Annotated in this window: 59 protein-coding genes; 27 read left to right on the forward strand and 32 right to left on the reverse strand. The window is 68.8% G+C overall.

Annotation, left to right across the window (positions count from 1 at the left end; all coding sequences use genetic code 11):
* Window positions 1-169 precede the first annotated feature (169 nt).
* From dbpA to QAA18_RS01835, 5 genes are all read left to right on the forward strand, one after another.
* Window positions 170-1,585 (forward strand): ATP-dependent RNA helicase DbpA, encoded by a 1,416-nt coding sequence (gene dbpA, locus QAA18_RS01815; RefSeq protein ID WP_279410573.1) that lies wholly within the window; start codon window positions 170-172, stop codon window positions 1,583-1,585.
* 69 nt (window positions 1,586-1,654) lie between these two features.
* Entirely contained in the window at window positions 1,655-1,807 is a 153-nt protein-coding gene (locus QAA18_RS01820; protein WP_279410575.1) for a hypothetical protein, read from the forward strand.
* A gap of 58 nt (window positions 1,808-1,865) precedes the next feature.
* Window positions 1,866-3,623, forward strand: a complete 1,758-nt coding sequence (locus QAA18_RS01825; RefSeq protein ID WP_279410577.1) for a DEAD/DEAH box helicase — start codon at window positions 1,866-1,868, stop codon at window positions 3,621-3,623.
* 1 nt (window position 3,624) lies between these two features.
* Window positions 3,625-4,161 carry a YaeQ family protein gene (locus QAA18_RS01830; protein WP_279410578.1) on the forward strand — a complete coding sequence of 179 codons (537 nt, stop codon included), beginning with the start codon at window positions 3,625-3,627 and terminating at the stop codon, window positions 4,159-4,161.
* On the forward strand, window positions 4,158-5,342 hold the full coding sequence (locus QAA18_RS01835) for an NAD(P)/FAD-dependent oxidoreductase (protein ID WP_279410580.1): 1,185 nt from the start codon (window positions 4,158-4,160) through the stop codon (window positions 5,340-5,342). Before QAA18_RS01830 ends, QAA18_RS01835 begins: the two co-directional genes overlap by 4 nt.
* A 195-nt stretch (window positions 5,343-5,537) precedes the next feature.
* On the opposite strand, the gene QAA18_RS01840 is transcribed toward QAA18_RS01835, so the two are convergent.
* Window positions 5,538-7,154, reverse strand: a complete 1,617-nt coding sequence (locus tag QAA18_RS01840; protein WP_279410581.1) for a serine hydrolase — start codon at window positions 7,152-7,154, stop codon at window positions 5,538-5,540.
* A 56-nt stretch (window positions 7,155-7,210) separates the two neighbouring features.
* Between QAA18_RS01840 and QAA18_RS01845 the strand changes: the two genes are divergently transcribed.
* Window positions 7,211-8,467, forward strand: coding sequence for a TIGR03862 family flavoprotein (locus QAA18_RS01845; protein WP_279410582.1), 1,257 nt, complete (start codon window positions 7,211-7,213; stop codon window positions 8,465-8,467).
* Here the strand turns inward: QAA18_RS01845 and QAA18_RS01850 are convergent.
* Window positions 8,448-9,269, reverse strand: a complete 822-nt coding sequence (locus QAA18_RS01850) for a methyltransferase domain-containing protein (protein ID WP_279410583.1) — start codon at window positions 9,267-9,269, stop codon at window positions 8,448-8,450. The two genes, QAA18_RS01845 and QAA18_RS01850, sit on opposite strands and share 20 nt — an antisense overlap.
* Window positions 9,266-10,981: a M1 family metallopeptidase gene (locus tag QAA18_RS01855; RefSeq protein ID WP_279410584.1), complete on the reverse strand. Its 1,716-nt coding sequence runs from the start codon at window positions 10,979-10,981 to the stop codon at window positions 9,266-9,268. Before QAA18_RS01855 ends, QAA18_RS01850 begins: the two co-directional genes overlap by 4 nt.
* A gap of 140 nt (window positions 10,982-11,121) precedes the next feature.
* Here QAA18_RS01855 and QAA18_RS01860 point away from each other — a divergent pair, with 140 nt between their 5' ends.
* A complete protein-coding gene (locus QAA18_RS01860) occupies window positions 11,122-11,856 on the forward strand; it encodes a hypothetical protein (RefSeq protein ID WP_279410586.1) in 735 nt (244 codons plus the stop codon).
* 30 nt (window positions 11,857-11,886) lie between these two features.
* Here QAA18_RS01860 and QAA18_RS01865 read toward each other — a convergent pair whose 3' ends face one another.
* The 4 genes from QAA18_RS01865 to QAA18_RS01880 are packed head-to-tail and all read right to left on the reverse strand — an operon-like array spanning window position 11,887 to window position 14,549.
* On the reverse strand, window positions 11,887-12,513 hold the full coding sequence (locus tag QAA18_RS01865) for a hypothetical protein (RefSeq protein WP_279410587.1): 627 nt from the start codon (window positions 12,511-12,513) through the stop codon (window positions 11,887-11,889).
* A gap of 13 nt (window positions 12,514-12,526) precedes the next feature.
* A complete protein-coding gene (locus QAA18_RS01870; RefSeq protein WP_279410589.1) occupies window positions 12,527-13,144 on the reverse strand; it encodes a trimeric intracellular cation channel family protein in 618 nt (205 codons plus the stop codon).
* A 14-nt stretch (window positions 13,145-13,158) separates the two neighbouring features.
* On the reverse strand, window positions 13,159-13,527 hold the full coding sequence (locus QAA18_RS01875; protein ID WP_279410590.1) for a DUF6164 family protein: 369 nt from the start codon (window positions 13,525-13,527) through the stop codon (window positions 13,159-13,161).
* 14 nt (window positions 13,528-13,541) lie between these two features.
* Complete coding sequence (locus tag QAA18_RS01880) at window positions 13,542-14,549, reverse strand: LLM class flavin-dependent oxidoreductase (protein ID WP_279410592.1); 1,008 nt, start codon at window positions 14,547-14,549, stop codon at window positions 13,542-13,544.
* Between QAA18_RS01880 and QAA18_RS01885 the strand changes: the two genes are divergently transcribed.
* Complete coding sequence (locus QAA18_RS01885) at window positions 14,548-14,856, forward strand: biotin--protein ligase (protein ID WP_279410593.1); 309 nt, start codon at window positions 14,548-14,550, stop codon at window positions 14,854-14,856. The genes QAA18_RS01880 and QAA18_RS01885 overlap by 2 nt on opposite strands.
* Window positions 14,853-15,632, forward strand: coding sequence for a biotin/lipoate A/B protein ligase family protein (locus QAA18_RS01890; RefSeq protein ID WP_279410595.1), 780 nt, complete (start codon window positions 14,853-14,855; stop codon window positions 15,630-15,632). Before QAA18_RS01885 ends, QAA18_RS01890 begins: the two co-directional genes overlap by 4 nt.
* A gap of 23 nt (window positions 15,633-15,655) precedes the next feature.
* Here the strand turns inward: QAA18_RS01890 and QAA18_RS01895 are convergent, their stop codons facing one another.
* A complete protein-coding gene (locus QAA18_RS01895) occupies window positions 15,656-16,207 on the reverse strand; it encodes a hypothetical protein (protein WP_279410597.1) in 552 nt (183 codons plus the stop codon).
* Window positions 16,208-16,284: 77 nt separating this feature from the next.
* Entirely contained in the window at window positions 16,285-16,551 is a 267-nt protein-coding gene (locus QAA18_RS01900) for a DksA/TraR family C4-type zinc finger protein (RefSeq protein WP_279410598.1), read from the reverse strand.
* Between the two features lie 145 nt (window positions 16,552-16,696).
* Between QAA18_RS01900 and QAA18_RS01905 the strand changes: the two genes are divergently transcribed.
* Window positions 16,697-16,861 carry a hypothetical protein gene (locus QAA18_RS01905; RefSeq protein WP_279410600.1) on the forward strand — a complete coding sequence of 55 codons (165 nt, stop codon included), beginning with the start codon at window positions 16,697-16,699 and terminating at the stop codon, window positions 16,859-16,861.
* Window positions 16,862-16,879: 18 nt separating this feature from the next.
* On the opposite strand, the gene QAA18_RS01910 is transcribed toward QAA18_RS01905, so the two are convergent.
* Window positions 16,880-17,626, reverse strand: a complete 747-nt coding sequence (locus tag QAA18_RS01910; protein ID WP_279410602.1) for a hypothetical protein — start codon at window positions 17,624-17,626, stop codon at window positions 16,880-16,882.
* Between the two features lie 58 nt (window positions 17,627-17,684).
* On the opposite strand from QAA18_RS01910, the gene QAA18_RS01915 reads away from it, so the two are divergent.
* The 3 genes from QAA18_RS01915 (at window position 17,685) to QAA18_RS01925 (ending at window position 19,519) form a co-directional block, all read left to right on the forward strand.
* On the forward strand, window positions 17,685-18,911 hold the full coding sequence (locus QAA18_RS01915; RefSeq protein WP_279410604.1) for a serine hydrolase: 1,227 nt from the start codon (window positions 17,685-17,687) through the stop codon (window positions 18,909-18,911).
* 44 nt (window positions 18,912-18,955) lie between these two features.
* Window positions 18,956-19,195, forward strand: coding sequence for a hypothetical protein (locus QAA18_RS01920; protein WP_279410606.1), 240 nt, complete (start codon window positions 18,956-18,958; stop codon window positions 19,193-19,195).
* Between the two features lie 120 nt (window positions 19,196-19,315).
* Window positions 19,316-19,519 (forward strand): hypothetical protein, encoded by a 204-nt coding sequence (locus tag QAA18_RS01925; RefSeq protein ID WP_279410607.1) that lies wholly within the window; start codon window positions 19,316-19,318, stop codon window positions 19,517-19,519.
* A gap of 30 nt (window positions 19,520-19,549) precedes the next feature.
* On the opposite strand, the gene QAA18_RS01930 is transcribed toward QAA18_RS01925, so the two are convergent.
* The 8 genes from QAA18_RS01930 to QAA18_RS01965 all read right to left on the reverse strand — a co-directional run bounded on the left by QAA18_RS01930 (window position 19,550) and on the right by QAA18_RS01965 (window position 31,058).
* Window positions 19,550-20,467, reverse strand: coding sequence for a M14 family metallocarboxypeptidase (locus QAA18_RS01930; RefSeq protein WP_279410608.1), 918 nt, complete (start codon window positions 20,465-20,467; stop codon window positions 19,550-19,552).
* 10 nt (window positions 20,468-20,477) lie between these two features.
* Window positions 20,478-21,599, reverse strand: coding sequence for a hypothetical protein (locus QAA18_RS01935; protein WP_279410610.1), 1,122 nt, complete (start codon window positions 21,597-21,599; stop codon window positions 20,478-20,480).
* Window positions 21,596-22,600 carry a DUF1611 domain-containing protein gene (locus QAA18_RS01940; RefSeq protein WP_279410611.1) on the reverse strand — a complete coding sequence of 335 codons (1,005 nt, stop codon included), beginning with the start codon at window positions 22,598-22,600 and terminating at the stop codon, window positions 21,596-21,598. Before QAA18_RS01940 ends, QAA18_RS01935 begins: the two co-directional genes overlap by 4 nt.
* A gap of 1 nt (window position 22,601) precedes the next feature.
* Entirely contained in the window at window positions 22,602-24,947 is a 2,346-nt protein-coding gene (locus QAA18_RS01945) for a TonB-dependent receptor (protein WP_279410612.1), read from the reverse strand.
* Window positions 24,948-25,043: 96 nt separating this feature from the next.
* Window positions 25,044-26,741, reverse strand: a complete 1,698-nt coding sequence (locus QAA18_RS01950; protein ID WP_279410614.1) for an amidohydrolase family protein — start codon at window positions 26,739-26,741, stop codon at window positions 25,044-25,046.
* 24 nt (window positions 26,742-26,765) lie between these two features.
* A complete protein-coding gene (locus QAA18_RS01955) occupies window positions 26,766-28,028 on the reverse strand; it encodes a peptide MFS transporter (RefSeq protein ID WP_279410615.1) in 1,263 nt (420 codons plus the stop codon).
* On the reverse strand, window positions 28,025-29,023 hold the full coding sequence (locus tag QAA18_RS01960; RefSeq protein ID WP_279410616.1) for a dipeptide epimerase: 999 nt from the start codon (window positions 29,021-29,023) through the stop codon (window positions 28,025-28,027). The genes QAA18_RS01955 and QAA18_RS01960 overlap by 4 nt, the downstream gene beginning before the upstream one ends.
* Before the next feature lie 10 nt (window positions 29,024-29,033).
* Window positions 29,034-31,058: a serine hydrolase gene (locus QAA18_RS01965; RefSeq protein WP_279410617.1), complete on the reverse strand. Its 2,025-nt coding sequence runs from the start codon at window positions 31,056-31,058 to the stop codon at window positions 29,034-29,036.
* 135 nt (window positions 31,059-31,193) lie between these two features.
* Between QAA18_RS01965 and QAA18_RS01970 the strand changes: the two genes are divergently transcribed.
* Window positions 31,194-31,880 carry an XRE family transcriptional regulator gene (locus tag QAA18_RS01970; RefSeq protein WP_279410619.1) on the forward strand — a complete coding sequence of 229 codons (687 nt, stop codon included), beginning with the start codon at window positions 31,194-31,196 and terminating at the stop codon, window positions 31,878-31,880.
* A 5-nt stretch (window positions 31,881-31,885) separates the two neighbouring features.
* Window positions 31,886-33,052 (forward strand): PQQ-dependent sugar dehydrogenase, encoded by a 1,167-nt coding sequence (locus tag QAA18_RS01975; protein WP_279410620.1) that lies wholly within the window; start codon window positions 31,886-31,888, stop codon window positions 33,050-33,052.
* Window positions 33,053-33,058: 6 nt separating this feature from the next.
* Here the strand turns inward: QAA18_RS01975 and QAA18_RS01980 are convergent, their stop codons facing one another.
* Together QAA18_RS01980 and QAA18_RS01985 are read right to left on the reverse strand one after the other, a co-directional pair.
* Window positions 33,059-33,970: an amidohydrolase family protein gene (locus QAA18_RS01980; RefSeq protein ID WP_279410621.1), complete on the reverse strand. Its 912-nt coding sequence runs from the start codon at window positions 33,968-33,970 to the stop codon at window positions 33,059-33,061.
* A gap of 14 nt (window positions 33,971-33,984) precedes the next feature.
* Window positions 33,985-34,626, reverse strand: coding sequence for a hypothetical protein (locus QAA18_RS01985; protein ID WP_279410623.1), 642 nt, complete (start codon window positions 34,624-34,626; stop codon window positions 33,985-33,987).
* A 100-nt stretch (window positions 34,627-34,726) separates the two neighbouring features.
* Between QAA18_RS01985 and QAA18_RS01990 the strand changes: the two genes are divergently transcribed.
* On the forward strand, window positions 34,727-35,020 hold the full coding sequence (locus QAA18_RS01990; protein WP_279410624.1) for a DUF6522 family protein: 294 nt from the start codon (window positions 34,727-34,729) through the stop codon (window positions 35,018-35,020).
* On the opposite strand, the gene QAA18_RS01995 is transcribed toward QAA18_RS01990, so the two are convergent.
* Complete coding sequence (locus QAA18_RS01995; protein WP_279410625.1) at window positions 35,017-35,256, reverse strand: hypothetical protein; 240 nt, start codon at window positions 35,254-35,256, stop codon at window positions 35,017-35,019. The genes QAA18_RS01990 and QAA18_RS01995 overlap by 4 nt on opposite strands.
* A 110-nt stretch (window positions 35,257-35,366) precedes the next feature.
* Here QAA18_RS01995 and QAA18_RS02000 point away from each other — a divergent pair, with 110 nt between their 5' ends.
* From QAA18_RS02000 to QAA18_RS02010, 3 genes are read left to right on the forward strand one after another with little or no spacing between them, the layout of a single operon-like run.
* Entirely contained in the window at window positions 35,367-35,771 is a 405-nt protein-coding gene (locus QAA18_RS02000) for a ketosteroid isomerase-related protein (protein ID WP_279410626.1), read from the forward strand.
* Between the two features lies 1 nt (window position 35,772).
* On the forward strand, window positions 35,773-36,372 hold the full coding sequence (locus tag QAA18_RS02005; protein WP_279410627.1) for a GNAT family N-acetyltransferase: 600 nt from the start codon (window positions 35,773-35,775) through the stop codon (window positions 36,370-36,372).
* Window positions 36,369-37,247: a carbon-nitrogen hydrolase family protein gene (locus tag QAA18_RS02010; RefSeq protein WP_279410628.1), complete on the forward strand. Its 879-nt coding sequence runs from the start codon at window positions 36,369-36,371 to the stop codon at window positions 37,245-37,247. The genes QAA18_RS02005 and QAA18_RS02010 overlap by 4 nt, the downstream gene beginning before the upstream one ends.
* A gap of 4 nt (window positions 37,248-37,251) precedes the next feature.
* On the opposite strand, the gene QAA18_RS02015 is transcribed toward QAA18_RS02010, so the two are convergent.
* On the reverse strand, window positions 37,252-38,760 hold the full coding sequence (locus tag QAA18_RS02015) for an amidohydrolase family protein (protein ID WP_279410629.1): 1,509 nt from the start codon (window positions 38,758-38,760) through the stop codon (window positions 37,252-37,254).
* Between the two features lie 184 nt (window positions 38,761-38,944).
* Between QAA18_RS02015 and QAA18_RS02020 the strand changes: the two genes are divergently transcribed.
* The gene (locus QAA18_RS02020) at window positions 38,945-39,730 is read left to right on the forward strand and encodes a hypothetical protein (protein WP_279410630.1); all 786 of its coding nucleotides are present in this window, start codon (window positions 38,945-38,947) and stop codon (window positions 39,728-39,730) included.
* A 10-nt stretch (window positions 39,731-39,740) separates the two neighbouring features.
* Here the strand turns inward: QAA18_RS02020 and QAA18_RS02025 are convergent, their stop codons facing one another.
* Window positions 39,741-41,780, reverse strand: a complete 2,040-nt coding sequence (locus QAA18_RS02025; protein WP_279410631.1) for a M13-type metalloendopeptidase — start codon at window positions 41,778-41,780, stop codon at window positions 39,741-39,743.
* A 115-nt stretch (window positions 41,781-41,895) separates the two neighbouring features.
* On the opposite strand from QAA18_RS02025, the gene QAA18_RS02030 reads away from it, so the two are divergent.
* Window positions 41,896-42,687 carry a DUF481 domain-containing protein gene (locus QAA18_RS02030; RefSeq protein WP_279410632.1) on the forward strand — a complete coding sequence of 264 codons (792 nt, stop codon included), beginning with the start codon at window positions 41,896-41,898 and terminating at the stop codon, window positions 42,685-42,687.
* A 117-nt stretch (window positions 42,688-42,804) separates the two neighbouring features.
* Window positions 42,805-43,692 (forward strand): type II CAAX endopeptidase family protein, encoded by an 888-nt coding sequence (locus QAA18_RS02035; protein WP_279410633.1) that lies wholly within the window; start codon window positions 42,805-42,807, stop codon window positions 43,690-43,692.
* On the opposite strand, the gene QAA18_RS02040 is transcribed toward QAA18_RS02035, so the two are convergent.
* Window positions 43,643-44,059, reverse strand: a complete 417-nt coding sequence (locus QAA18_RS02040; RefSeq protein ID WP_279410634.1) for a DUF1801 domain-containing protein — start codon at window positions 44,057-44,059, stop codon at window positions 43,643-43,645. The two genes, QAA18_RS02035 and QAA18_RS02040, sit on opposite strands and share 50 nt — an antisense overlap.
* 52 nt (window positions 44,060-44,111) lie before the next feature.
* On the opposite strand from QAA18_RS02040, the gene QAA18_RS02045 reads away from it, so the two are divergent.
* Entirely contained in the window at window positions 44,112-44,684 is a 573-nt protein-coding gene (locus QAA18_RS02045) for a hypothetical protein (protein WP_279410635.1), read from the forward strand.
* Here QAA18_RS02045 and QAA18_RS02050 read toward each other — a convergent pair.
* Complete coding sequence (locus QAA18_RS02050) at window positions 44,678-45,142, reverse strand: peptidylprolyl isomerase (protein ID WP_279410636.1); 465 nt, start codon at window positions 45,140-45,142, stop codon at window positions 44,678-44,680. The genes QAA18_RS02045 and QAA18_RS02050 overlap by 7 nt on opposite strands.
* A 101-nt stretch (window positions 45,143-45,243) precedes the next feature.
* Window positions 45,244-46,317: an LD-carboxypeptidase gene (locus QAA18_RS02055; protein WP_279410637.1), complete on the reverse strand. Its 1,074-nt coding sequence runs from the start codon at window positions 46,315-46,317 to the stop codon at window positions 45,244-45,246.
* A 122-nt stretch (window positions 46,318-46,439) separates the two neighbouring features.
* Between QAA18_RS02055 and QAA18_RS02060 the strand changes: the two genes are divergently transcribed.
* Window positions 46,440-47,039: a DUF1579 domain-containing protein gene (locus QAA18_RS02060; RefSeq protein ID WP_279410638.1), complete on the forward strand. Its 600-nt coding sequence runs from the start codon at window positions 46,440-46,442 to the stop codon at window positions 47,037-47,039.
* A gap of 6 nt (window positions 47,040-47,045) precedes the next feature.
* On the opposite strand, the gene QAA18_RS02065 is transcribed toward QAA18_RS02060, so the two are convergent.
* On the reverse strand, window positions 47,046-47,600 hold the full coding sequence (locus QAA18_RS02065; RefSeq protein WP_279410639.1) for a DUF3228 family protein: 555 nt from the start codon (window positions 47,598-47,600) through the stop codon (window positions 47,046-47,048).
* A gap of 5 nt (window positions 47,601-47,605) precedes the next feature.
* Window positions 47,606-48,031 carry a hypothetical protein gene (locus QAA18_RS02070; protein ID WP_279410640.1) on the reverse strand — a complete coding sequence of 142 codons (426 nt, stop codon included), beginning with the start codon at window positions 48,029-48,031 and terminating at the stop codon, window positions 47,606-47,608.
* Window positions 48,032-48,152: 121 nt separating this feature from the next.
* On the opposite strand from QAA18_RS02070, the gene QAA18_RS02075 reads away from it, so the two are divergent.
* Window positions 48,153-49,457 carry a M14 family zinc carboxypeptidase gene (locus QAA18_RS02075; protein ID WP_279410641.1) on the forward strand — a complete coding sequence of 435 codons (1,305 nt, stop codon included), beginning with the start codon at window positions 48,153-48,155 and terminating at the stop codon, window positions 49,455-49,457.
* A 7-nt stretch (window positions 49,458-49,464) separates the two neighbouring features.
* On the opposite strand, the gene QAA18_RS02080 is transcribed toward QAA18_RS02075, so the two are convergent.
* Both QAA18_RS02080 and sigJ read right to left on the reverse strand, forming a co-directional pair.
* A complete protein-coding gene (locus QAA18_RS02080) occupies window positions 49,465-49,926 on the reverse strand; it encodes a carboxymuconolactone decarboxylase family protein (RefSeq protein ID WP_279410642.1) in 462 nt (153 codons plus the stop codon).
* Between the two features lie 38 nt (window positions 49,927-49,964).
* Window positions 49,965-50,879: an RNA polymerase sigma factor SigJ gene (gene sigJ / locus QAA18_RS02085; RefSeq protein WP_279410644.1), complete on the reverse strand. Its 915-nt coding sequence runs from the start codon at window positions 50,877-50,879 to the stop codon at window positions 49,965-49,967.
* A 129-nt stretch (window positions 50,880-51,008) separates the two neighbouring features.
* On the opposite strand from sigJ, the gene QAA18_RS02090 reads away from it, so the two are divergent.
* On the forward strand, window positions 51,009-51,287 hold the full coding sequence (locus QAA18_RS02090; RefSeq protein WP_279410646.1) for a hypothetical protein: 279 nt from the start codon (window positions 51,009-51,011) through the stop codon (window positions 51,285-51,287).
* A 4-nt stretch (window positions 51,288-51,291) separates the two neighbouring features.
* Here the strand turns inward: QAA18_RS02090 and QAA18_RS02095 are convergent, their stop codons facing one another.
* Window positions 51,292-52,035, reverse strand: a complete 744-nt coding sequence (locus tag QAA18_RS02095; protein WP_279410648.1) for a DUF72 domain-containing protein — start codon at window positions 52,033-52,035, stop codon at window positions 51,292-51,294.
* A gap of 106 nt (window positions 52,036-52,141) precedes the next feature.
* Between QAA18_RS02095 and QAA18_RS02100 the strand changes: the two genes are divergently transcribed.
* The gene (locus tag QAA18_RS02100) at window positions 52,142-52,621 is read left to right on the forward strand and encodes a pyridoxamine 5'-phosphate oxidase family protein (RefSeq protein ID WP_279410649.1); all 480 of its coding nucleotides are present in this window, start codon (window positions 52,142-52,144) and stop codon (window positions 52,619-52,621) included.
* On the opposite strand, the gene QAA18_RS02105 is transcribed toward QAA18_RS02100, so the two are convergent.
* Window positions 52,618-53,502, reverse strand: coding sequence for a YihY/virulence factor BrkB family protein (locus QAA18_RS02105; protein WP_279410650.1), 885 nt, complete (start codon window positions 53,500-53,502; stop codon window positions 52,618-52,620). The genes QAA18_RS02100 and QAA18_RS02105 overlap by 4 nt on opposite strands.
* Window positions 53,503-53,516: the final 14 nt, after the last annotated feature.

Here is a 53,516-nt window from a genome sequence, read left to right on the forward strand (position 1 = left end):
ACGGGCGTGGGCATGACCGGCGACCACGCCGCGCCATCGACCTGGCGCAGGCGCGGGCCGGCCTCCGGGTCGCCGGGCAGGTCGCGGACGAAGGCGTTGTCGAAGCGCAGCACGGCATCCATGCCGTCATTTTGCGCGTCCGGGCAGTGATAGCTGCGATCATTGGCACATGGACGAACCATTGCCCGTTGCCAGCAGGCCCGCCGCCTCGCCCGTTGAATTCACCGACCTGCCGCTGGCGCCGGCGCTCTTCCAGGGCCTGGACGCCTTCGGCCACACCACCTTGACCCCGATCCAGGCGCAGAGCCTGCCGGCGCTGCTGGCCGGGCGCGACGTGATCGCGCAGGCACCGACCGGCAGCGGCAAGACCGCCGCGTTCGGGCTCGCCCTGCTCCACCACCTCGACCCGGCCGACATCCGCGTCCAGGCGCTGGTGCTTTGCCCCACCCGCGAACTGGCCGACCAGGTCGGCAAGCACGTGCGCCGCCTGGCCACCGGCATTCCCAACCTCAAGCTGCTGGTGCTCACCGGTGGCGTCGCGCTGGGCCCGCAGCTGGCGTCGTTGGAACAGCATGCGCCGCACGTGGTGGTCGGCACGCCCGGCCGGGTGCAGGAACTGCTGCGCAAGCGTGCCCTGGACCTGCGCGGTGTGCGCGTGCTTGTCCTCGACGAAGCCGATCGCATGCTCGACATGGGTTTCGAAGAGCCGATCCGGGAGATCGCCAAGGCCACGCCGAAGCAGCGGCAGACGCTGCTGTTCTCGGCCACCTGGCCGGATGCGATCCGCGAACTCGGGCGCAAGTCCATGCACGATCCGCTCGAGGTCTCGGTCGGCGGCGACGAAGCGCCACCGGCGATCGAACAGCTGTTCTTCGAGGTCGAACCGGCGCAGAAGCCGGCCGCGCTCGCCGGCCTGCTGATCGAGCACAATCCGGAATCGGCGGTGGTGTTCTGCAACATGCGGCGCGATGCCGACGACGTGGCGGCCTCGCTTTCGCACCTGGGCTTCTCGGCCGCGGCACTGCACGGCGACATGGAGCAGCGCGACCGGGACGAAGTGCTGGTGCGTTTCGGCAACCGCAGCTGCAACGTGCTGGTCGCCAGCGACGTGGCCGCGCGCGGCCTGGACATCCACGACCTGGGCGCGGTGTTCAACTACGAACTGCCGACCGACCCGGACGTCTACCTGCACCGGATCGGCCGCACCGGCCGCGCGGGCAAGGCCGGCCTGGCGCTGAGCCTGGTGGCGCCGCGCGAAATGCCCCGCGCGATCGAGCTGGAACGGCGCGGGACCCCGCTGCGCTGGGCACGGGCCCCGCTGGCCAACCTGCGCAACACCCGCGCCCCGGCCGCACCGATGGGCACCCTGCGCATCGATGCCGGCCGCAGCGACAAGCTGCGTCCCGGCGACATCGTCGGTGCCCTCACCGGGGAGGCCGGCCTCAAGGCGGACGCCATCGGCAAGATCGACGTCTTCGCCACCCGCAGCTACGTCGCCATCGCCCGCGGCCAGCTCGACAAGGCCCTGGCCCGGCTCCAGGCCGGGCGCATCAAGGGCCGCAATTTCAGGGTCCGGAAGCTGTAAAGGCCACGAAAACGGCGCCTTCAGGCGCCATCGCCTAGACTGGGCCCTGCCCCCACAGGAGAGTTGCCGATGGCAAAGCCCAATTACTCGTTCGAAAAGCGCCAGCGCGAGATCGCCAAGAAGAAGAAGCAGGACGCCAAGGCCGCAAAGAAACAGGCCGCCAAGGACGCCGCCAACCCGACCTCCGAAGACAGCGAAACCGCCCCGTCCGACGGCGAGTGAGCCGTCCGGCGTAAACTGTGCGGCTGCGTCGGGGTTCTTCCGGCAACGCGAGACCGCCATGACTGAGCAAACCCCCACCCCGACGACCACCTTCACCGACCTCGGCCTGCCCGCGCCGTTGCTGCGTGCGCTGGCGGACGTCGGCTACGAATCCCCTTCGCCGATCCAGGCCGCGACCATCCCGCCGCTGCTGGCCGGTCGCGACGTGCTCGGCCAGGCCCAGACCGGCACCGGCAAGACCGCCGCGTTCGCATTGCCGGCCATGGCCCGCCTGGATCCGGCCCAGCACGCGCCGCAGGTGCTGGTGCTTGCGCCCACGCGCGAACTGGCGATCCAGGTCGCCGAGGCGTTCCAGAAGTACGCCTCGCACATGCCCGGCTTCCGCGTGCTGCCGATCTACGGCGGGCAGAGCTACTACCCGCAGCTCGAAGCGCTCAAGCGCGGCGTGCACGTCGTCGTCGGCACCCCGGGCCGGGTCATCGACCACCTCGACCGCGGCTCGCTGGACCTGTCGCAGCTGCGCTGCCTGGTCCTGGACGAGGCCGACGAGATGCTGCGCATGGGCTTCATCGACGACGTCGAGACCGTCCTCAAGAAGGTGCCCGAGCAGCGCCAGGTCGCGCTGTTCTCGGCGACCATGCCGGTGCAGATCAAGCGTATCGCCCAGACCTACCTGCGCGATCCGGTGGAAGTCGCGATCAAGGCGCAGACCACCACTGCCGCCAACATCCGCCAGCGCTACTGGATGGTCAGCGGGATCAACAAGCTCGATGCGCTCACCCGCATCCTCGAGGCCGAACCCTACGACGGCATGCTGATCTTCGCGCGGACCAAGCTCGGCACCCAGGAACTGGCCGAAAAGCTTGCCGCGCGCGGACTGGCCGCCGCGGCGATCCACGGCGACGTCGAGCAGAAGCAGCGCGAGAAGATGGTGCAGTCGCTCAAGGACGGCCGCATCGACATCCTGGTGGCCACCGACGTCGCCGCGCGCGGCCTGGACGTGGAACGCATCAGCCACGTGCTGAACTACGACATTCCCTACGACACCGAAAGCTACGTGCACCGCATCGGCCGCACGGGACGCGCCGGCCGCAGCGGCGAGGCGATCCTGTTCGTGGCGCCGCGCGAACGCGGCATGCTCGGCGCGATCGAGCGCGCCACCCGGCAGAAGATCGAGCCGATGCAGCTGCCCAGCGTGGAGGTGGTCAACGAGCGCCGCGTTGCCAAGTTCCTCGACCGCATCGGCGAGGCGCTGGCCAGCGACAAGGCGCCGATCTTCCGCGAGCTGGTGGAACGCTACGAACGGGAACACAACGTGCCCATGGCGGAGATCGCCGCGGCCCTGGCGCAACTGGTCCAGGGCAAGACGCCGTTGCTGCTGCAGCCCCCACCGCCCCCGCCGCCGCGGATGGAGCGCGAGCGGCCGCCGCGCACCGAACGCGCGCCACGTCCATCGCGCGAGCACGCTCCCCGCGGCGAGGCCGAATTCGCCAGGGAAACCTTCCGCATCGAGGTCGGCCACCAGCACGGCGTGCAGCCGGGCAACATCGTGGGCGCGATCGCCAACGAGGCCGAACTGGAGGCCCGCTACATCGGCCGCATCGACATCCGCGGCGACTACAGCCTGGTGGACCTGCCCGAAGGCATGCCGCCGGAACTGCTGGAGCACCTGAAGAAGGTGCGTGTCGCGGGCCGCCCGCTGCGCATGGCGCGGGCCAGCGAAGCCGACACCAGCCCGTCGCTGGAACGCCGGCCGTTCGCACCGCGCAAACCGGGCGCCCAACCCGGTTTCCGCAAGAAGCCGCCACGCAACTGAGATGGCCGCCAACGCGACGGTATTCCGCGCCGAACTGCAGGTCAGCGACATGGATCGCAACTATTACGCGACCCATGCACTGACCCTGGCCCGGCACCCATCCGAAACCGACGAGCGCCTGATGGTGCGGCTGCTGGCGTTCGCCCTGCACGCCGACGAACGCCTGGAATTCGCGCGCGGCGCCGCCGGCGACGACGAACCCGACCTGTGGCGGAAGTCGCTGGGCGGCGAGATCGAACTGTGGATCGACGTCGGCCAGCCGGACGAGTCGCGTATCCGCAAGGCCTGCGGCCGCGCCGGACAGGTCGTGGTGCTCAACTACCACGGCCGCGCAGCGGACCTGTGGTGGGACAGGGTGCGTCCGCGCCTTGAGCGCTGCCGCAACCTGACCGTGATCGACGTCGACGCGGAGACGGTGGCCGAGCTGGCCGCGATCGCCGACCGCGGCATGCGCCTGCAATGCATGGTCCAGGACGGCCAAGCCGAGATCTACGGCGAAGGCGGGAGCATCGCCGTGCGGCAGTCCCGGCGGACGTGACGACGACCCACGACGCCATCGTCGTCGGCGGCGGCGCGGCCGGGTTGATGTACGCGCTCACCGCAGGCCAGCGAGGACTGCGGGTGCTGGTGGTCGAGCACGCGAACAAGGTCGGCAAGAAGATCCTGATGTCGGGCGGCGGCCGCTGCAACTTCACCAATACCGGTACCACCCCCGCCAACTACCTGTCGGCCAACCCGCATTTCTGCAAGTCGGCGCTGGCCCGCTATACGCCGGCGCATTTCATCGAACTGGTCGAACGCCACCGCATCGCCTACCACGAGAAGGAGCTCGGGCAGCTGTTCTGCGACGAGTCCTCCAAGCTGATCGTCAGGATGCTGCTGGACGAATGCGCAGCCGCCGGCGTGCGCATCGAGACCTCCTGCCCGGTCGAAGCCATCGTCCATGGCGACAGCGGCGCCTTCCGCGTGCGCACCGCCCGTGGCGAGTTCGCGGCGCCGGCGCTGGTCGTGGCTTGCGGCGGGCTGTCGATCCCGAGCATGGGCGCCAGCGGTTTCGGCTACGAACTCGCGCGCCGCTTCGGCCACGAGGTGCTGCCGACCCGCGCCGGCCTTGTGCCCCTCACCCTCAGCGGCAAGCACCAGGAGCGCCTGGCCGACCTGAGCGGCGTTGCCCTGCCGGTGACCGCGCGTTGCAACGACGTGGAGTTCAGCAACCACATGTTGGTCACCCACCGCGGCGTCAGCGGCCCTGCGATCCTTCAGGTGTCTTCGTACTGGCAGCCTGGCGACGAACTGCGGCTGGACCTGCTGCCCGGCAGGGATGCACTGGAAACGCTGCAGGCGCTGCAACGCGAGCGCCCCGCCGCCGAGCTCAGGACGGTGCTCGGCGAGCTGCTGCCCAAGCGCTTCGCCCAGCGCCTCTGCGAGCACTGGCTGCCCAGCCGGCCGCTGAAGCAGTACAACCTGCCGCAACTGCGCGAAGTCGCGGGGGTACTGCAATCCTGGCCGCTGGTCGCCAGCGGCACCGAGGGCTATCGCACCGCCGAAGTCACCCTCGGCGGCGTCGACACCAACGGCCTGTCGTCGACGACGATGCAATCCCGGCACGTCCCGGGCCTGTACTTCATCGGCGAAGTCGTCGACGTCACCGGCTGGCTCGGCGGCTACAACTTCCAATGGGCCTGGGCCTCCGCCCACGCCGCCGCTCTCGCCCTCTGAGCAACAAAACAAGAGACAGGCGCAGGACGCGGATCAACGCGGATATGAAGAAGCGATCAACGCGGATAAGGCAATAGTGGGCCAAAGAAAACGGGCGCCACTCTTGGCGCCCGTTCCATGAACCCATTCGATCTTTTGCTTGATCCGCGTTGATCAGCTTCTCTATCCGCGTTGATCCGCGTCCCGCGTTTGCTTCTAGCCCTTGTCGTCGGGTTCGACGGGAGCGAGGCGGAGGTCCTGGAAGTCGAAGGAGAAGTCGGTCAGTTCGGAGGCGGGGACGATGCGGGCTTCGCGGATCTTGCCGTCGGGGTCGAGGGCGAAGGTCAGGAACGCGTCGGCGTTGAGCCAGCGCTGGTCCCAGCGCACCAGGAACGTGTCGTGCTGCCAGTGGCTGAGCGTGCCGAGCAAGTCGGCCGTGTTGGCGAACCGGATCCGCAGCTTGCCGCCCTGCTCGCTGACGATCACGTCGCCGTACCAGGGATCGCGATAGGTCTGCGCGTATGCCGACAGCGGCAGGGACGGCTTGCTCTTCGCGTTGCGCGCCGCCTGGTGCTTCTTCCAGCTTTCGTCGGCCTTGGCTTCCTGCTTCGCCCGCGCCTTGGCGTAGGCATCGGTCCAGTCGTAGTCGGGCAGGCCGAGCATCGCGTCGAGCGCACGCATGGTCACGGCGTTGAACGCCGCGCCGGACTCGGCGTTGGTGAGCACGACCACGCCGATGCCCTGGTCGGGCAGCATCGTCACCCGCGAGACCATGCCCGGCCATCCACCGGTGTGCCACACCAGCTTGCGGCCGCGGTAGTCGCCCAGGTTCCAGCCTTCGCCGTAGCCGCGGAAGATCGGCTGCGCCGGTTCGAGCTCCGGCACCGACGCCTTGCCCACCGGGATCGGCGTGAGCATGGTCCACATGCTGCGCTGGCGCTTTTCGGGGAACAGGTCGCCACCGCCCGCCAGCTGCAGCTGCACCCACTTGGCCATGTCGTGCACGCTGGAATAGATGCCGCCGGCGCCGCCGACGTTGGACCAGGTCATGCGCGGCGCGGCGACCATGTCCTTGAAGTCGGCCTTGGTGTAGCCGGTGGCCACGTTGTCCAGGCCCTGCAGGTGGTCGCTGTTGTAGCGGGTACCGTCCATGCCCAGCGGATCGAAGATGCGCTGCTGCAGGAAGCGGTCGTAAGGCATGCCCGAGGCTTCCTCGATCACCAGCTGGGCGACGCCGAACAGGATGTTGTCGTAGGCGTACTGCTCGCGGAAACCGCCGGTGATCGGCACGTCCTTGAGCCGCTCGGCCACTTCGCGGTTGCTGTAGGTGGTAGTCGGCCAGTACAGCAGGTCGCCGGCGCCCAGGCTCAGGCCGCTGCGATGCGCGAGCAGGTCGCGGATGCGCATCTCGTGGGTGACGTAGGGGTCGGACATGCGGAACCACGGCAGGTGGTCGATGACCCGGTCGGTCATCTCCAGCTTGCCTTCCTCGGCCAGCATTTCCAGCGATGCGGCGGTGAAGGCCTTGGTGTTGGAGGCGATCGAGAACAGCGTGTGGGCGTCGACCGGCGCGCCGGCGTCGATGTCGCGCAGGCCATAGCCGCGCTCGAGCACGACCTGGCCGTCCTTGATGATGGCCACGGCGATGCCCGGTACGTCGAAGGTCGAGCGCACGTTCTCGACGTAGGCGTCGAACTCTTCCAGGGCTGGCGCGACGTAGGGCCGCACCGGTTCGGGCTGCGGGATGGCCTGCGCCGCGGCGCCGTTGGCCAGGCCCGCGCCGAGCGCGAGCACAAGTGCGGCCGCCAGGGCCGTCGTCCGTTCGAACCGCATTGCCGTCCTCCCCGATGGAATGCAGGAACCATACCGAAACAGGCATCATCCGTACCATGCCGAACGCCACGATCGCCATCATCGGTGGTGGACCCGCCGGATTGATGGCGGCCGAAACCGCGCGCGACGCCGGGCGCGAAGTCCATCTGTTCGAGGCCACGGGCTCGGTCGGGCGCAAGTTCCTGATCGCCGGCAAGGGCGGCCTCAACCTCACCCACTCCGAGCCACGGCCCGGCTTCGATGCGCGCTATCGCGAACGCAGCGCCGAGGTCGGGCGCTGGCTGGACGGCTTCGACGGCGAGGCGCTGCGCGAATGGGCACGCGCGCAGGGCGTCGACACCTACGTCGGCAGTTCCGGGCGCGTGTTCCCGATGGACCGCAAGGCCGCGCCGTTGCTGCGCGGCTGGGTCCGGCGGCTGCGCGACGCCGGCGTGCGTTTCCACGTGCACCATCGCTGGTCGGGCCGGGACGAAGCCGGCGCGCTGCGCTTCGATACGCCCGACGGCGAGCGTCGTTTCGAAGCCGGCGCCGTGATCCTGGCGCTGGGCGGCGGGAGCTGGCCGCAACTGGGTTCCGACGGCGCCTGGCAGGGGCTGATGCGCGAACGCGGCGTCGATGTCGCGCCGTTGCAGCCATCCAACTGCGGTTTCGACATGGACTGGAGCCCGTTCATGGCCCGGCGCCACGCCGGCACGCCTCTCAGGCACGTGGTTGCGCACTGGCGCGACGCCGGCGGCAACGAACGTGCGCGCCAGGGCGAATGCGTGGTCAGCGAGACGGGCGTCGAGGGCAGCCTGGTGTATGCGCTGTCGGCGGACCTGCGCGAAGCCATCGCCCGCAACGGCAGCGCCTTGCTCGAGCTGGACCTGGCGCCCGAGCGCAGCCTGGACCAGTTGCAGGCCGCCCTCGCCCGCCCCGCCGGCGGCCGCAGCCTCGGCGAGCGCCTGCGACGGCTGGCCGGGCTGGATGCGGTCAAGGTAGCGTTGCTGCACGAAGTGCTGGACAAGGCACGACTGGCCGATCCCGGCGTGCTTGCCGCGACCATCAAGCGTCTTCCACTGGAGCTCAAGCGGCCACGCCCGCTGGCCGAGGCGATCAGCAGCGCCGGCGGCGTGCGCCTGGAGGCCCTGGACGACTCGCTCATGTGCAAGGCATTGCCCGGCGTATGGTGCGCCGGGGAAATGCTGGACTGGGAAGCGCCGACCGGCGGCTACCTGCTCACGGCGTGCTTCGCGAGCGGACGATTGGCTGCGCTGGGGGCGATCGCGGCTTCTGCCGCTCCCGCGGGTGCTCCTATGGACGGTGACCGCTGATGACGGGGACCTGCCAGACGGCGTAATCCGGCGGCGTGCGGATCGCGTCGATCATGCGCTCGAAGTCGGCGCGGACCTCGTCCGGGGTACGGCCACTGGCGGCGGCCAGCGGTTCGGCGTAGCCGTCGCGCCAGGCGGCGATGATGCCGGCGAAGGTATCGCGGGGCACCCGCAACGTGTCGACCACGACGTAGTCCAACGCGATGTCCGAATATCCGGCGCGTTCGAGCAGCGCCGGGGTGTGCCGGCCGATGCGACCGTCGCAGCCGATGCCGTGCATGAACGCCACCGCGTTGGCGTTCCAGAAGCGGTCCGGATCGAAGGCAGGATCGGTGGCGGGAAAATGCAGCATCCCGTAGTCCTCCGACAGCAGGTGCAGCCAGCCGCCCGGCTTCAGCACGCGGGTGATTTCGGCCAGCACCTGCGGAAAGTCCGGAACCGCCTGCGACATGTGCCGGCATGCGACCAGGTCGAAACTGGCGTCGCCGCACTGCAGTGCGAAGGCATCGCCCTGCGCGTAGAAAACCCGGCCCGCGCCATCGTCCATGTCGCGGGCACGCGCCAGGTTGGACTCGAGGATGTCGATCCCCAGCAGCGTCGCCTGCGGATAGCGGTCCGCCAGCCGGCGGGTGATCTCGCCAGTGCCGCAACCCAGGTCCAGGATCCGCACCGGCCCCTCCAGGCCATAGCGATCGAACAGCCGCTGTTCCTGCGGCCAGATCGCCTGCGCCTGGTGGGCCAGGTTGCGCGCCATGGACTCGTCGCCCATCTGCTGCGCCTGCGGGTTGCGCGGATCGGTCACGTCCCTTGTGCCGCCTTCCATTCTTGCCAGGTCTCGAAGCGCGGTTCGGCGCGCAGCACGCGCGAATGCGGGTCGATGGTGTACAGCGCGTGCGGCTTCATTTCGACGCGGCCGCGGCCACCGGTCATCGGCACGTCGATGTCGTGGCCGTCCACGCGCACCTGTACCGGCATCGGGAACGGCTTGCCGCCCGGCGCCTTCCACTGCAGCGACAGGCCGGTGGCATCGCGGGTGGCGACGAGCTCGGGCAGTTCGGCGGAAAACACGTAGACGTCGAAGAACCAGCGGTAGTCCTTGCCGGTGGCCGCTTTCACCGCCTCGATGAAATCGGCGGTGGTGCCGTAGCGCGGCTCGAAGTTGCCCGGCTCCGGATCGGTGCGCCCGTACACGAGCTGGCGGGTCGCGTCGAAGAACGCGTCGTCGCCGATCAGCGCGCGCAGCGAGTGCAGCAGCAGCGAGCCCTTGTAGTAGATGTCCAGGCCCGGCCCGGTCTCGTCGCTGTACACGGCCTCCCCGGTCATGCTGTGGCCGGATACCAATGGCTCGTCGTTGGCCAGGGTGCGGCGCTGGTCGAGCAGCCAGGCCTCGTATTCGCGGTCGCCGTGCAGCCACTGCAGGTACAGCGGCTGCATGTAGCTGCCGAAGCCCTCGTGCAGCCACATGTGGTCCCAGTCGTCGTTGGTGAGCTGGTTACCGAACCACTCGTGCGCGAACTCGTGGTTGAGCAGCCAGTCGTAGCCGAACTCGGTGGGCTTGTAGCCGTTGCCATAGGCGTTGATGGTCTGGTGCTCCATGCCCAGGTGCGGGGTCTCGACCACACCCATCTTCTCGTCGGCGAACGGATACGGGCCGATCGTGCCCTCGAAGAAGTCCAGCAGCTTCGGGAACTCGGCGAACAGCCCCCGCGCCTTCTCCTCGTTGCCCTTCAGGTACCAGAAGCGCAGCGGAATGGTGTTGCCGTAACGGCTTTCGTAGTCGGCCGACAGCAGCTCGTACGGGCCGACGTTGATCGCGATCGCATACGTGTCGGGGCTGCGTGCGCGCCACCGGTACGTGCGCCAGCCGTCGCGTTCCTCCATGCCCTGCGCGACGCCGTTGCTGGCGGCCACCAGCGGCGCCGGCACCGTGATCGCCTGGTCGACGAGCAGCGGCTCGCCCATGGGATGGTCGATGCATGGCCACAACAGGTCGCAGCCCTCGCCCTGCATGGCGCTGGCCACCCAGGGCTCGCCGGTGGGCGCAGTGGCCCACACGAAGCCGCCGTCCCATGGCGCGCGCGTGGCCACGTGCGGCTTCCCGCCATAGACGACGCGCAATCTTGCAGCGTCGCCGGCGGCGAGCGCGGACGGCAGCGCGACCGTCATCCTGCCTTCCGGATTGCTCCAGGCGCTGGCCGGCAATGCCTGGCCGTCTACCTCCACCGAGGCGATCGTGTAGTTGCGGTCCAGGTCCACCACCAGGCGCTGCAGCGGCCGGGTCGCGCGGAAGGTCAGGGTCGCGTCGCCGTCGATGCGCTGCCGCGCCGGATCGACGCGGAATGCCAGGTCGGCATGCTCGAACACGACCGCTTCCTGCTCCGGTGCGCGCGCCAGGCCGGTCTCGACGGTGGTCTTCGAAAGCGCCGGCTGCTCGTCCGACGCGAGGGCGGCGGCCCCGGGCCAGCATGCGGCCGCCAGCAGGACGGGCAGCAACGGATTGCGCGACGGTTCCATGGAAATTCCTGGCAGGGAAGATGAACGTTGTCTTACGGCGCAGCGCCCGGATACGCAAGTGTCAGATGTCGTTAAGCGCTCTTCACGTTAAGTGGACCCCGGGCAAGCGGACGTGCTTGCCGACGAACGAGGGCCACGCCATGAAAGTCCAATCCCGCACCCGATCCCTTGCCACGGCGGCACTGGTGGCCTTGCTGGTCGCCAGCTTCGGCGCGGCCGCCGCACCGCAGCCCCGCGACAACCCTCGCCAGGAGCATCGCGACGATCGCAGGGAGCACCGCAAGGACCATCGCCAGGAACGCCGCGCCGACCACAAGGAACGCCGCCAGGAAAAGCGCCAGGACCGCCGCGACCATCGCCAGGCGCAGCAGCGCCAGCGCCAGGCCGAGCGCCAGCGCGAACGCGCCCAGCACCGCTACTACCAGCAGCGGCTCGCCCAGCCCCGCGTCGTGCACCACACGCGCGTAGTCCAGCCCCGCGTCGTGCACCACACGCGCGTCGTGCACGTGCCGGCCTACCGCTACAGCTACGGTGGCCAGTGGCACAGCACCAGCCGTTACGGTGCGGACATGCTGCGCGACGCCGTGCGCCGCGGTTACCAGGAAGGCCTGCGCGCAGGTCGCGCCGACCGCCACCGCCGCTGGGATCGCGGCTACCGCGACTCGCGGATGTGGATCGACGCCAGCTACGGCTACAACAACGCCTACGTGCGCCGCGCCGACTACCAGCACTACTTCCGCCAGGGCTTCGACCGCGGCTACCAGGACGGCTACTACGGCCGCCAGCGCTATGGCCGCTATGACGATCGCAGCGACACCGCGATCATCTTCACCGCCGTGCTGGCCGCGATCCTCGGCCTGCAGGCCATCGGCTGACGAGGCGACGTTTCGGGTCAGTACTTCGACTTACTGTTTTCCCAGGGCCCGGCGCAGATTGCGCCGGGCTTTTTCTTCCAGCCGCAGGTGGAAGAAGTCGCCCAGGTAAATCCGCTCTCGCGCCAGCAAACCGCGCAGGAAGCGGCGACGGTTGATGCGGAACAGCCACGCAGGAAGCACGCCTGCGTACTCCTGCGCGATGGCTTGGTCGTAGGCATCGAACACGTCCGGCGCCGCACCCAGGATCGCCATGTCGCAATCCAGGAAATTGCGCACGTCGTCGGGCGCCGGATCGGCGTCGAAATCGGCCGGCGCGTGCCGCCCATGCCGGGCGGTGAGCTCGATCAGCCAGGCCACGCGCTGCGCATCGATGCCGGCACCGGGCAGCCAGCGCGCGATCTCCCGCACCGCCAGCTGTGCCGAGCGCGCTTCGTTGTCGCCCTTGCCGGCGATGTAGACCGCGTCGTGGTACAGCACTGCCAGCGCCACCTCCGCCGGCTGCCGCCAGCCGGGACCGGCAGCGACGATCGCGTAGTGGCGCATCACCTCGCCCACGTGTCCGAAGTCGTGGTACGCACGCGGCGGTTGCGCGTAGGCGGCGCGCAACGCCTCGAGCTGTCCCGGTGGCAAGGCCAGCGGCAGGCCGGGCAGGCTCATGTCCACCGGCCGGTCAATGGTCGCCGGGCGCGGCCACCGGCAGGCGCCAGCCGTGGCGGATCGCCATGAAGCGCAGGAAGAACACCAGCGCCGCGCCGCCGAGCAGGAAGGGTTCGCCAGGCCACTGGAAATGCCAGGCCAGCACCACCACCGCAGCACCGGCCAGCGCCGCCACCGCGTAGAGGTCGGACTGCAGCACCACCGGAATGCGCATGGCCAGCACGTCACGGGCGATGCCGCCGCCGATGCCGGTCAGCATGCCCAGCAGCAGCGCGCCGACCGGACCGAGGCCCGCGGCCAGCGCCTTGGTCGCACCGGTGACCGCGAACAGGCCGAGGCCCAGCGCGTCGAACAACTGCACCGGATTGGTCATGCGTTCGACCACGGCGCCGCGGTAGAAGCACAGCAAGCCGGCCGCGCAGCTCACCGCGAGATAGTTCCAGTTGGCGATCGCCACCGGCGGCGTCGCGCCGATCAGAACGTCGCGCGCCACGCCGCCCGATACCGCAGCCACGAACGACAGCACCAGCACGCCGAACAGGTCGAAGTGCTTGCGCACGCCCAGGGTCGCGCCACTGATGGCGAACGCGAAGGTGCCGAGCAGGTCGAGGATGAAGAGGAAGGTCTGCATGCGCGTGCCCTGCCCTACGGGCGGTGCAGCATCAACGGCACCAGCGCCAGCAGGGCGAGCATGCCGATGATGCCCAGCACCGCCAGCAGCACGCGCAGCGGCTCGCGCCTCACCACGTCGGCGAAGGTCTCCGCGGTGCCGTCGCGCAAGGCCGCGGCGCGCTCGGCGCGGGCGCGGGCGCGGCGCTGCGCCTGGTAGTCGGCCATCAACGCCCTTGCGCGGGCAACGTCGCGCTCGTCGCTGACCCAGATGCCGCCGAAGGAAATGCCCCAGCGGCTGGGCTGGGTTTCGTACCAGGCGATCTTCGCCTCGTCCAGCATCGCCCGGACCTCGTCGGCCTCGTCGTCGGGCACGTTGCGCATGTTCAGCAGCAGCTTGGACATGCGCCGATCTTACGTCAGGGGCGGCTGGCCATGGCCAGCGCGTAGGAATGCAGCCGCGCCCGATGGTCGTGGACGTTGGCCGTCAGGATCAGTTCGTCGGGCCGGTGCCTGGCCACGAACGCGGCCATGCCTTCGTGCACCGTCGCCGGGGCGCCGACCACGGAACAGGCAAGCGCACGGTCGACCATGGCCCGTTCGGCCGGCGTGCACCAGCTCGCCATCGCCTCGGCGGATTCCAGCGGCGGCGGCACCAGGCCGGGGCGGCCGCGGCGCAGGTTCACGAACGCCTGCTGCTGGGTGGTGAACAGGCGCGCGGCCTCTTCGTCGGTGTCGGCGGCGACGACGTTCAGCGCAAGCATCACGTGCGGCTGCGCCAGGCGCGGGGACGGCCGGAACTGGCTGCGGTAGAGCTCCAGCGCCTGCTCCAGCGCATCCGGCGCGAAATGCGAAGCGAAGGCATAAGGCAGGCCCATGGCCGCCGCGAGGCCCGCGCCGAACAGGCTGGAACCGAGGATCCAGACCTCGACCTCGACGCCCTCGCCCGGTACCGCGCGCACCGGCTGGCCCGGCCTGGCCGGCTCGAAATAGCCGAGCAGCTCGGCCACGTCGGCGGGAAATTCCTCCGCGCCCTGGTAATAGCGGCGCAGCGCGCGCGTCGCCGCCTGGTCGGTGCCGGGCACGCGGCCCAGGCCGAGGTCGATGCGCCCGGGATGGAGCGAACCCAGGGTGCCGAACTGCTCGGCCACCTGCAGCGGCGCGTGGTTGGGCAGCATGATGCCGCCGGCGCCGACGCGGATGCTCGAGGTGCCGCCGGCGACGTGCCCGATCAGCACCGCGGTCGCGGCGCTGGCGATGCCGGGCATGTTGTGGTGCTCGGCCAGCCAGAAGCGGCGGTAGCCCAGGCGTTCGGCATGCTGCGCAAGCGACAGCGAGTTGGCGAAGGCCTGGGCTGCGCTGGCGCCTTCCACGATCGGCGCCAGGTCCAGGACCGAAAGCGGCACGCGGTTCGGTAAACTGTTCATGTCCAAGGGAGATGGCGCCGTGCACGGGGACTACAAGGTTCCGGGGGGCAAGCTGGTCGTGGTCGACCTGTCCGTGGACGACGGCGGGCGCATCGCCGAGGGCCAGGTCAGCGGCGATTTCTTCCTCGAGCCCGACAGTGCGCTGGATGCGATCAACGCGGCGCTGCGCGGCCTGCCCGCCGATTCCGGCGAAGTGATGATCGCCGCCGCGGTGCGCATGGCACTGGGCCCCGGCGTCGAACTGTTCGGCATCACCCCCGAGGGTGTCGCTACGGCGGTACGCCGCGCCCTGGAATCGCAGCCATGATCCGCAGCACCTGGCACGACCACGACTGGCTGCTGCTGCACGAGGCGCCGCAGTCGCCCGCATTGCACATGGCGCTGGACGACGCGCTGCTGGACGAGGTATCGGCGGGCCGTCGCGCGCCGACCCTGCGGGTCTGGGAATGGGCCGGGCCGGCCGTGGTGATGGGCCGTTTCCAGTCGCTGCGCAACGAAGTCGACCACGAGGCCGCGCAACGCCACGGCATCGAGGTGGTGCGCCGCATCAGCGGTGGCGGCGCGATGTTCATCGAGCCGGGCAACACCATCACCTATTCGATCTATGCGCCCGTCGACATGGTCCAGGGCATGAACTTCGAGCAGGCCTACGCGTTGATGGACGCATGGGTGATCGCCGCGCTCGGCGATCTCGGCATCCAGGCCTGGTACCAGCCGCTCAACGACATCGCGTCGCCTGCCGGCAAGATCGCCGGCGCGGCGCAGGCGCGGCGCGGCAACGCCGTGCTCCACCACGTGACGATGGCCTACGACATCGACGCGAACAAGATGCTCGAGGTGCTGCGCATCGGCCGCGAGAAACTCTCCGACAAGGGCACGACCAGCGCGCAGAAGCGCGTGGATCCGCTACGCAGCCAGACCGGGATGGCGCGCGAGGCGGTGATCGAGGTCCTGGTCGAAAGTTTCCGCAAGCGCCACGGCGGCCTCACCGCCGATACCCTGCGCGTGCACGAACTCGAACGCGCGCACGAACTCGTCGCCGGGAAGTTCGGGACCGCGGAATGGACTGCAGTCGTGCCCTGACCTGAACCCAGGTGCCCCGGGCCTCAGGGCAGCAGCCCGCCCTGCGGGCTCACCAGCGACCACTGCCCCCACTTGTCGCTGACGCCGTGGCCGGCGGTCCGGCCGGCACCGCCATCGGCTGCATACACGTACAGCGGATGTCCGCCGTAGGTGACCTGCAAGCTGCCGTCGGCACGCTGGATCGTGCCGATGCTGCCGGCGTCCAGGCCCGGCGTGTGGCTGGGCATGGCCGCCTCGACGGTCATCGGCGGCCAGACGCGGGTGCATTCCTGGTCGCACTTGCTGCCGTCGGTGTCGCCCTGCAGCGTATACAACGCCGAGCCCGCACTGTTGGCGAGATACGGCGCCGGGCCGCCCTCGGTGGCGACCAGCAACGGATTGGAACCCGTGGCCCCGGTGTTGCCGGCAACGGGCGTTTCGCCCGGCACGTTGGTGGCGGCCGGATCGACCCGCGCGGCGGCCGCGTCGTCGCCCGCATCGTCGAGCTGCGAATCGTCGGCGCGATTGCAGGCATTGAGCACGAACGTGGCCAGCAACAGGCCGGCCACGCCGAGGATGGGAGATGGGCTGCGCATGCGGGGGCTCCGTGTCGGGTGCGCCTCCGTTATAGGCGCCGGCGCGTGAATGCGCAGTCGCCGCCCGGACCGGAGCATCAGCGCAGCTGGCTGTCCTTGCTGCCGCGACGGTTGTAGCCCGCCGCCGAGGATTCCTCGCGGTCCAGCGCTTCCTGGCACGGCACGCACAGCCGCACGCCGGGCATGGCCCTGCGCCGCGCCTCGGGGATCGGCGCATCGCATTCTTCGCAGTGGGACAGGCCCGGGCCCTGCGGCAAGCGGCTGCGCGCGCGCTTGATCGCGTCCTCGACGGTCGCGTCGATCTGGTCCTGCACTGCGGTGTCGCCAGCCCATCCGGTTGCCATGGGCGGATCATAGCGCCGGCATCGTGAACGCACAGCACCTGAACGCGGGAGCGTTAGCCGCTTGCTCACGAAAAATGCGCCGCTGGCTAACGCGCCAGTCGCTAGCTTGGAAGGCGCCCAATCCCGGGCCGCAGGAGAGACGAAAATGCCGAACAACCAGAAGAAGACTGGCATGCAGGACCAGAAGCGCCAGGACAGCAACCAGAACCAGGGACGCCAGGCCTCCGATCGCAACAATGAACAGGGCAAGAGCAGCCAGGGCCGCAGCGAAGACCAGCGCAACGCAAGCAACCGCAGCCGCGATCGCTAGCGGCTTGATGCCAAGCCGCTAGTCGCGGCAGCGGATTCGCTCCAGGCGCTGGTCGTCGGGCCCGGTGATCACCAGGGTGTCACCCGAGACGGCCAGCGTCTGCTGCGATTCCCATTGCTCGCCTTCGCCGCTGTAACGGTTGGACAGGCGCACGCTGCCGCCGTCGACGATGGAGACTTCCACCGGAAATGCCATGCTCTCGTGGAAGCGCATGCCGCGGCCATCGATCTCGATGTCCTCGATGGTCGCCGCGGCATCGGCGCAGCCGGCCGCATCAGGTGCCCAGCGGCCATGGAAATGCGCCGGGATGGCCGGACGCGCACAACCAGTGATCGCTTCGCCGCCATCGATGGACAACGTGCCGGTCATCGGGAAATCCGCGCCGGACATGCTGTCCTGGCAGGCCAGGTCGGCCACGCGCATTTCCACCTTGCCCGACGCATTTGCGGCATTCACCACGCGTACCGCCTGGTCCAGTCCAGACGACTGGATCGGATAACGACGCTCGTCCACGCCGGCGCCCACCAGCGCCAACTCCCCGCCTTCCACCCACGCCTGCCAGAACGGCTCGTTGGTGGACACGACCACGGCCTCCGGGACGCTGTCCTCCGGAACGACGGGCGCGACCGTGGCTTCCGGCGCGGCGGCGGCCGAAGACCCGGCGGACGCATCGGTATCGGGTGCCGGCGCATCGGGCTGGCAGGCGGCCACGGTCGCGGCCAGCGCCACGGCGAGGAAACAACGGGCGGTCTTGGTCGTGTCCATGCGGCACATCGTAGGCGCATTGCGGATGCCAGGCTCGTGAACATGGCAAGATCGGCACATGCGCATTTATCTCCGGATCCCCGCCCTCCTTCTCGTCGCGCTGTCCGTGCTTGCCGCCGGCAGCGCCCTCGCCGCCGGACCGGTGGCCAGCGTCCGCGTCGCCTTCGACCGCAACGGCGTCACCGACATCCATGTCGAAGGCCTGGCCGATGTCGCCACCGGCCGCAAGGTCACCGCGGGCGACCCGGTGCGCATCGCCTCGATCTCCAAGCTGGTGACCGCGATTGGCGTGATGCGCCTGGTCGAGGCCGGCAAGCTCGACCTGGATGCGGATGTCTCCGGCTACCTGGGCTGGGAACTTCGCAACCCGGCGTTCCCGGATGAGCCGATCACCCTGCGCTTGTTGCTCTCGCACCGTTCCAGCCTGACCGACGCCGCCGGCTACTGGCAGACGCCGCTCGGCGGCGAAGTACGGGACATCCTCGCCGATCCCCGCGCGTGGGAGGGCGAGCACCCTCCCGGGCGGTACTTCCGCTACACCAACCTCAACTTCCCGCTCGTCGCCCAGATCATGGAGCGCGTCACCGGCGAGCGCTTCGACCTGCTGATGGACCGTCTGGTGCTGGCACCGCTGGGGATCGAGGGCTGCTTCAACTGGGCCAACTGCAACGACGCTGCCGTGGCACGGGCCGTGGTGATCTACGACGGCGAAGGCAAGCCGGCCAAGGACGACCTGCACGGCGCGCGGCCGGACTGCCCGGTGAACGCGGCCGAAGACGGAAGCTGCGACCTGGCGCAGTGGCAGCCCGGTCGCAACGGCGGCCTCTTCTCGCCGCAGGGCGGCCTGCGCATCTCCGCCAACGGCCTGGCCCGCATCGGGCGCCTGTTGCTGGGCCAAGGCGTGTTCGAGGGCGAGCGCCTGCTCTCCGCCGAATCGGTCCGGGCGCTGGCCACGCCATCGTGGCAATACGCGCCGGGCCAAGGGCTGACCTACGAAGAAGACACCGGCGACCTGGGCAACGGCTTCTTCTGCCGCTACGGCATGGCGATGCAGACGCTGGCCACGCCGGTCGAGGGCTGCCGCGACGATCCCTTCGGCGACGGCGTCGCCCGGGTGGGACATTCGGGCTCGGCCTACGGCCTGCAATCGGGACTGTGGCTGGATCGCGACAGCGGCACGGGCGTGGCCTGGTTCCTCACCGGCATGCCCGGTGAACGCCTGGGCGGCCGCTCCGCCTTCAGCGCGGCCGAGGAAGCGCTGGCGCAACCGCGCCCTGCCGACTGACCTGGGTCAATGCGGCCCGCCGCCCCGGGGCGGACACTGGGCCCATGGAGTACCACATCCCTGTCTGCACTCCGCTGGCGGCGTTCGGGGCCATCGATGACGCCATCCGCGACGCCGATCCCGCGGCACTGGTCGATATCGACCCGGCAGGCACCACACTGCGCATTTCGACCCTGCTGCCCCGGGCCCGGGTAGCCGGTCTGGTCACGGCCGCGGGCTATCCGGTCGAGCCCGTGCAGGTGCGCCAATTGCCGTCGATCTGCTGTGGCGGCTGCAGCGGTTAAGTTCCTGTTAAAACGCAGCTTTTTCGCCGAATTTACGGGGATTTCTTGCGAATTTGCCCTATTTCGCATAACATGGGCGGGCCCCCGGCACTCATACCGGAGCAACGCAAAAGGAGAAGCATGTCCCGCAAGACCGCCTCGACCACTTCCAAGGCCAGCCATTCGGCCGACAGCCTCAGCCACGACACCATCGCCAGCGACATCGCCGCCTTCCGCAAGCGCGGTGGCCGCATCGAAGTCCTCGGCAACACGCCGCTGCGCACCACGGCCCCGGCCGCGTTCCGTTCCAAGAACACCGCCCAGCGCAAATCCTCGGCGCGCTGATCCGCGCAGCCGCGTCAAGCCACGACGAATTCAGGCAGCGGCGTATTCGATCGCCGCCCGCACCGCCGCCACCTGCGCCGCATTGCACTGCGCAGGCGTGGCGCGCGGGCTGTCGGGATAGACTTCGGTGGTAGTGCGGTAGCGCGCATCGGTGATGCCGGCGCACAACCCCAGCTCCCTGAATGCGTAACGGATGACCCCGGCCGCCACCACCGGCGAGCCGATGATCGTGCCGTCCGGATCCGACGGCGCGATGTGCGTGACCTTCGCCACCGCATCGATGATCGCGTCCTGGAATCCGGGCTGCGGCGTGTTCGCGTCGTCCACGAGATAGAACCCGTCCGGGATCGTGCCCGGCTCATGCGGCTTGCCGTCGCGCGCGGCCAGCGCCGGGCGGAACTCGGTTTCGTCGGTGTCGGTGGTTTCGTGCAGGTCGATGTGCACCAGCACCCGGTCGGCGAACGGCGCCACCAGGCGCATCAGCGCGGCAGACTCGCCGCAGGGGCTGTCCGCGCGGAAGGAACGGTTGGGATCCAGCGCATCGGGGTTCCAGCGATGGATGCGTTCGTAGGCCCAGGGGCTCACGCATGGCGCGACGATGACGTTGACCCGGTCGGCATAACCGGCCGCGTGTTCCTCGGCGAACTGCAACGCGCCGTGCACCCCACTGGTTTCGTAGCCGTGCACGCCGCCGGTGACCAGCGCCACGGGCAGGTCGTCGCGCCAGGCCCGGGTGCGGATCGCGTAGAGGGGGAAGCGGCCGTCTTCGCCGTAATCCAGGACGCCGTACTCGTCGACGTCGAAGCGCGCGCGCAGGCGTTCGACGACGGCAAGCACGTCGTCGGCGTAGCTGCGCTGCTTCACCTGCCGTGCGCGCCATTGCGCGCGTTCACCGGCACCCCAGGGGACGCCCGGCGTGCCGATCGGATATGCGGTCTGGGTGCTCATGCCCCCCAGTCTACTGCCGGCGCAGCACCAACCACAGGCCCCAGGTCAGCAGCGGCAGCACGTAGATGGCCAGGAAGAACCAGGTCAGCGTTCCGTAGCCCCGGGCGATGAGGTCGACCAGGCCCACGGCGGTCGCTGCGTAGACCGCGAGCAGCATGACGCCGATCGCCAGCGCCGGCCGCAGCGATCGCGGCATCGGCCGCTGCCGTTCGGCCCACGCCGCCGCGACGCGCTCGTTGACCGCGTGCAGCAACGCCACGCCGGTGTCCACCAGGGTGAGCATCACCGCGATCTGGAACGCCCATTCGAACCACGGCGCATGCAGCCGCGCCAGCAGGAAGGCCGAGGGCAGCGCCACGTCCGCGATCTCGTGGTAGTAACCCATCATCGCGATGTAGAACACGATGCCCGGCAGCATGCCCAGTGGGCCGGCGAGCGCGCCGGCCACCAGCGCCTCGCGGCGGCGCGCGAAGTGGCGCACGCAGAACAGCACCGCCGGGATGGTGGCGACGTTGTAGCCGGCATAGGTCACGCCGGCCGTGAACCAACTTGTGGTGAACCAGCCGCCTTCGACAGGCACCGATGCGAAGTTGGCCTCGATGCGGTCGCCGAACGCGAACAGGCTCCAGGCGACGAATACGAAGTACACCAGGTAGAGATATCCGACCGAGGCTACCAGGAACCGCTCGATCCCGGCCGTGCCGAAGAACAGCAGCGCCCCCGTGGCGGCGATCATCGCCAGCGAGCCGGCGAGTTTCGGGATGCCGAACAGGCTTTGCGCGATCTCGCCCGCAGCCGCGCCCATCACCGCCATGATCACCAGGATCAGCAGCAGGTACCCGATCTCGAACGCGAACCAGCCGCGGCCGAGCAGGACCTTGAAGAAGGCGCGGTAGTCGTAGGCGCGATGGATGCGGGCGAGTTCGAAACTCACCATCAGCACCGCGCTCCACACCAGCATGCTCACCGCCATGCCGAGCAGGCCGCCCCACGGCCCCGCCGGCAGGAAGAACTCCACCAGTTCGCGGCCGGTGGCATAACCGCCGGCGATCACCGCGGCCTGGAACACGAAGCCCGGCAGCAGGTAGCGCTGGAACCAGCCCGATGCCGTGTGCGCGCCGCCCGTCGTCATGCCAGGCAAGCGGCGACCAGCCGCAACAATTCGGGGCCGCCGCGCATCGGATCGGCGACTGGCAAGCCAAGGCGCTCGCGTTCGGCGGCAAGCACTGCATCGGCCTCGGCCGGCTGCAGCCTGCCGGTATTGAGGCTGACGCCGGCGCAACGGATCGCGGGGTTGGTGCGGCGACCCAGGCGCAATGTCAATTCGATGGTTTCCTCGATGCTGCACAGGCGCTGGTCGGGATAGCCAAGCATGGTTTCGCGGCCGTGCTCGTGGCACACGACGAAGACGTCGGGCTGGCTGCCGTGCAGCAACGCAAGCGACACGCCGCCGTAGGCCGGATGGCACAACGCGCCCTGCCCTTCGATCACGTCCCAGTGCAGCGGATCGGCATCGGGCGACAGGTGCTCGGCGGCACCGGCGGCGAAGTCGCCGACCACGGCGTCCATGGGCACGCCCTGCCCCGCGATCAGGATTCCGGTCTGGCCGGTCGCGCGGAAGTCGGCGTCGATGCCGCGGCGCCGGAATTCGCGCGCCAGGGTCAGTGCCGTGTACTTCTTGCCCAAAGCGCAATCGGTACCGACGGTCAGCAGGCGCCTGCCGCTGCGCTTCCGCCCCGTCGCCACCGGAATGTCGGGCGGCGGCGTGCGCACGTCGACCAGGCGGCGGCCGAGCTCGACCGCGCGATCGCGCAGCGCGGCGATCCCGGACAGTCGGGCATGCATGCCGCCGACGAGATCCAGTCCGGCCTCCAGCGCCTGCAGCAACGCGGGCAACCAGGTGGCGGGAATGCGCCCGCCGGGGTTGGCGACGCCGATCACCATCGACTTCGCCCCCGCGGCATGGGCCTGGGCCGGCGTCAGGAACGCCAACCCCGTGCTGACCCGCACCCCGTCGCAGGCGAATTCGCCGATGCAACGTTCGCCTGCCCAGTCGCGCAGGCCGAAGGCGGTCTTGGCGTACGCCGGCTCGGTGATGTCGCCCAGGAACAGCAGGTAGGGCTGCGGCAGCACGTCAGAACCGGTAGTCCACTTCCAGCCCGAAGGTGCGCGGCTGGATCGGGACGCCACTCCAGTGGTCGGTCACGCCGGTGAGCGCGCTGTTGATCGGCGAGATGATCGACCAGGCGCGCTCGTCGGTGACGTTGTTGACGTAGGCGCGCACGGACCAGTGGTCCCATTCGATCCCCGCGTACAGGTCCACGGCGTGGTATGCGTCGAGCTCGATCGGCGCGGTCAGCACTTCGTCCAGGATCGTCGATGCATCGCCGGGCATGGTGATGCGCTGGCGCTCGGTGGTGTCGTTCAAGCGCTCGCCCATGCCGCGCAGCACGGCGCCGACCTGGCCCTGCACGCGGCCAATGTCGAACAGGTACTCTGCGGTCGCCGACCACGCCAGCTTCGGCACGTAGGGCAGGCGGTCTCCGGCCAGACCAGTGTTGAGGATCACGTCGAAGCCCGGTTGCGGGATCACCGTCGACTCGAAGTCGCTCTTCACCGTCGCATCGGTGTAGGTCGCGTTGAGCCCGAGTTGCAGGCGGTTGGTCGGACGCAGGAAGGCCGACAGTTCGACGCCCTCGCTGGTGGCTTCGCCGCCGTTGATCAGGCCGCCGATGCCATTGAACTGCGCCGCGACCTGGATGTCGTCCCAGTCGATGCGGAAGGCGGCCAGGTCGAGCTGCACGCGGCGGTCGGCGAACTGCGTCTTCAGGCCGACCTCGGCGCTGCGCAGCATCGACGAGTCCACGCTGGGCGGCATGCCCGGCAGCGCGACGTTGGGGCCGCCGGGCTGGTAGCCGGTGGCGACGCGCGCATACACCATGGTGTCCTCGGAGAACTGGTACTGCGGCGCCAGGCTCCAGGTGGAGACGTCTTCCTCGGATTCGCCGGGTACGTCGCCGATCGGCGCGAGCACGCCGGCGGGCACGTTCTGGCTGAACCACTGGTCGTTGCGCGCCTGGCGCAGGCCGGCGTCGATCTTGAAGCGCTCGCCCACGCGCAGCGAACCGTTGACGAACAGCGCCGTCTCCCGGTACTCGCTGGGCAGGTCGATCACCGCCAGCACGCCGAACATTTCGTCGAACGGCGCCGGCAGCGGTGAGCCGTCGCGCTGCATCAGCGGCACGAACTGGCTCTGGATCGCGTCCTCGCGGCTGTGGAACACACCGGCCTGCCATTCGAAACGGCCTCCGCTCTTCGAGCTCAGCCGGAATTCCTGGGTGAATTTCTCCAGATCCAGGGTGTAGCGGACGTGCGAGGCGCCTGCTTCGGGCAGGCCGAGCTGCAGGTTGGCGAACTCGCCGAACTGCACCGAGGCGTCGAGCTGGTACATCGTGTCGGTGTTGGACCAGCCGGTCGCGGACACGAAGTCGCCCCAGCCCAGATCCCAGTCGAGCGTCAGCGAGTACAGGTCCAGGTCCTTGGTGAAGGGCTGCGGCTGCCACGAACGCCCCTCGAAGTCGCCGCCGATCGGCGCGCCAGTGGCCGGGTCGAGGGCGACCGAAGCGGAGGTGTCGCTCTCCATGCCCTGGTGCAGCGCTGCCAGCTTCACGTCGACCGACTCGCCTTCCCACAGCAGCGCGGCGCGGGCACTGGTCTGGCGGGCGCCGTTGATGTCGCGTTCGCCGTCGACCATGTTGTCGGTGTAGCCGGGAACCTCGTTGCGCGCATAGCTCAGGCGCAGGCCCAGGCGATCCTGCTGCAGCGGCAGGCTCGCGCCCAGGCGCACGTTCCAGCCCTGGTCGCCTTCCTGCACCGACGACAGTCCCGCGCCGACGCGGAACTCCGTCGCCGACAGGCTCGGCTCGCGGGTGACGTACTTGAGCAGGCCGCCGATGGCGCCGGCGCCGTACAGCGTGCCCTGCGGACCGCGCAGCACCTCGATGCGGCTGATGTCGTAGGGCAGCAGGTCGAGGTTGAAGATGTTCGCGGCCTGGTACACGCCGCTGGAGCCCACCGGCACTTCGTCGACGTAGGTGGAGACGGTGGCGCCGGAGGAGATCGCGGCGATGCCGCGGATCGAGATCGAGGTCATGCCGGCGGTGCCGTTGTCCTGCACCTGCATGCCCGGCACCAGGTCGGCGTAGTCGGCCAGCGAGTTGGCGCCGATGTTCTCCAGTTCGCGCTCGCCGATGACGCTGATCGCGGCGGCGACTTCGCGCACGTTCTCCACGCGCTTGTTGGCGGTCACCACCACGGTGCCCAACTCGGTGGCTTCCTCGTCGGCCTGGGCCGACTGGCCCTGGGTCGCGGCCTCCTGGGCCATGACGGGCGCGGTGGTCGCGCAGGCGAGCGCGGCGGCGATGGCCAGCGCAAGCCGCGTGCGCGGGCGGGTAGTCGGATTCAACGGGATCGCGTTCATCGGTGCCTCCCCAGGCGACGGGCCGGATTCCTGATCAGGGATAATGATCCTAATCAGAAAATTGTCAACTCATTCAGAAAAACGCGCCCAGGGCGCTCATTCGGCGGGTTGCCAGCCCGGCCCGCGCACGAACCGGCCCGGCGTGGCGCCGGTGTGTTCGCCGTCGCGCAGCACCTGGACGCCGTTGACGAACACGTCGTCGACGCCGGTCGCGTAGCGCTGCGGCGCGTCGTAGGTGGCGTGGTCGGCGATGGCGACCGGGTCGAACACGACGATGTCGGCAAAGCAGCCGGCCTGCAGGCAGCCGCGATCGCGCAGCTTCCAGTTGGCCGCCGGGAGTCCGGTCAGGCGGTGGATGCCCTCCTCCAGCGGCATCAGCCCGCGGTCGCGCACGTAGCGGCCGAGGAAGCGCGCGACGTTGCCGTAGGCGCGCGGATGGGTGCTGGCCTTGAGGAACACGCCTTCGGGCGCCGACGACTCGGCGTCGGAACCCAGGCTGACCCACGGCTGGCGCAGCCCGAGCTCCACGTTCTCCTCGCTCATCAGGAAATACGCCGCGCCCACCCGCGAGTCGTCCTCGACGATCAGGTCGATCAGGGTTTCGGCGCCTGACTTGCCGCGCTCGGCGGCCACGCTCTGCAAGGTGCGGCCGGTCAGCGGCTTGAGCGCCGGATTCCTGAAGTCGAGCAGCAGCAGGCGCTCGTCGGAGCCTGCGAGCAGGCGCAGGTTCTCCCACTCGACGTCGGGGTCGGCCATCTCGGCGAGCACGCGCTCGCGGATCGCGGGGTCGCGCAGGCGCTCCACCATCGCGGCATGGCCGTCGGCCTGCACCCACGGCGGCAGCGCCGCGGTCAGTCCGGTCGCGCCGGCGGTATAGGCGTACATGTTGGCGCTGACCTTCAGGCCTTCGCCGCGCGCTGCTTCGACCCGTTCGATGGCCTGCGCCATCTTCGGCCAGTTCTTCTCGCCGGCCGCCTTGAAATGGTAGACCTCGGCGCGCTCTCCGGTGGCGCGGGCGATGGCGATGGTTTCGTCAAGCGCATCCAGGAAACGGTCGGCCTCGCTGCGCATGTGGCTGATGTAGCCGCCACCGGATTCGGCCGCGGCCTGCGCCAGCGCCACGATTTCCCCAGGCTCGGCGAAGGCCGCCGGCGGATAGATCAGCGAGGTGCCGACGCCCAGCGCGCCCTCGGCCATGGCCGCGCGCACCAGGTCCTGCATTTGCGCCAGCTGTGCGGCATCGGGGTCGACATCGGCTTCGCCGAGCACGTTCATGCGCACCGTGGTCGCGCCGACGAAGGAAGCGACGTTCGGGGTGATGCCGCGGGTCTCGAGGAATTCGAGGTACTCGCCCAGCGTGGTCCACTGGATGGGATAGCGGATGTCGCCCTGCTGGGCCACGGCGTCGGCCTTCATGCGCTCGTCCAGCGGCCCCATCGACCAGCCCTCGCCGAAGATCTCCAGGGTGACGCCTTGCTTGGTGTCGCTCATGCCACGCCCGTCGACGATGAGCGAATCGACCGCCCAGCTCAGGGTGTTGATGAAGCCGGGCGCGACCGCGCGACCGCTCGCATCCAGTACCTGGCGTGCACTCGCTTTACTGCCCGGCGGCAGCAACGCGGCAATGCGGTCGCCTTCGACCGCCACGTCCACGCGCCGCGGCGCGGCACCGCTGCCGTCGTAGACCAGGCCGTTGCGGATCAGCACGTCGTAGGACGCCACTGGCGCATCAGCAGCAGGCGTGGCGGCGCAGGCAGCCAGTGCGAGTGTGAGCAGGGCAATGGGCATGCGCATGGCGGTACTCCTTGCGATGGACGGTCAGGAAAGCGAACGGATCGGGCGATCGAGCCACCACAGCAACGCGGCTGCGGCGACTGCCAGGCCTGCGAGCAGCAGGAAGAAGCCCGAATGGCTGGCACTGGACCACAGCGCGCCGACCAATCCTGCAAGCAGGCTACCGCTGAAGATGGCCAGGAACCACGAGGCGACCGTGGTCGCGCCGAGCCGCGGCGGCGCCAGTTTCGCGAACAGGCCCAGGCCGGTCGGCAGGATGTGCAGTTCGCCGAACGTGAGGATGGCGAAGAACGCCACCACCCACAGCCAGCTCGCGCGCGCCTCGCCGGACAGCGCGGTGACCAGCGCCAGCATCAGGTAGGCCGCGGCCACGATCAGCGCGCCGGCGGCCATGCGCATCGCGGGCGGGGTATCGCCGCGCAGGTCGCTGCGGCGCCGCCAGTACCAGAGCAGGAACGGCGTCATGGCGATGACCAGCAGCGGGTTGAGCGACTGGAACCAGGTCATGGGTATGACCGAACCGGCCCACGCGCGGTCCACGCCGGTATCGATCCACAGCGGCAACGTGTTGCCGACCTGTTCGTAAGCGCCGCGGAAGATCGTGGCAGCGATGCCCACGCCCAGCAGCAGGAAGAAGACCTTGCGCCGGTCGCTGCGCTCGCCGCCCAGGGGCGTGGCGGGCACGGCGCGGCGCTGCAACTCCGGCGGCAGGTAGTTGCGCCCGAGCAGGTAGATCACCAGGCCGGCGAACATGCCGATGCCCGCGGCACCGAAGCCGTAGTGCCAACCGTAGAGTTCACCAAGCGTGCCGCACACCAGCGGCGCCATGAACCCGCCGATGTTCAACCCGACGTAGTAGACGTTCCAGGCGCGGCCGCGGCGCGGATCGCCCGGTGCATACAGGTCGTTGATCTGGCTGGGCAGGCTCGGCAGGAACAGGCCGTTGCCCAGCGCGATCGTGCCCAGCGCAAAATAGAACATCGGCTCGAAGGCCATGGCGAAATGCCCGAGCGCCATGATGCCGCCACCGATCACCACCGCGTTGCGCTTGCCCAGCCAGCGGTCGGAGATCGCGCCGCCCAGGATCGGCGTGAAGTAGGCCATCGCGGTGTAGGCGCCGTAGATGAAGGACGCCTTCTCCTGCGCAAACAGCAGCTCCTTGGTCATGTAATAGACCAGCAGCGTGCGCATTCCGTAGTAGGAGAACATCTCCCACATCTGGGTCAGGAACAGGATCGTCAGGCCGCGCGGCTGGCCGAACCAGGTCCTGTCCGCCACGGCGTTCACGTACGCGGCCCCCAGACCGCGTCGTTGCAATCGATGCAACCGCCGGCGTAACGCACCGTCGGCTCGCGATCGTGGGCCAGGAAGATCGGCCCGTCGAGGTCGACGACATCGCAATGCTGTCCGAGCACGAATGCAGGCGCCATCGCCAGGCTGGTGCCGCACATGTTGCCGACCATCACCTGCTTGCCCAGTTCACGGGCGCGCGCGGCCATCATCAGCCCCTCGGTCAGGCCGCCGCACTTGTCCAGCTTGATGTTGACCACGTCGAAGTTGTGGTGCCGCGCCTCGAGTTCGGCCAGGTCGAGGATGCTTTCGTCGGCGGCGAATGGAACGACGCGCTCGATCCCGTCCAGTTCGTGTTCGCGGCCGCGCGCGCAGGGTTGCTCGAGCAGCGATACCCGCGCCTCGAGCAATGCCGGTAGCAGCGCCGGCAAGCTGCCGGCCGCATACCCCTGGTTCGCGTCCACGCCGATCCACGGATCGGGGCAGCGCGCGCGCACGGCGCGCACCCGCGCGATGTCGAGGTCGAGCTCGCCGGTGAGTTTCAGCTTGAGTGCGCGCGCGCCGGTGAACGCGGCAGCGCGTTCGGCCATGGTCTCCGGGTCGTCGGCACCGATGGTGAAGGTGGTGACCAGCGGGCGCACTGCGTGCAGCCCCGCCAGCTTCCAGACCGGCAAGCCGCTTCGTTGCGACTCGAGCTCCCACAGCGCGCAGTCGAGCGCGTTGCGTGCGCCGCCGGCGGGCAGCAGCTCGCGCAGTGCCTGCCGGTCGATGCCGGCCTCGATCTCGTCGCGCAAGGCTTCCAGAGTGGCGAGCATGGTGTCGGGGCCGTCGCCGGTGTAGTACACACCGGCTGCCTCGCCGCGCCCGGTGTACTTGCCTTCGCGCAGCGTCGCGATGGTAGCGGGCATCGCCTCGAAGACGTGCCCGGCGATCCGGAACGGAGCCGCCAGTCGCAGCGGCTCGTTGTGCAGCTCCAGGACCAGACGCCCCACGGCGCCGCCCTCAGTAGTTCGCACCGAAGCCCATCAGGTGGTTGGCGAAACCAATCCACAGCGTGAACAGGCAAGCCAGGGCCAGCAACACCGCCCACAGCTTCGCCAGCCAGCGGCGGCGACCGCGCAGCACGACCCATGCATTCCAGACACCGATGGCGGCGGCCACCGGCAAGGCCACCAGCGCGAACAGGCGCAGTGCCACGATCAGGCCGTCGCTGTCGGGACTGGTGAGCGCCAGGTCGTTGAACATCGACAGCACCAGGGCGAGCACGCCACCGACCGCCAGCAGCGCCAGCAGCGCCGCGATGCGCACCAGCCGGTGCGCGCGCGCATCGATGCCCGACAGCCGGTACGGCACGCCGTAGTAGCGGCGCACCAGCGCGGAGACCGGCCAGGCCAGCAGCGTCAGCAACAGGATTGCCAAGCTCGCGACCAGCAGCGGCATGGCCAGCGCGTCCCACGCCGACAGGCGCTGGAACACCATGATCGGCGCGAACGGCTCCAGGGTGAAACGCGTGACCTGGCCGTCGACGACGTCGGCCGCAAGGCGGTCGGCACCAGCCACGTCCTGCCACACATACGGCGACACTTCGCGCCACTTGCGCGGCACGCCGTTGGCGCCCAGTGCCAGCGACACGCTGATCGTGCCGTCCTCGTTGGCCAGTACCTTGATCGGCCCGAGCAGGTTGGCCAGCGACATGAACGTGGTTTCGGGGCGGCGGCTGCTGGTGTAGGTGCCGGCGATCTGCGCGGCATGCTCCCTGGCGACTTCCTCGGACACGCCCTGCGCCGTCTCGGCCGTGCCCGGCAGGTAGCGGTCGGCGAAGTTGCGGACCAGCGCATTGCGCACATGCCCGGTCGCGCCCTCGCGGCCGGAACTGTTCATCGACACGAAGATGCCGATGCCGTCGTCGGGGAACAGTTGCAGGTCGCTATGGAACCACTGCGTGTCGCCGCCGTGGGCGATCGCGCGATGGCCGTTCACCGAGGTTTCGTAGAAGCCGAGCATCATCCGGTTGAGCGGCCCCACCGACGCCTGGCCGGTGGTGTGCATCATGCGCGCGGTGTCGGCGCCGAGGATGCGCGCGTCGCCGTAGGCGCCGCCCTGCAGGTGGGCGAGCATGAAGCGGGCCATGTCCGCGCCGGTCGAGGCCAGGCTCCCGGCCGGGGCCAGGCTGATGTACTCGTACTCCTTCGCTTCGCCCTCGGAGGCGCGCGCGTAGCCCTTCGACATGCCGGCAAGCAATGCAGGCGGCAGCGGCTGCCTGAAACTGGAATGGGCCATCCCCAACGGCTCGAAGATGTGCCGGTCGATGTAGTCGTCGAAGGATTCGCCGGACACGCGCTCGACGATGTAGCCGGCCAGCGCGGTGGCGTAGTTGGAATAGGCCGGCGTGGTCCCGGGCTCGTGGATGCGCTCGGGCACCCAGTGCTTCAGCGCCTCGCCCAGCGGGGTGATCTCCGAGTCCTTGGCCGTGATCAGCGCGCGGATCTGCTCTTCCATGCCCGTGGTGTGGGTCATGATCTGCCGCAGCGTCGCCGGCTTGCCGTCGCGCTCGGGCACGGTGAAGTCGATGTACTGGTTGACGTCGGCGTCCAGGTCCAGCTTGCCCTGCTCCACCAGCTGCATCACCGCCGTCCAGGTGAACAGCTTGGAGATCGAACCGGGGCGGAACAGCGTGGCTTCCGGATCCACCGGCGACCGCGTGGCCAGGTCCGAGTAGCCGTAGCCCTTCTGCAGCAGCACCTGGCCGTCATCGACGACCACCACGACGGCGCCTGCGATGTCGCCGGTGGCCAGCGCATAGGGGACGAATCCGTCGAGCCAGGCTTCGACATCGTCGCGCGTCAGCACGGGCACGCCGTCGGCCGGCGCCGGCGGCACCAGGTCGCCGGCTGCGGCCGGATCGGCGGGAATCGTCGCCGGCGGCAAGGATGCCGGTGCGCCCGTCGTTTCCTGGGCGGAAACCTGGCCCAGGCCGGCCACCGCGGCCATCAGCAAACCACACAACATCCCCGGAATCGCGCGCATCGGATGACCCCCAGCGTTTATCCTGATTTGGCGATAATGATCCCAATTGGAGAATTGTCAACCCGCCACCCTTCCCTCCCCGCCCTCCGGAAGGGATGATGATCCCGGACAGGACAGAACAAAGGTTCCCCACGGATGACTGCGCAACACCCCACGATCGGAGCGCTCCTGCGTTCGCTGCGTTCGCGCCGGGGCTGGACGCTCAAGCAGATGAGCGAACACTCCGGCATCCCCCTCTCGACCCTGTCCAAGGTCGAACACGACCGCCTCACCCTGACCTACGACAAGCTGCTGCAGCTCAGCCAGCGCCTGCAGCTGCGCATGTCCGAGCTGTTCGCCGAGCAGGACGACACGCCCGAGCCACCGGTCACCGCGCGCCGCAGCATCGGCCGCGTCGACGACTCCATTCGCGTCACCACCGCCAACTACGACTATTACTACCTGTGCCCGGAACTGCGCCACAAGCGCATGATCCCGGTGCTCACCCGCGTGCGGGCCAGGAGCATCGAACAGTTCGGCGAACTGGTGCGCCACTCGGGCGAGGAATACATCCACGTCCTCGAAGGGCGCATGGAAGTGCACACCGAGTTCTACGACCCCATCGTGCTGGAGGCCGGTGAAGGGGTGTACATCGACTCGAACATGGGACACGCCTACATCGTGGCCGAGGGCTGCAAGGAGGCGCTGCTGTTGGGCGTGTGTTCGAGCGCCGACGAACAACTGATGGAGTCGTTGCTGACCCTGCATGGCGACGGGACCACGGCGCCCCCGGCCCGCAAGCCTGCCAAACGACTGACGAAGAAGAAAACCGCAGCGAGGTAACCCCCATGCCACGCGTTGGAAACCCGGTGTTGCTGGCCCTGTGCGCAGGCCTGCTCGCGGCCTGTGGCGACATGGGCAACAAGGACGCCACGGCCGCCACGACGACGACACAGGCGGCCGAGCCGGAAACCGCGACCGGTTTCGCTACCACCGAACTGGCGCGCTTCGATTCGCCCTGGGCGATGACCTTCCTGCCGGACGGCCGGCTGCTGGTGACCGAGATGGGCGGCACGCTGAAGCTGTTCGACCCCGGAAGCGGGAAGACGGGATCAGTGCCAGGCGTGCCATCGGTCGTCCATCGCGGCCAGGGCGGGTTCGGCGACGTGGTCCTGCATCCGCGGTTTGCCGACAACCAGCTGCTCTACATCAGCTACGTCGAAGCCGGCGACGGCGGGACCGGCTCGGCGGTCGCCCGCGCACGCCTGGCGCTCGACGATGCCGGCGGCGGCGCGCTGGAAAACCTGCAGGTGATCTGGCGCCAGGAGCCGAAGACGGGCGGCAACGGACACTACGGCCAGCGCATCGCCTTCGGCCCGGATGGCATGCTCTACATCAGTTCCAGCGAGCGCCAGAAGTTCGACCCCGCCCAGGACATGTCGATGAACCTGGGCAAGATCGTCCGGCTCAACGACGATGGCACTGTTCCGGCCGACAACCCGTTCGTTGCACAGGGTGGCGTGGCCGCGCAGGTGTGGACGCTGGGCCACCGCAACGTGCTGGGGCTGGCCTTCGACGGCAACGGGCAGCTGTGGGCGCACGAGATGGGTCCGCGCGGCGGCGACGAGCTCAACCGCATCGAGAAGGGCACGAATTACGGCTACCCACTGGTCTCCGAAGGCAACCACTACAGCGGCCTGCCGATTCCCGACCACGACACCCGGCCGGAATTCCGCGCCCCCGTGATTGCCTGGACGCCTGTGATCTCGCCGGCGGGGCTGGTGTTCTACGACGGCGACCTGTTCCCTGCCTGGAAAGGCGACGCCTTCATCGGCGGCCTGTCGTCGCAGTCGCTGGTGCGCATCGAGTTCGACGGCAACGGCGCACGCGAGGCGCAGCGCTTCGATATGGGTCGGCGCGTCCGCGAAGTCGAGCAAGGCCCGGACGGGGCGCTGTGGCTGCTCGGCGACGGCAGCGACGGCCCGCTGCTGAAGCTGGTGCCGCGCGAGCCCTGACGGCGATCAGTCCACGGCGGGAGGCAGTTTCAGGAAGCGCGCCGCGTTGTCGTGGAAGATCGCGCGCTTCTGCGCCGGCGTCAGGAAGCTCGCGCTGTCCACGCCTTCCACCGCCAGGCTGATCGCTTCGGGCCAGATCATCTGGTCGGAACCGAACATCAGCCGGTCGCCGAAACCGGCGGTCATCAGCGCCTGCAGGTAGTCGTGGAATTCCTGGCGCGGGATGATCCAGTCGATCACCGACACGTCCGCATGCAGTTGCGGATACATGTACAGCAACGCCTTGGTTTCCTGCAGGTACGGCCAGCCGGCGTGCATCAGCCACAGGCGCAGTTTGGGGTGGCGCTTGAGCACCGGCTCGAGCAACTTGGGATTGCCCAGTTCGACGCTGAAATCCGGGCAGCAGCCATATGGCGTCCCGGGAGGTGCCAGGCCGGTATGGATCCCGACGGGAATGTCGAACTCCTCGGCCAGCGCCAGGTAAGGCTCGAACCAGGGATCGCCGGGGTCCAGCCCGTGGTACTGGGCGCCGATTTCGCCCATCACCTTCAGTTCCCCGCTTTCGAAAGCGGCGCGGAGCACCTCCGGCGGCGGCAACGTATTGTGTCCGTCGTCCAGGAATGCGCCTGCCCAGATCGCGTCGCCCCCAGCCTTGCGCATGCTGGCCATGTAGGCGTCCGGCCCGCTGACCAGGCCAAGCACGATGCCGTGCTTGCGCATGCGTTCCAACGTCAGGCGTTCGCGGTCGGCGTCGGTGTTTGCCGTAGTCGGCTCCCCGGTAGCCGGGTTGGGTGCGCCTGGCGCCGCTGCGCCCACGTGCAGGTGGACGTCGATGATCGGTCCGGAATATGGCTGGGCACCGGCGGCAAAGGCCGCCAGCGTCGACGCGAGGAACAGGCAGCTCAAGGCAAGGCGCATGGGAGTCTCCAGGTTCAGCCTGCGGCGTTGCACCCCACCACGAACGAGGCGGTGCCGGTTTTTGCGTCATTGAACGAGACCATCGATACCTTGCAGTCCGCACCGGCCTCGCTGCGGAACGGCACCGATTCGCCCGGCCCCAGGAACCGCGACGACGGACGTTCCGCGCCGGCGTGAGTGAGGTTCACGCGCGCACCGCGCTCGCTCACGTAGTCCACGCCAAGAACGGTGTCGCGGTCGATGCGCACGCCCGCGTTCTCGGCGAGGATGAAATCGTAGCCGCCGGAGACGCCTGCTTTTTCCTGCGTGATGCGGCGCAGCGTCTCGTTCTCCTGCTTGGCCAGCACCAGCTGCTGGATCAGGCTGGAGTTGGTGCGTTCGATGCCCTCGATCGAGTCCTTCACCTGGGCGAACGCCTGGCGATCCCCGGACTCGATGGAAGCGCCGATCTGCCTGAGCTGGTCGTTGATGTCCTTGAATTCCTGCTCCTGCTTTTTTGCCAGGTCCTGCAGGTAGTCGGGCTTGTCCATCGCCGCATCGCGCGCCCAGGCCAGGGCCTCGTTCAACATGAAACCGGCCACGCCGAGCAGGATCCAGCCACCTACCTTGGCCGCGCGGGCGGCGAACCCGGGTTTGGGTTTGGCTGCTTCAGTCATGCTTCTCCCCTTTTGACAACATCTGGACGAACGGGGCCCCCGCCCCGGCTCGGCCAAATTAGCACGCGCCGCACCAGGTCCAGCAGGCCTGATCCAGGTCATGGCGACGCATGCCCCGCGCGACCAGACTGCGACCATGGGCAACCCCATTCCAATCGAGCTCAATCCCGTCAACGAAGTGGCGGTGGACGCCGCCCTGGTGGCCGCGGGCCTGGGGCTGGAAGTCGCCGAGTTCCGGCGCCTGATGGACCACCGCAAGATCACCGTGCTGTGCGAGCGCGGCACGGGCCCGGATGCGGGCCTGTACCGCGCCAGCTTCTACTACCAGGGCAAACGCGTGCGCCTGGTCGTGGATCGCGACGGCAACCCGGTGCCTGGACGAGAAGACGCCTAACCGCAATGACCGCAACAGGTACTGCCGCCGCTGATGTGGACTTCCTGTTCCAGCGGGCGCGCGACCCAGCCGATCGATTCGAGGACGTTGAGCACCTGCACCGTGGTGGCGGAGGTCAGTACCTCCAGGCGACCGCGCGCGGCGTCCAGGGCAATGCGCGCGTCGGGGTCGATCGGGCGCAGGGCCGAGGCCAACCTGGCCGCGTCGGGGTCGGGGGTGGACAGCTGGAACTGCATGGAATCGCTCCGGTGGCGCCGGGCGTTTCCCGGCCGCGCCATCATCCGCGCGCCGCGAACCGGGGTTCTTGATCCGGATCAACCGGACTGCCGGAAGCTACAATGCCGGCATGGAAAACACCCTGGCCCTGATCCGCGAGTACTACGCCGCCTTCAACCGCGGCGACCGGGAATCCATGCTGGCGCTGCTGGCAGACGACGTCGCGCACGACCTCAACCAGGGCGTGCGCGAAACCGGCCGCGAGGCGTTCCGCGTGTTCATGCAGCGCATGGACCGCAGCTACGCCGAGCAGCTGCACGACGTGGTGGTGATGGCCAGCGCCGACGGCCGCCGCGCCGCGGCCGAGTACGTGGTGCACGGCACCTACAAGGCCAGCGACGAAGGCTTGCCGGAAGCCCGCGGGCAACGGTACGTGCTGCCCGGCGGTGCTTTCTTCGAGGTCCGCGACGGACGCATCGCCCGGGTGAGCAACTACTACAACCTGGAAGACTGGATCGCGCAGGTCTCGGGCTGAGGTGGACGCGGTCTTGCGCACGCAGGTATTGCGCGGGGCGGACATCGCCCCCTGGCTCGACGCGGTCGCGCGCCTGCGCATCGCCGTGTTCCGCGAGTTCCCGTATCTCTACGACGGCGATACCGCCTACGAAGCGCGTTACCTGCAGGCCTACGTCGACACTCCCGACAGCGTGTGCGTCCTGGCCCTCGACGGCGAGCGCGTGGTCGGCGCCTCCACCGCACTGCCGCTGGACGACGAGGAAGACGCGTTCAAGGTGCCCTTCCGCGAGCGCGGCATCGACACCGCCAGCGTGTTCTATTGCGCCGAGTCCGTGGTCCTGCCCGGGTATCGCGGCCGCGGCCTGGGCCATCGCTTCTTCGACGCGCGCGAAGCGCACGCGCGGGAGCTGGGGCGATTCGATTGGACCGCCTTTGCCGCCGTCGATCGCGACGCCGGCGATCCGCGCCGTCCCGAAGGTGCGCGCGGCAACGACGCCTTCTGGACGCGCCGCGGCTACGCGCGCCAGCCCGGGATGACGATGCACCTGTCGTGGAAGGAGATCGGTGAAGCCGCCGAAAGCGCCAAGCCGCTGACGTTCTGGCTGCGCCCGCTGCGATGAAGCTAGCCGCCGCCAAGTACCGCATCGAGGCCCCGGCCGATTTCGAGGCGTTCGCCAACCGCCAGCGTGCCATGCTGGGCGAGATCGCGCGCAAGTGCGTGCAGCTCGCATTGCTGCCCGAGTACCTGTCGCTGGAACTGGCGGCGTGGCAACCGGCGCAGGTCCGCGCGGACCTGCCCGCCTCACTGGCCGCCCTGCAGGCGCTGGAACCGCAATGGCATGCGCTGTACGCGTCGTTGGCGCGCGAGACCGGCATGGCCATCCAGGCCGGCACCTTCCTTACCGCCACCGGCGACGGGCGCTACCGCAACCGCGCATGGTGGTACGCCCCCGACGGCAGCCGCCTGTTCCAGGACAAGCTGCAGCTCACCGGTTTCGAGAAGCAGCTTGGCGTCATCGAAGGCGGCGATGCGCTCGAGGTCTTCGAAGCGCAGCCGGGCCTGCGCGCCGGCATCTCGATCTGCTACGACAGCGAGTTCCCGCTGCCGGTGCGCGCACAGGCCGAAGCCGGTGCGCGCCTTCTGCTGGTACCCAGTTGCACCGATACCGAGGCGGGCGCCACGCGCGTGCGCACCGGCTGCCTGGCGCGCGCATTGGAAAACCGGATGTTCGTCGCGCAGTCGGTGACCGCCGGCGAGGCGCCGTGGAGCCCGGCGCTCGACGTCAACACCGGCGAGGCCGCGATCTACGCACCAATGGATGCCGGACTTCCTGCCGACGGGATCGTCGCAACCACGCGCGGCGACGAGGCGTGGGCCATCGCCGACCTGGACTTCGACGCGCTGGACGCGAGCCGTGCGCACGCCCAGGTCGCCAACGACCGCGATTGGAATGCCCAGTTGAAACCCGGCCTGCGCCGGGCCCGCGTGCGCTGAAGGCCTAGGCGCCGCGACGCAACAGGCGCCCGGCACGTGCGGCCGACTCGCCGTTCTCGTACGCCGGCTGTCCGTTGACCAGGACCAGGTCGAAACCCTCGGCCATCGTCTTCGGATGCACGTAGTCGGCGCGGGCGCGCACCTTCGCCGGGTCGAACAGCAGCATGTCCGCCTTCGCGCCTTCGCGAATGGAGCCGCGGTCGGCGATGCCGAGGATCGAGGCCGGCAGGGATGTCGCCTTGCGCACGGCTTCCTCGATCGGCAGCAGCGGCCTGGCGACGACGAACTCCTGGATGAAGCGTGCGAACGTCCCCGCAGAACGCGGGTGGCTGCCGCCGGGCGAACCGTCGCTACCCAGGGCCACGAACGGCGCCAGCAACAGGCGGTCCTGCAAGGCGCGGTCCATCACGAAGTGCGCGGCCTGGCCGCCACCGGGACCGATGTCGAGCAGCACGTCGGGCCAGGCCTTGCCCTGCTTTGCCGCCACCTGCGCCAGGGTCTCGCCGGCATGCGGGCCAGTACCGAACAGCAACGCCTCCGGCCCGTTGCGCTGTTCCACGCGCTGCTGAAGGTGGGCACGCAGTTCGGCGCCGCGTTCGCGGCGGACGCTGTCGTAGTCGCTGGGTGGCAGCGCCCATTCCGGGAACACGATCGCCACGCCGGTGTAGCTGGCTTCGTAGGGATAGGCGTCGGCCGTCAGCGCCTTGCCGCCGTCGCGCAGGCCGCGCAGGAAGTCGAGCAGGTCATCCGCCGCGGCCTCGCCCTTGCCGTAGACCATCTTCAGGTGCGAGACGTGGGCACGCGCCGGACCGCTCGCCTCGACGAGCTCACGGATCGAGTCTCGCACCGAGCCGGCATCCTCGTTGCGCATGTGGCTCATGGCCACGCCGTCGTGGCGCGCGATCACCGGGCCGAGGCTGGCGAGCTCGCGCATTTCCGCATAGCGTCCCGGCACGTATTCCAGGCCGGTGGACATGCCGAACGCACCCGCGCGCAAGTCCGCGTCGAGGATCGCCTGCAGGCGTTCGAGTTGCGCATCGGTGGGCTTGCGGGTGCCGTCGTCGATGCCGGCACGGCGGCGCAGCGCGCCATGGCCGGACAGCGTGGCGACGTTGACGTCGGGGTTGGCCGCCGCCACCGCATCCATCCATGCCGGCAAGCTGTCGGCGGCGCGACCGGAGTCGCGCAGCGCGGGGCTGCCGCCGTCCTGGCCGAGCAGCACGGTGGTCACGCCCATGGCCAGGTACTGGGTGTAGGCCGACTGCAAGGGATCGCCATGGGTATGCAGGTCGATGAAGCCCGGCGCCAGCACGCGCCCGCCGCCATCGACCACGCGCAGGCCGCGCGCGTCTCCGGTGCCGATCCGTCCGATGCGCTCGATCCGGTCGCCGCGCACCAGCACATCGGTGCGCAAGCCGGGCCGGCCGCTGCCGTCGACCAGCAGCACGTCGCGCAGCACCACGCCGGCGACCGCATCGCTCGCCAGCCCGGCGGCCAGCAACCGCGGCGCCATGCCGCACGCTCCCCCGGCCGCCATCGCCGCCAGGAATTCCCGCCTCGACCAGCCTTGACTCCCCATGCCGTGCCCCTTGCTTCGGTCGACGCAGGTTACATGACCATCCGCACCCTGCCCTGTGGCACTCGTCCTGCCTGGCCCCTCGCCGTGGAATCCCACGACCCCCTTTTTGGAACGCCCCATGCTCACCACTTTCGTCCTTGCAACCGCATTGTCCACGGTGGCGCCCGCCGACCTCCACGTCGAACGCCTGCATCCGGGCACCGCGACCTACCTGGTCTACTTCCATGGGGCACCCGGCACCGGGATCAGCAAGGCGATGCTGGCCACGTCCACCGTCAGCCGCGAGCAGGTGGACGGCGAGGACGCCTGGGTGATCGAGCAGCACTGGGAGAACGAAACGGGCATCGCGCACACCGCGCGCACCGTCCATGCTGTGGAGGATCTATCGACGCTGTCCCAACTCTCCACCTGGCACCGGCCCGGCGCCAGCATCACCACACGCGTCGTCCCCGCCGAGGGCCAGGGCACGATCGAAGGCGAACTGCCTGCCGACCGCCGCGAGCGCATGGAGCAGGGATTTGCGGCGATGGACGATGGCTGGTGGCTCAACTGGCATTCCGACCTGGCGCTGCTGCCGTTGCTGCCTTACGAGCGCGGGGGCACCTTGCGCGTGCGCCTGTTCGATGTCGGCATGCCGGCGCCGATGGATGTCGACTACACCGTGATCGGCGAGCGTACGCTGCAGGGGGGCGATGGCACCACCCGGTACGACTGCTGGCTGGTCGAGACCGAAAGCGGTAGCCCCGGCAGCGGCAACTACCAGCGCTTCTGGATCGACAAGGAGCGCCGCATCGTGGTCAAGGAAGAGGACGTGTTCAACGGCCAGTACCGCTCCAAGGTCCTGCTCGGGGTGCCGGCGGTCGTGGAGTTTGCCCTCCCCGGCTCCGCGACCGCCGCACCCTGACCGGAGGGCGTCACCAGATACGGACTCGATCCTCGGGGGCAATGTACAACGCGTCGCCCTCGGTGACGTGGAACGCGTCGTACCAGGCATCGATGTTGCGCAGCGGCGCGAACGCGCGGATGTGGCCCGGCGAATGGGTGCCGTTGACGAGCTGCTGGCGCAGCGCATCGTCGCGCCACAGCGTGCGCCACACCTGCGCCCAGCCCATGAAGAAGCGCTGCTCGCCGGTGAAACCGTCGATCACCGGTGCCGGCTTGCCGTCGAGCGAGCGGCGGTAGGCCTCCAGGGCGATGGTCAGGCCGCCGAGGTCGCCGATGTTCTCGCCCATCGCGACCTTGCCGTTGATGTGCATGTCCGGCAGCTGCGGGAACTCGTAGCTTTCGTACTGCGCCCCGAGCTTGGCCGCCTCGGCTTCGAACTGGCGCGCGTCTTCCGCGGTCCACCAGTCGCGCAGCAGGCCGTCGCCGTCGGACTTGCGCCCCTGGTCGTCGAAGCCGTGGATGATCTCGTGGCCGATCACGCCGCCGATGCCGCCGTAGTTCACCGCCGGGTCGGCGTCGGGATCGAAGAACGGCGGCTGCAGGATCGCCGCCGGGAACACGATCTCGTTCTTGACCGAGGAGTAATAGGCGTTGACCGTCTGCGGGGTCATGCCCCACTCGCCCTTGTCCACCGGCTTGCCGATGCGTGCGCGACGGTAGTCCCACTCGAACGCGGACGCGCGCTGGATATTTCCGGCCACGTCGCCGTTGCGGATCTCCAGCGCGGTGTAATCGCGCCAGGTATCCGGATGGCCGATCTTGAGGCCGAATCCGGCCAGCTTCTTCGCCGCCTCGGCCTTGGTTTCCGGGCTCATCCACGCCAGCTGCTCGAGGCGTGCACCCATCGCCGCCTTCACGTTGGCGACCAGGTCGTCCATCTTGGCCTTGGCGTCGGCAGGGAAATACAGCTTCACGTAATCGCGGCCGATCGCCTCGCCCATCGCCGACTCGGCGAAGGCGACGGCGCGTTTCCAGCGCGGGCGTTCCTCCGGCTGGCCGGACAGGAACTTGCTGCGGAATTCGAACCTGGCCTCGACGAAAGCCCTGGACAGGTAAGGCGCGGCGTTGTCCGTCGTCCGGAACGCCTGCCAGGCTTTCAGCGTGTCCAGGCCGGTGTCGGCAAACACCTTTGCGATGCGCGGGAAGGCGCTGTCCTGGCGGACCACCGCGCGATCCGCGTGGTCGATGCCGGCTGCCTTGAAGAACGTCGCCCACGGAAAGCCGGGCGCGGCCTGCGGCAGTTCAACCAGCGCGATCGGGTTGTAGGTCTTGTCGCGGTCGCGGCTCTCGGCGCGGGTCCAGTGCGCCTGCGCGATCTTCGTCTCCATCGCCATGATCGCATCGGCGTTGGCCGCGGGCGCCTCCCAGCCGGCCAGCTCCAGCATCTGCGCGATGTACTGCACGTAACGCTCGCGTTGCGGCGCGAACTTCTCGTCGAGGTACATCTGCCGGTCGCCCAAGCCCAGGCCGGACTGGCTCAGGTAGAGCGCGTACGTGTCCGGGTTCTTCTGGTCATCGGAGACATAGGCGCCGAAGAAGCTGCTGCCGAAGCCGGCGTTGCCCTGGCCCATCAGCGCGGCGATGGCGTCCTTGTCGCCGGCGGCGCGAATGGCGTCGAGGTGCGGCTGCAGCGGCGTGGCGCCCAGCGCCTCGATCGCCGCCTCGTCGAGGAAGCCGTTGTACAGCGCCGCGATCTTCGCCGCGTCGCCGCCGGTGGCCGGGTCGCCGGCCTCGTAGCCTTCGAGCAGCTTGCGCACCCGTTCCTCGGACAGGTCGCGCAACACCAGGAACGAGCCGTAGCTCGAACGATCGGATGGAATCTGCGTGTTCGCGGCCCAGGTGCCGCTGACGTAGCCGAAGAAGTCCGTGCCCGGATCGACGGTGGTATCCATGCCCGCGGTGTCGACGCCCCAGGTGCCGAAGCGGACGGCATCGTCGGCGGCGATGGCGGGGCTCGCGAACAGGGCCAGCGCAGCGGCAGTGGCGGCCCAAAGCAGGGTCTTCTTCAAGGCGGTTCTCCGGTCGGGACGATGCGGTCGATGGGGAAACCGATGGTTCTACCCGATTCCGTCCCTCCCGGGGGAGTGCCGAAAGCTGCCTGCCGCCTGGGCCGGGAATGCGACAATGGCAAGCCTCGTTCCGTCTCCGAAGGCCGAAGGCATGATCCTGCGTTGCACCGCCCTCCTCCTCGTGCTGCTCGCGTCCCTGCCCGCCAGCGCCCAGTTCAAGTCCAATTCCAGCCTGGCGCCGCCGCGCGACGGCAAGATCGACGAAGGCTGGAGCGGCAAGGGCGAGCTCGGCATTGCCCTGTCGCGCGGAAACACCGAGAGCGAGAGCCTGATCGGCAAGGTCGACGTCGGCTTCAGCAGCCAGCGGCGCAAGTTCGCCGCAGGCGCCTGGGGCCAGTACGCTAGCACCGACGGCGTGGAGAGCGCGCGCCGGTTCGGCAGCCACCTCACCAGCGGCTGGCGCCTGGACGAGCGACGCTATCTCTACGGCTCGCTGCGCAGCGAACGCGACGCCTTCGGCACCTACGAGTACCAGTGGACGGCCACGGCCGGCTACGGCTACGAAGTGTTCCGTACCGACACCCATCGCCTGTTCTTCGAAGCCGGCCCGGGCTACCGCTATGCCAAGGACCAGGGAGCGCGCGTCCATCACAGGGAAGGCATCGGCCGCGCCCTGGTCGACTGGAGCCTGAAGGTCACGGACACCGCGACGCTCACCGATACGCTGCTGGTCGAAGCCGGCCGCAAGAACACTTTCGCCCGCAACCTGTTCGGCGTGCAGGTGGCGGTCAACAAGAAGCTGGCGATGAAGGCGGGCCTGGAGACGCGCTACAACAGCGATGTCGAACCCGGCATCGTCAGGACCGACAACCTCACCACCGTCAACCTGGTCTACAGCTTCAAATAGCAAATGGTTTAAACGTTCGCGCCCGCAGTGACGACAGTCATGGGCGCGGACGGCATATTTACCTCCCCGGTCGCCGTCCCCCATCGTGTGCGCAACCCAATGCCGCATGGAGGCGTGATGAGCAAGTTGCTGCACGATCGGAATGGCCAGCTGCGCAACGGCTGGTGGATGCTGGTTTTCATCGTGGTCTTCCTGGCCAGCCAGCTGGTCTACCGCCCGGTGTCCAAGGGCCTGCAACTCCTGGGCGTGGAGCCGTCATGGTTCGGCCCGCTGCCCGTCGCCTTCCTGCTGCTGGCCACCTGGCTGTGCATGCGCCTGCGACGCCAGCCATTGTCGGCGATCGGCCTCAAGCTGGACGCCTCCTGGTTCCGGCAGCTCGCCGCCGGCGTCGGCCTGGGCTCTGCGTTGATGCTGGTCGTGGGCGCATCGATCATGGCGATCGGCGGCGTGCGTTTCACGATGGATCCGGCCGGGGGCCTGGCCGCCCTGGCCTACGGCACCTGGTTCTTCGTGTGGGTCGCCCTGCTCGAAGAGTTGCTGTTCCGCGGCTTCTTCTTCCAGCGCTTCGTCGACGGCGCGGGTGCGCCGATCGCGCTCTGGGTCATGGCGCTGCTGTTCGCCCTTGCCCACTGGGGCAATCCCGGAATGGAAGGCAGCACCCTGGTCATGGCCACCATCGACACGATGTTCGCTGCGTTGCTGCTCGGCCTGGCGTATCTGCGTACGCGCAGCCTCGCGTTGCCGATCGGCATCCACTTCGGCTGGAACTGGCTGCAGGGATCGGTGCTGGGCTTCGGCGTCAGCGGCGTGGACCAGGCAGGCCTGCTGCTGCCTCAGTTGCTCGACAAGCCGCAATGGATGACCGGTGGTGAGTTCGGTCCGGAGGCCAGCGTGTTCGCCCTGGTGGTGGATGGACTGGCGGTGCTGGCGATGTGGCGCTGGCGTCGTGCCGGGGCTACATCTTCTCGCCAGGCAGCTTGCTTGCCTGCTTCACCCAGTCCTTGAACTGCTTTTCGTCCAAATCGTCGTCCTCGTGGATGTCGAGGTAGCGCACGTGTTCGTGCTTCGACTCGCCCGGCGGCTTGGGCTCGAGCGAGTCGCCGCGCAGGAATGCGACCTTCACGTACCTGGTGAAGCAGTGGAAATTGAGGAACCACCCTTCCCCGCCCTTCGCACCGTAGAACGGGGAGTTCCACTTCACGGCCTTGCGCACGCCGGGCGCGGCGCCTTCGATCAGCTTGTCCAGGCGCTTGCCGACCGCCCGCTTCCAGCCGGGCATCGCCGCGATGTAATCCTGGACGGGGCCGTCGCCCTCGCCCTTGGGAATCTGCGGGTTGCCGCCCGCTAGGAGCTTGACCTGCTTCTTGACCATGGCCGGAGGCTAGCCTCTCGCCCGTTAACGCCAGGCAAAAGAGGACCCGAACATGCGTACCTGCGCTGCCCTGGCACTGTTGCTGGTTTCCGGAGCGGCCAATGCCGAGGTGCTCGACTACGACTATGTCTACCTGAGCAGGAACGGTACCGAGTCCGACGGCAACGGCTCGGGCGGCGGCTTCAAGAGCTTCGGCGGCCATACCCACGTCTTCGCCTCTTACGACGACACCGCGTTCTATGCCGGGCGCCACGACGACTGGGACTACGACCTGCAAACCCTGCGGGTCGGCGCGGGCGGGCATTACCTCATCGGCGAGCGCACCATGATCGCGCCCTCGCTATCGGTGTTCCGCAGCCGCGGCGAAGCCAAGGCGCCCTCGTGGGACGAGCCGCGCGAGCTCGAGGGCACCGGCTACATCGCCCAGTTCGACCTGCGCCACGCGGTGACCGACTGGCTCGAGATCACCGCCGCCGCACGCCTGACCCGGTTCGATGGCGATTCGGCCACCGAGATGGTCGGTGGCGTGATGTTCCATGCCACCGACAACTGGGCGTTCGGCGCGCTGTACCACCACCGCGACGGCGGCGACACGACCGAACTGACCGTGCGCTACTACTACTGAGCAGCGCGCCCGAGCTGCTTCTCTTCTTCCGAAGCCTCGCGCACACCGGCCACTTCGATATCGAAATGCAGGGTGCGGCCCGCCAGCGGGTGGTTGCCGTCGATAGTGACGTTCTCGTCGGTGGCTTCGACCACCGTGACCATCACCGGCCCGTTCTGGGTATTGGCACGGAACTGCATGCCCGGCTCGACCTTGTCCACGCCCTGGAACGCCGTGCGCGGCACTTGCTGGACCAGCGAATCGTTGCGCAGGCCGTAGCCCTCTTCAGGCTTGACGTCGACCTTCAGCGTATCGCCGGCCTTCTTGCCGGCCAGGGCCTTCTCCAGCCCCGGCACGATGTTGCCGGCGCCGTGGAAATAGGCCAGCGGCTGAGCTTCCGGCGACTTGTCGATGACCTGGCCGGCATCATCGGTGAGGGTGTAGTGGATGGTGGCGACACGCGCATCGGCGATCTCCATGGGGCCTTCCTTCTGTCATGAATGGGGAGCGTGGCGAGACTGGCATCGGGATACGCACGATGCGACATGGGGCCACGCCTTCCACCATAACACTTCGACGCTCAGTCCACCCGGAATACGGGCTCCAGCATGCGGAAGCTGCCCGCGTCGGCGTCCATCTCCACCATGCCGCCATGCGGGACGATGAACTGCTCGCGGATGTGGCCGATCATCGCCCCGCGATAGGCCGGAATGCCCAATGGCCTGATGTGATCGTCGAAGATCTGGTCCAGCGTGAGCGAGCCGAAACCTTCGCCCGGATCGCAGTCCGTGCATTCGCCGAAGATGAATCCGGCGATCCGGTCGAGCGCGCCCATGAGCTTGAGCGTGGTGAGCATGCGGTCGATGCGGTACGGCGCCTCTTCGACGTCCTCCAGGAACAGGATCCTGCCGTCGAAGTCCGGCACGTATTTCGAACCAGCCAACGCCGTCAGCACCGTCAGGTTGCCGCCGACCAGTTCGCCGCGGGCCTTGCCGCCGGCGATGGTCAGCGTGCGGTGCTTGCGCGGGACCAGTTCCTCGCCGACATCGACGGTGTTGCGGTACTGCATCAGTTCGCGCTGGAAGAACAGGCGCCTGAACTGGTCCACGTTGAACTGATTCCAGCTGCCCGACCCGATCGGGCCGTGGAAGGTCACCAGGCCCGCCTGCGACAGGATCGCGCTGTGCAGCGCGGTGATGTCGGAATAGCCCAGCAGGACCTTGGGATTGGCACGGATCGCGTCGTAGTCGAGCAGCGGCAGCAGGCGCGCAGCCCCGGAACCGCCACGCACGCAGACGATGGCCTTGACCTCGTCGTCGGCGAACATCGCGTTGAGATCGCCTGCGCGCTGTGCGTCGGTTCCCGCCAGGTGGCCGTAGCGCGACGCATAGTGGGCGCCGGTCCTGACCTTGAAGCCCAGGGCCTGCATCGCCTCGCGCGCGAGCTGCAGGTCGATGCGTTCGGCCGTGGCCGCGGAAGGACTGACCAGCGCCACGGTGTCCCCCGGGTTCAACGGAGCCGGCAGCAGGCGCCGCCCCGCGACCGGAACCGCGCGGGCCGGAACCGCGCGGGCCGGAGCCGCCGCGGTGGCACTGCCGACGAACGGCAGCAATCCGGCCAATGCCGCGCTGCCGATGAAATGCCGCCTGTCCATGCCGTCGCCTCCGGATCGATTGCGGCCAGAGTAGCGGAGGCGGCATCTGGCGTCCGCCCATCCAATGGCACATAGTCCGCGCACCGGCGCCCGCCCGGGGCGCCTTTCACGGAGGAACAGCCATGATCCGTACGGCCGTCGTCACCCTGTCCATCGCCACCGCCTGCGCACTGCCGGCCGCGCTCGCACAGGAAGCACAGCAAGCGGAAATGACCCCCGAGCAGGCCGCGATGATGCAGGCCTACATCGCTGCCGGCACGCCGGGCGCACAGCACGCGCAAATGGCCTCGACCGCCGGCGAATACGATCTTGCGATCCGCAACTGGGATGCACCCGGCGCGCCGCCGAGCGAGGAAAGCGGCACCGCCACCCGGCGCATGGTGCTCGGCGGACGGGTGCTGGTCGAACAGGTCTCCGCGCAGATGCACGGGCAATCGTTCGACGGCCACGGCATGACCGGCTACGACAACGTCAGTGGCAAGTGGTGGAGTACCTGGAACGACAGCATGTCGACCGGGCTGATGGTCAGCTCCGGCGAGTGCGACGACGCCGGCGCATGCACTTTCACCGGCAGCTGGATGGATCCGGTGAGCAAGCAGGAGACCAGCGCGCGCTTCACCACCCGCTGGACCAGCCCGAGCACGGAAGTCTTCGAGATGTACGGCCCCGGCCCCGACGGCGCGGAGTACAAGATGATGGAGATGACCTACACCAGGCGCTGAACCGGGTCAGCCGCGCCAGTTGGCGTGGTTGCGCCAGAACTCGACGCTGCGACGGTAGGCGTCGCGGTCGATGGGCACGCCGGACCCGCCCTCCTCCACGCCCATTGCGTTTCGCAACATTGTGATCGGCGCCATCGGCGTCTCTTCCGGCTCGGCGGTATACATGCACCCGACCACGCCCCAGTCGGCGTCGGTCGGCGTGCCTTCCTTGGCCAACTGATCGCGGCTGTAGAGGATCACGATCAGGTATTCCGCCACCGGCGGCTCCAGGCCCTCGAACCAGCGCACCAGCACCGGGAGTTCATCGGGCGTGCGCGCTTCGTAGTCCGAGCGCAGCAGGTGCCGGTTGGCGTCGGTGATCGGCACCGCCAGGCAGCGCGTCGACGTCCAGTTGCGATGCACGTGCAGCTTGCAGAACGGCGCGTAGCCGTCCAACACCTTCAAGGCCGGATGCTCGTTGAGATGCCGCTCGAACTGCTCCGGCGTGATGTCCTGGATGGTGTTCCGTCGGTTGGCGCGGAACAGGCGGCTTCGGGCGAATTCTGTGAGGATGACGGACATGGTGTTCAGCAGCGAATGGTTCCGATATCCATTGCAGGTTGACCGCCACGATGGCGCTGGACCCGGAGGGACTGCCCCGCCAGGGATGAGCCAAGCATTCTCGCCGCTTGCCTGCAGATGGTCGGCGTTGCTTCGTCGAGCGATGCTTGCTCGAGCCTGACGATGGCAATGGGTCCATTCCGGTTGGGCGCAGTCCCTACGACACTGACCTTGGCGATGCGTGCCTTGCGCGCCTGCTCCTTCATTCGTGCGTTCTCCGCCTCCAGCTGCTGGCTGAAAGCTTCGCCGGCGCGTGCCACGTCTCGCGCCAGCAGTCGGGTCTGGACCCAATATGAGTAGAAGGGATATGCCGCTGCGACCAGCAGGAAGACGATCAATCCCATCCAGAACCTGCCGCCCGCACCATCGTCGCCCGAATCGTAACGCCCCATGCCTGCCCCTGGTTCTGGTTACGCATCTGATGATGCACCAAACACCGTTTCGGTCGTTAGTCACATTGACAATGCGCGGGCCCCCTCCGAGCATGCGGCGTAACCCAATCGGGATATCGCCATGCCCCGCACTTTCTTGCCGGCCCTGCTCTTGCTCTGCCTGCTTGTGCCCAACCTCTCCGTCGCCCAGGAATCCCCGACCATGCCCTCGCCTCCTGCCTGGCTGGAAGAACTCGATGCCCTCTACGATGCCGACCTCCGCGTCGCCGGGCTGGAGGAGCGCGACTTCCAGCCGGAACAATGGTGGGACGTGGCGTTGCCGCTGGCCGCTGAAGGCAAGGGCTTCCACGTCGAGGAGATCGGCCGCAGCGTGGAGGGCCGGCCGCTGCGCCACGTCTCGTGGGGCAAGGGCAAGACGCGGGTCTTCCTGTGGTCGCAGATGCATGGTGACGAGAGCACGGCGTCGATGGCGCTGGCCGACCTGTTCCGTTTCCTCGGCGAGCACCCCGACCATCCGCTGGTGCAGCGCCTGCGCGAGCGCACCAGCCTGCACTTCATGCCGATCGTCAATCCCGACGGCGCGGCCCGCTTCCAGCGCCGCAACGCGCAGGGCGTGGACGTCAACCGCGACGCACGTGCCCTGGCGACGCCGGAGGGCCGCGCCCTGCACGACCTGCGCGAGCGCCTGAAGCCGGATTTTGGCTTCAACCTGCACGACCAGGACGTCGGCACGCGTGTCGGCGACAGCGATCGCGGCACGGCCATCGCCCTGCTCGCCCCGGCCTACAACGAAGCCCGCGAGGTGAACGCGCTGCGTGCCCGCGCGATCGAAGTCTCGGTCGCCATCCGCGCGGTGCTCGAGCCCTACATCAGCGGCCGTATCGCCAAGTGGGACGACACCTTCAACCCGCGCGCGTTCGGAGACCTGACGTCCAGGGCCGGCGTCTCCACGATCCTGATCGAGTCCGGCGGCATCGAAGGCGACCTGCAGAAGCAGCAACTGCGCAAGCTCAATTTCCTGGCGCTGGCCGGTGCGCTCGACGCCATCGCCACCGGCTCGTACGCGGGCCTACCGCACACGCTCTATACCGACCTGCCCGAGAACGGTCGCACCTGGGCCGACCTGCGCGTCAGCGGCGGCACCCTGGCCATCCCGGGCAAGCCGCAGGCAAAGGTCGACGTGCTGGTGGAGTTCGAGCGCAAGCTGCTGGAGCGCAACGGACGCATCGTCGAAATCGGCGACCTGGACGACATGCCAGCGCGCCGCAGCATCGATGCCAGCGGGCTGTACATCGTGCCGACGAAGACCTTCGGCAGGCACGAACCGGCCTGGTTCAACCTCAGCCGCGACCCTGAAGGCCGCGACGTGGTGTGGACGCTGGCCGGCGATGTCGATCCGGCCAGCCCCGTTCCGGCAAAGCGCTGAACCTGGCTCAGCCCTTGCGCGCGGGCTTGTAGTACCCGCCGATAGTGCGTGCCGCGATGTTGATCCGGTTCCAGCCGTTGATCGCGACCACCAGCAGGGTCAGGTCGACGAGTTCGGCTTCCTCGAAGTGCTCGCGCGCCTGCTGGTAGAGCGCGTCGGGCAGCGCCTCGGGCGAGGCCAGCTCGGTCAGCTCCTCGGCCCAGTGCAGCGCGATGCGCTCGCGTTCGTTGAACAGTCGGGTCTCGCGCCAGGCCGGCAGCACGTACAGCCGCTGCTCGGTTTCGCCTGCAGCTCGCGCATCCTTGCTGTGCATGTCCAGGCAATAGGCACAGCCGTTGATCTGGGAGACTCGCATCAGCACCAGTTCGATCAGCGCCGGTTCCAGGCGCCCGGCTTCGTGGATCTGCTGGTTCAAGGCCAACAGCGGCTGCACGGACGCGTAATGGGTCTGGAGGTTGAAGCGTTGCATGGGGGTCCTCGCTTGCTCGCGGCCGGAGATCGGCCGCTTCAATGCAAGGACGGGCCAGCCTCCCCTTTTGTGACCGGCATGCTCGTGACCGGCATGAGGTGGGCCAGCTTGGCCGGATGCCGCAGGGCGTGGATGGCCGTGATGCGGTCGCCCTCGCACTCGATCCACATCGCCGAGCTCACCGTTTTCCCGTCGTGCAGCAGCAGCGCCGGCGCGCCGTTGAGCATCACAAGCTCGTGGTGGAACAACGGCTCGCGGAAGTGCCTGGCCAGTTGCAGGTACAGCCGCGCCAGCCGCTCGGCGCCGTGCAGCGGCCGCAAGGTCGCGCGGACCACGCCGCCGCCGTCGCTGAGGTGGATCGCATCCTCGGCGAACAGCGCACGCAGGGTATCCAGCGTCGGCTCGGCCATCGCCTCGACGAAGCGCTGCAGCATGCGGCGCTGCGCCGCATGGTCGACGCTGAAGCGCGGCCTGTCCTCGCGCAGGCGGCGACGGGCACGATGCACGCGCTGGCGGCAGGCGTCCTCGGCAATGCCCAGGATCGCCGCCGCCTCGGCGTGGCCGTAGTCGAACACGTCGTGCAGCAGGAACGCCGCGCGCTCCTCCGGCCCCAGGCGTTCGAGCAGGAGCAGGAACGACAGGGTCAGCGATTCCTCACGTTCGGCCGTGGCGTCGGGCCGGTCGGCTTCCGGAGCCAGCGGCTCCGGCAGCCAGGGCCCGGTGTACTGCTCGCGCTCGACCTTCGCCCGGCGCAACCGGTCCAGCGCCAGCCGGGTGGTAACGGTGACCAGCCAGGCCTCGGGATCGTCCAGCGCGGCCGGATCCTGCTCGTTGAGCCGCAGCCAGGCGTCGTGCAATACGTCCTCGGCATCGGCCGGGGTCCCGAGCATTCGATAGGCCAGCCCGAACAGGCGCGACCGGTGGCGTTCGAACAGGGCGGTGCCAGCGTCCATCATGGGATTGTCCTCCACCTTCACGACAAGGACGCACCGGCTCGGCAAAATGTGACTTGAAACCCCACCGGGGAATCCCTAAGTGCGGCTCCGGCGTTATTCCCACCAACCAATGTCGTGGAGCAGGACATGGACAATTGGCGCGAAGAAGCGGCGACCATCAAGGCCCGCCTTGCGGTACAGCACCTGGCGCTCAAGGCCCTGGTGCAGAGCCACCCGGATCCGGCCCGCCTGCTCGACGCCTGGCGCAGTCTCCAGGCCGACAGCGTGACGGCTGCTTACGCGCCGCCAGCCGATCCCCGGAGCAGCGAATGGCTGACCGCCAAGGTGCAGGTCCTGGCCGAGGAATGGACCGAGGAACTCGAGCGGCACCGCTCGGCCTGCCTGGCCGGCGTCGAACAGGCCTGACCGGCTACAGCAACGCCTGGAGGCGGGCCGCGTCGGCCATGGCGTGGCCGTGGGCCGTGTTGTCGAAGATGCACCAGGCAGGCGTCCGCGCCCGGGCGGCTTGCGCCAGTTGCGCTGCCAACGCCTGCAGTGCCGCCGGCTCGTAGCTGCTGTAGTACATGCGCGGAGAGCCGTGCCAGCGCCAGTAGGTCCATCGCGCGCCCGCGCCGCTGCCACCGGGTACGGCTGCCTCCGGCACCAGCGCCGGATCGGCGGTGACGCGGGCCACGGCGTAGCGGCTGAGTACCACGTCCGCCGCGGGCGTGAACCAGCTCGGATGCCGCGGCTCGAAGGCAACGCGGGCACTGGCGCGTCGCCTCAGCATCGCGAAGAAGCGGTCCGCCAGGCGCGCCTCGAACACCAGGCTCGGCGGAAGCTGCACCAGCACGCCGCCGAGCTTCGGCCCCAGGCCGGCGACGTCGGCGAAGAATGCGGTCAGCGCGTCGCCCGTGGCATGCAGCCGGGCGTCATGGGTGATCGCCTTGGGCAGCTTGACCGAGAACCGGAACGCTGCCGGCACGGTTGCCGCCCAACGCTCGAACGTGCGCGGCTGGTGCGGCCGGTAGAAGGTGCTGTTGATCTCGGCCACGTCGAAGCGCGTCGCGTAGCGCGCCAGATGGCTGTCGCCGTCGCCGAACAGGTGCGCGTGACGCGACGGGATCGACCAGCCGGCGCAGCCGATGCGAATGCGCTTTTGCGTGGGAGGCATGCGGCCAGTATCGGGCCCGCCCCGTCAACGCCGGATCGCGACCGGCTCACCGCCCGATCACGACGACCCCGCTAGAAAGTCGGTCCGACCGCAGCGGAGACGCCGGATGACCGACCGCCAGCAACTCGAATCCAGGTTCTGGAAGCACCTCAACGACGACCGCACGGTCATGCTCGGCTCGGCCGGCATCGCGCCGCGGCCGATGACCGCCATCGCCGAGGACAACCGCGCGCCGCTGTGGTTCTTCACCGCCGCGGACACCGACCTGGGCAAGGTGGCCGACGCCTCGCATCCGATCGACGCCATGGCCACCTTCTCTTCGAAAGACCACGACCTGTTCGCCACCGTCGCCGGGCGGCTGGTGCTGGACAACGACCGCGACACCATCGACCGGCTGTGGAATCCCTTCATCGCCGCCTGGTTCGAGGGTAAGGACGATCCGAAACTGCGGTTGCTGCGCATGGATGCGGCCGACGCCCACGTCTGGCTCAACGAGAACAGCATGCTGGCCGGCATCAAGCTGCTGCTGGGCGCGGACCCCAAGCGCGACTTCCGCGACAAGACCGGCGACGTGAGCCTGCGCTAGCCGCGCCGCTTCCGGACACGTTCGTCCACGACCGCGGTAAGCAACGCGCCGACGAAGACGATCAGCGCGGCGTAATAGATCCAGACGATGGCCAGGATGATGGTGCCCATCGAGCCATAAGCCGACGCCGCGCCCGGATTGGAGCTGCCCAGGTACCAGGCGATCGCGGCGCGCCCTAGCAGGAACAGCAACGCCGTCGCGGCACCGCCTCCCAGTGCCAGCTTCCAGCCGACCGAGCGGTCCGGAAGGTAGTGGTACATGAACGCGAACGCGAGCGCGTAGACCAGCCACGTGGCCGCGGTCACGGCCAGCGGCAGCATCCACTCCACCCGCGCGAACATTAGTTCCAGCACGGTGCTGACGGTCATCGACACCACCAGCAGGAAGCCCACCGCCAGCACCAGGCCCAGCGAGAACACGCGCTTGCGCAGCCATGCCAGCATGCCCGGCAAGGCCGTGGCGTCGGTGCGGAAGATCTTGTTGAGCACGTTCTGCAATTGCGCGAATACGGTGGTCGCGCCGACCAGCAACAGGCCGATGCTCCACCAGCCCGCGATCGAGCCGGTGTCCGGATGCGCGCGGGCGTTGTCGATGATGGTCCGGGCCACCTGTTCGGCCTCGGCGCCGCCGAGCTGGGCGATCTGCTGCATCAGCGCCTCGCGCGCGCCGGGCAGGACCGCGCTGGTCAGCCAGACCAGGATCAGCAGCAGGGGCGCCAGCGAGAGGATCGCGTAGAGCGCCAGCGCCGCGGATTGCGACAGGAGTTCGGCATCGATGAAACGCCGCAGGAGCGCGGCCGGCAGGCTGCCGCGGGCGCGCCGGACGATGGTTTCGATCCGGGCGCGGGACGCGGTAGGCTTGGTCGGGTCCAGGTCGGCCATGTACCAGCAATAGC

This window comes from Luteimonas sp. 8-5, assembly GCF_029763755.1.
Classification (GTDB): domain Bacteria; phylum Pseudomonadota; class Gammaproteobacteria; order Xanthomonadales; family Xanthomonadaceae; genus Cognatiluteimonas.

Coding starts and splice junctions, on each gene's coding strand:
- QAA18_RS02100 (WP_279410649.1), top strand. CDS start 52,142: ATGACCGACCGCCAGCAACTCGAATCCAGGTTCTGGAAGCACCTCAAC.
- QAA18_RS01985 (WP_279410623.1), bottom strand. CDS start 34,626: ATGACTGAAGCAGCCAAACCCAAACCCGGGTTCGCCGCCCGCGCGGCC.
- QAA18_RS01975 (WP_279410620.1), top strand. CDS start 31,886: ATGCCACGCGTTGGAAACCCGGTGTTGCTGGCCCTGTGCGCAGGCCTG.
- QAA18_RS02090 (WP_279410646.1), top strand. CDS start 51,009: ATGGACAATTGGCGCGAAGAAGCGGCGACCATCAAGGCCCGCCTTGCG.
- QAA18_RS01980 (WP_279410621.1), bottom strand. CDS start 33,970: ATGCGCCTTGCCTTGAGCTGCCTGTTCCTCGCGTCGACGCTGGCGGCC.
- QAA18_RS01905 (WP_279410600.1), top strand. CDS start 16,697: ATGCCGAACAACCAGAAGAAGACTGGCATGCAGGACCAGAAGCGCCAG.
- QAA18_RS01865 (WP_279410587.1), bottom strand. CDS start 12,513: ATGAGCCTGCCCGGCCTGCCGCTGGCCTTGCCACCGGGACAGCTCGAG.
- QAA18_RS02020 (WP_279410630.1), top strand. CDS start 38,945: ATGCTCACCACTTTCGTCCTTGCAACCGCATTGTCCACGGTGGCGCCC.
- QAA18_RS01900 (WP_279410598.1), bottom strand. CDS start 16,551: ATGGCAACCGGATGGGCTGGCGACACCGCAGTGCAGGACCAGATCGAC.
- QAA18_RS01935 (WP_279410610.1), bottom strand. CDS start 21,599: ATGACGACGGGCGGCGCGCACACGGCATCGGGCTGGTTCCAGCGCTAC.
- QAA18_RS01950 (WP_279410614.1), bottom strand. CDS start 26,741: ATGCGCATGCCCATTGCCCTGCTCACACTCGCACTGGCTGCCTGCGCC.
- QAA18_RS02030 (WP_279410632.1), top strand. CDS start 41,896: ATGGCAAGCCTCGTTCCGTCTCCGAAGGCCGAAGGCATGATCCTGCGT.
- QAA18_RS01990 (WP_279410624.1), top strand. CDS start 34,727: ATGGCGACGCATGCCCCGCGCGACCAGACTGCGACCATGGGCAACCCC.
- QAA18_RS01855 (WP_279410584.1), bottom strand. CDS start 10,981: ATGGAACCGTCGCGCAATCCGTTGCTGCCCGTCCTGCTGGCGGCCGCA.
- QAA18_RS01920 (WP_279410606.1), top strand. CDS start 18,956: ATGGAGTACCACATCCCTGTCTGCACTCCGCTGGCGGCGTTCGGGGCC.
- QAA18_RS01965 (WP_279410617.1), bottom strand. CDS start 31,058: ATGCGCGCGATTCCGGGGATGTTGTGTGGTTTGCTGATGGCCGCGGTG.
- QAA18_RS02010 (WP_279410628.1), top strand. CDS start 36,369: ATGAAGCTAGCCGCCGCCAAGTACCGCATCGAGGCCCCGGCCGATTTC.
- QAA18_RS02045 (WP_279410635.1), top strand. CDS start 44,112: ATGCGTACCTGCGCTGCCCTGGCACTGTTGCTGGTTTCCGGAGCGGCC.
- sigJ (WP_279410644.1), bottom strand. CDS start 50,879: ATGGACGCTGGCACCGCCCTGTTCGAACGCCACCGGTCGCGCCTGTTC.
- QAA18_RS02105 (WP_279410650.1), bottom strand. CDS start 53,502: ATGGCCGACCTGGACCCGACCAAGCCTACCGCGTCCCGCGCCCGGATC.
- QAA18_RS01910 (WP_279410602.1), bottom strand. CDS start 17,626: ATGGACACGACCAAGACCGCCCGTTGTTTCCTCGCCGTGGCGCTGGCC.
- QAA18_RS02035 (WP_279410633.1), top strand. CDS start 42,805: ATGAGCAAGTTGCTGCACGATCGGAATGGCCAGCTGCGCAACGGCTGG.
- QAA18_RS02000 (WP_279410626.1), top strand. CDS start 35,367: ATGGAAAACACCCTGGCCCTGATCCGCGAGTACTACGCCGCCTTCAAC.
- QAA18_RS01890 (WP_279410595.1), top strand. CDS start 14,853: ATGATCCGCAGCACCTGGCACGACCACGACTGGCTGCTGCTGCACGAG.
- QAA18_RS02060 (WP_279410638.1), top strand. CDS start 46,440: ATGATCCGTACGGCCGTCGTCACCCTGTCCATCGCCACCGCCTGCGCA.
- QAA18_RS02080 (WP_279410642.1), bottom strand. CDS start 49,926: ATGCAACGCTTCAACCTCCAGACCCATTACGCGTCCGTGCAGCCGCTG.
- QAA18_RS02040 (WP_279410634.1), bottom strand. CDS start 44,059: ATGGTCAAGAAGCAGGTCAAGCTCCTAGCGGGCGGCAACCCGCAGATT.
- QAA18_RS01885 (WP_279410593.1), top strand. CDS start 14,548: ATGTCCAAGGGAGATGGCGCCGTGCACGGGGACTACAAGGTTCCGGGG.
- dbpA (WP_279410573.1), top strand. CDS start 170: ATGGACGAACCATTGCCCGTTGCCAGCAGGCCCGCCGCCTCGCCCGTT.
- QAA18_RS01945 (WP_279410612.1), bottom strand. CDS start 24,947: ATGAACGCGATCCCGTTGAATCCGACTACCCGCCCGCGCACGCGGCTT.
- QAA18_RS01995 (WP_279410625.1), bottom strand. CDS start 35,256: ATGCAGTTCCAGCTGTCCACCCCCGACCCCGACGCGGCCAGGTTGGCC.
- QAA18_RS01925 (WP_279410607.1), top strand. CDS start 19,316: ATGTCCCGCAAGACCGCCTCGACCACTTCCAAGGCCAGCCATTCGGCC.
- QAA18_RS01870 (WP_279410589.1), bottom strand. CDS start 13,144: ATGCAGACCTTCCTCTTCATCCTCGACCTGCTCGGCACCTTCGCGTTC.
- QAA18_RS01970 (WP_279410619.1), top strand. CDS start 31,194: ATGACTGCGCAACACCCCACGATCGGAGCGCTCCTGCGTTCGCTGCGT.
- QAA18_RS02070 (WP_279410640.1), bottom strand. CDS start 48,031: ATGGGGCGTTACGATTCGGGCGACGATGGTGCGGGCGGCAGGTTCTGG.
- QAA18_RS01825 (WP_279410577.1), top strand. CDS start 1,866: ATGACTGAGCAAACCCCCACCCCGACGACCACCTTCACCGACCTCGGC.
- QAA18_RS01895 (WP_279410597.1), bottom strand. CDS start 16,207: ATGCGCAGCCCATCTCCCATCCTCGGCGTGGCCGGCCTGTTGCTGGCC.
- QAA18_RS01880 (WP_279410592.1), bottom strand. CDS start 14,549: ATGAACAGTTTACCGAACCGCGTGCCGCTTTCGGTCCTGGACCTGGCG.
- QAA18_RS01840 (WP_279410581.1), bottom strand. CDS start 7,154: ATGCGGTTCGAACGGACGACGGCCCTGGCGGCCGCACTTGTGCTCGCG.
- QAA18_RS02065 (WP_279410639.1), bottom strand. CDS start 47,600: ATGTCCGTCATCCTCACAGAATTCGCCCGAAGCCGCCTGTTCCGCGCC.
- QAA18_RS02050 (WP_279410636.1), bottom strand. CDS start 45,142: ATGGAGATCGCCGATGCGCGTGTCGCCACCATCCACTACACCCTCACC.
- QAA18_RS01915 (WP_279410604.1), top strand. CDS start 17,685: ATGCGCATTTATCTCCGGATCCCCGCCCTCCTTCTCGTCGCGCTGTCC.
- QAA18_RS02075 (WP_279410641.1), top strand. CDS start 48,153: ATGCCCCGCACTTTCTTGCCGGCCCTGCTCTTGCTCTGCCTGCTTGTG.
- QAA18_RS01820 (WP_279410575.1), top strand. CDS start 1,655: ATGGCAAAGCCCAATTACTCGTTCGAAAAGCGCCAGCGCGAGATCGCC.
- QAA18_RS01930 (WP_279410608.1), bottom strand. CDS start 20,467: ATGAGCACCCAGACCGCATATCCGATCGGCACGCCGGGCGTCCCCTGG.
- QAA18_RS01875 (WP_279410590.1), bottom strand. CDS start 13,527: ATGTCCAAGCTGCTGCTGAACATGCGCAACGTGCCCGACGACGAGGCC.
- QAA18_RS01830 (WP_279410578.1), top strand. CDS start 3,625: ATGGCCGCCAACGCGACGGTATTCCGCGCCGAACTGCAGGTCAGCGAC.
- QAA18_RS02095 (WP_279410648.1), bottom strand. CDS start 52,035: ATGCCTCCCACGCAAAAGCGCATTCGCATCGGCTGCGCCGGCTGGTCG.
- QAA18_RS02055 (WP_279410637.1), bottom strand. CDS start 46,317: ATGGACAGGCGGCATTTCATCGGCAGCGCGGCATTGGCCGGATTGCTG.
- QAA18_RS01860 (WP_279410586.1), top strand. CDS start 11,122: ATGAAAGTCCAATCCCGCACCCGATCCCTTGCCACGGCGGCACTGGTG.
- QAA18_RS01845 (WP_279410582.1), top strand. CDS start 7,211: ATGCCGAACGCCACGATCGCCATCATCGGTGGTGGACCCGCCGGATTG.
- QAA18_RS02015 (WP_279410629.1), bottom strand. CDS start 38,760: ATGGCGCCGCGGTTGCTGGCCGCCGGGCTGGCGAGCGATGCGGTCGCC.